Origin of the sequence: Asticcacaulis solisilvae (assembly GCF_017875235.1) — a bacterium.
Lineage (GTDB): Bacteria > Pseudomonadota > Alphaproteobacteria > Caulobacterales > Caulobacteraceae > Asticcacaulis > Asticcacaulis solisilvae_A.
Genome location: NZ_JAGGMI010000003.1, coordinates 1 through 57,671 on the forward strand (window position 1 = coordinate 1; position 57,671 = coordinate 57,671).

Consider the following 57,671-nt stretch of genomic DNA (forward strand, 5'->3'; position numbering starts at 1 on the left):
GGCGTGCCGCCGATGTCCGGGAAGGCTGCATACCTTCCCGGACACCATCGCTTCAGTACAACTCAGCGACCTTGTCCAGATACAAGGGGGACCGCCAGCGCCGCGAAGCGACGGCGCAGCGGTGGAGGGGTCCGTCTCCAGCGGCGTTACCGCCTACTTCCGTATCCCCGTAATCACCGGCTTGTTGTCGGTTACGGTCACGTCGAACGTCACCGTCTGCCCGGCCACGACGCCGTCAAGCAAGGACGGCGGCGTCACCGGAAAGTTCATGGTCATCGCGCCCCAGCCGACCGCCGCGATCGGCTCATGGTCGATGGTCACCGTCCCCGCCTTCGCATCGATAGCCTTCACGACGCCCGTACCAGTGCCGGTCTTGACCACCGCGGCCTGGGAAACGGTGGACATCTCCATTCCCCCATGCGCGCCCTCCTGCGACGGCGCGGGATTGCAGCCGCTCAAAACCACGGCCGCGACCGCCAGACATATATACCGCATCCAATCCTCCCTTGGTTTTGATTTATCGCGATGTTCAAGCGGAAAACCGCTTACACTTTTCCGCTTGAACATCGCTCTAGTGATCGCGCGGCTTTTCCAGATCGCGCAAGTCCAGCCCGCGTGTCTCCTTGCCGTAGCGCATGATCAGTCCCAGAGCGAGCGCGATCGGCGCCATGATCATCAGCGCCGCCATGCCCAGGGCGGGCACCAGCGCGGTGATGCTCAAGGATTGCGCCAGCACGCCGCCGGCCTTGGTGCAGGCCGCCACCCAGCCCGTCGCCCGCCCGCGCACCTTGAGCGGATAGCATTCGGACGTGTAGGGCAAAAGGATTGCCAGCAACCCGTTCGAGCCCACGATCAGCAGCGCCACCGGAAAGACCGGGCTGCCGCCGAACATCTCAAGGCCCAGCACCCAGGCCAGGCCCGCGAACGTCACGGCGATCGCGGCGGTCAGCGCCCATTTCGTGCTCCAGCGGCTGTACAGGAACGCGCAGAGAAACACGGTCGGAAAGGCGATCAGCGCCGATGAGGCCAGCAGTTTCGACGACGTGCCCATGTCATAGCCGCGTTCGACCAGGTCGGCCGGCAGCCACAGCAGAAGCCCGAAATTGATCAGTCCCCAGGCGATGGCCGCGATCGAGAGCGCCGCCGTCTCGCCGATCAGGCCGGGCGTCCACAGCTTGGGCTGCGGGCCGTCGTGATGACCGTGGGCAAAGGTGTCGGCCTCGTCCTCCTCGCCTTCGGACAGGGTATGGCTCTTGGTGCCAAAGCGCGCCATCACCTTATAAGCCTCATCCCGCCGGCCGCGCGACAGCAGGAACTTGGCCGATTCTGGGATCAGTCCGCCCATAAGCACCAGGACCAGACCGGTCGGCAGGTTCAGAAGCCACAGGATGCGCCAGCTCCAGTCGGGCACCAACAGGGCCGAAAAGCCCGACGCCGCGAAATAGCCGCCGACGCCGCCAAGCCCGCCGACCAGGACCAGCGCCCACCCACGGTGCTTCGACGGCATGGTCTCGGCCAGCAGCGCATAGGTGACGGGCAGCATGCCGCCGGCGCCCGCCCCCATCAGGAAGCACATGCCGATGTTCCAGCCGAGCGACGGCATGGCGCCGCAGATCGAAGTGCCGACAAAGACCACCGCCGACAAGAGGATCGACGCCTTGCGGCCATAGATGTCGGCGATGATCCCCCACAGGATCGAGCCGGTGACCGTACCGACGAGCGCGAAGAACGGCACCAGAGCGGCCTGCGACTTCGGCACGCCGTATTCGTGCGTCATGCCCGGCATGACGAAGCCCAGACTGGCCGGCTTCATGACGTCGATGACCAGGGCGACCGTCAGCACCACCATCAGGCCCCAGTGGGCCGGGCTCAAAGGCGCGTCTTCCGGGGCATGGACCGAAATGCGTGACGCGGCCTCCATCTGGTCTCCGACGGCTTTCGGCAGCAGGCCGTAGGCAGCGACGCCGATACCCGCGACGATCAGGAACATGCCCAGGATCATATCCCAGCCCATGGCCATGCCGGCCAGGTGGAAGCCCATGTCCTTACCCATCCAGAACATGGGGATGTGCATCAGCACACCGACGGTGACGAATACGCACCCCAGCGCAAAGGCCCATACGCCCCTGCGGTCCATAAAAACTTTTGCGTCCATAAGCTCCCAGCCTTTTTTGTTTTGAGGAGGCTAGCGGTTTATGCGCAAAAATAAAGCTTAATTATCATGAGCTTAGCAGCATAAAGCTGAGGGCAGCCAGTTGCTACGTAGCAACATAGTACGATTTCAAGGTCTTGAGACGCGAAACCGGCAGAGTGCTACCGCCCCTTCGTTGGCGGCGGCCGGCCGATCCGGCGGGCGCTGACAGGGTCCGCTTCCACCGCGCGGACGGATATCGACGCCTGATGGCCGCCGCCGCGTAAGCGACCGGAATCGGGCCGTACGACTGTTTCGCCAAGATCATAGATTTGATGTGTATTTGTCAGCTCGCATAAGACCAGTCCGCCTCTCCCTAGGGGTGGAGTTAGCCAACAAACAGTCATGGCCCCAAGCCTTCAGGTCAGGGACCTGAAGGCTTTTTTTGCACCGCGGTTACGACGGCAGGCTTGGAACCGACGGTTTCGCCGGCAGCCCCCTCAGGACTGTCAGAGTGTCTCCGAAAGGCAGATAGCCGGTAATGGCGTCGATAGGTGTTATGATGGTGTGCCGTTCGACGCCCCAGGTTTCGCCGGGGTCCGTCACGGCCACCACCATGCCAACCGCCTGTCCCTGCCCATTCAGGGCGATCGCACCACTGTCGCCGCTGGCGCTAAACTGTTCGCGGCAAATGATCTGTTTACGGTAAAGCGTGTCGCGCACCCATCCGCCCGCGCCGGTTACGTGGACGGTGACGTCGGCGCGCGCTTCGATAGTCGAGACGCGGGGATTGCCGATGGTGAAGATCGACAACTCCGTACCGATCCCGCTCCGGGTCGCGGCCCCGGCCGGTACCCCCAACCCCATGATGTCGATGCCGATCCGCGCCGGATCGATCCACACCAGGGCGGCGTCGATATCTATCTGGTCGGTGAAGGCGGCCCAGGTTTCCAGCCGCCCCAGCGCCTTGCCGGTCGCGTCGTCGAAGATGAGATCGCCCTGCGTGGCCGAGCTGCTGACCAGCCCGTGGCAGACACTCAACAGCAGAACCTTGTCCGGTTGATGGGAATAGGTGACCAGACACCCCGCCGTACAGACATCGGTGGAATCCCCACGGCGGATACGCGTACCGCAGCTAGGCTTCAGCATCCTTGCCTCCCTTGCGGCTCGCGGCCGGCTTATCGCTACCGGTCTTCGGTGCGACGTTCGCGGGTGCGGCCGGCGGAGGCGACGCGGGTGCGCCGGCCGCCTGCACGCCCTGCCCCGGGCCGGCATAGGCCACCAGTCCTTCGCGCGCCTGCTCTCCAGGCTTCGGCGCCGCCTTGTAGGCCAGGTAGCCGGCATGGCTGATGCCCAGGAGGGTCAGCATGCCGGCGGAGACGCCGGGCATGGCCGCCACCGCGCCGAAGGCGGCGGAATCGCGGAACAGGTCGAACAGCATCACCAGGTAATAGCCCACAAGGATGACGGTCAGCATCAGGTTCTGGACCTTGCTGAGGTCGATGGCGCCGGCCGATCCGGTGTCGTCGCCCTTGATCAGGTCCTCGAAGCGCGCTTCCCGCGACGTCGCCCGGTAGACGACCCGGCCGCGCACGAAGGCCATGCCGCGCAGACGGGAGCGGAAGGTCGCCACCGGCGGATAGCCGGTATCGTCCCGGGTCTGCAGGGTCAGGATGGCGGGCGTCACCGCCGCCGAGCCGAAGGCTATGCCCATGACCGCAAGCAGGTTGCCGTCCAGGTCGATCGACAGGGCATTGCCGGGACCGGCGTCAGTGACGCCCGGAAACATCCCCCAGGCGCGCACGGTGGCCAGCGCCATCAGGGCGCTCAGGATCAGCCAGGTCCACAGCACCATCTGCAGGCGCGACAGGCTGAAGGTGTTGCGCCCGCCCAGCATGATGCCGCGCCGAAGACCGGTGATGCTGATGCCCGCGCCGATCATGAACAGAGCGCTGCCGGTCAGCGTACCCAGCAGGACGGCGGGCGCGAGGGTAAGCAACTTCCCATCGACCAGCAAGGTGGGCGTGAGCCAAGGGATCACAACCAGGGCCACCAGCCAGCAGATGGCGCCCAAGATGTACCAGGCGCCGCCGGACATGGGATAATCGGGAAACAGCGGCCGGCGTGGCGACCCGGCGGCGCGGGCCGGGACTCCGGGTGGTGGCGGGGGAACGGACGCGGATGTCTGCATCGCCGCCTCCTTTATTGGCTGGCCGGTTGTGCGCCACCCGTCGTAGGCGGCGGAGGTGGCGGCGGGCCTGGGTTGCCACTATCCGCAGGTGCGGGAGCCGGAGCCGGCGCAGGGGCCGGAGCCGGAGGCGGAGGCGGAGGCGGCGCTGCCTGTGCTTCCTTCACCGTCAGGGCAATTTCCCCGGACTTCGAACCCGCGACATTGAACAGCCGGAAGCGTTTGGTCCCGGCCTTGGCGCTGTCCCCGGCCTTCAGTTCAAGCGCATCCCCGGCGGCATTGAAGGCGGTCGTCACGCCGTCGGGCTGTCCGTCCAGCCATTGCACGCCATAGGGCGCGTCGCCGTCCAGCTTGACGGACGCCCCCTCCCCCTTGGCAGTGATCTCGACCACCTTGGGATCAACGCCGATGGGCGCCGCGTCGTCAGCCGAGAACACGCAGCGGTCAAGCGGCGTATAGTCCTGATCGGCGGTCACCACCGGCAGTTCGGCAAGGTCGCCGCGCAGGGTCTTCAGACTGACGTTCAACATGACCAGATGGGTACGGGCGTTGTCCCGGGCGATCTTCAGCCTGCGCAGCGCGTCCGCCTGGCCGGCGGTAAGCCTCACCCCCTCGCCGCCGGCGGGCGCCGAGCCACGCGACGCGGTCGACGCCGCGGTCATCCCCTTGCGGGCCTCGGTCTCGGCCTTGACGATGTCGGTTCCGAACGCATAGTAACTCGCGAATACTTTTGCCGAGGCCTTGATGTCCTGGATGTCGGGAGAGCGCCGGATGGCCTCCTTTGACACGGCGGATACGGTCCGCTGGACGCTGCCGCTCAATCGCCGTCCCATGTCGTCCCGCGTTAACGCCGTCCGGATGTTGGTGAGCGCCGCAGCGGCGCTTTGCGAAGCCGACTGGCCGGCATTGAGCGCCGTCGTCAGGTCGTTGTCCACCGGATCGGATGGCGCGGTTATCCCCAGCTCGGCGACCTTCGCCTTCGCGTCCATGATCCTGCGGACATCGTCCCTGACGACGGCCAGGCCGTTTTCCACCGCGACGATACTGTTGTTGGTTTTAGCCGCTCCGGCTTCGAACTGCCGGTTGAATGTCGCTGGATCATTTTGCGGATGCGCGGTGATGCCAAAATACTTCCTGGCGTGAATGATGCCCGACTGGATGTGCAGGGCGGTATCGTGGATGCAATCAAGCGTGTCGACACCGGCGCGGTAGGCCAGCGCGACGCGGATCGGCTTGACGTCCTGATTGAGTTTGTCGCTCGCCGCCGCCAGGGTCAAAAAGTTGAGCACCGGATCGTTGGAATTCTTGGTCGGCGCCTTCAGGACCGCGCCGAAAAGACCGATGTCGACGCCGACCTTGGTCACGGTATCGAAGGTTTCGCGATGCGCCGCCTTCTTGATCATCGTCAGTCGCGCCGCCAGCAAGTAACTCATGGCCTCATTGAAACCCACCGCCTCGCCCTTGGCCGCCGGATTGAGCAGCTTGCCGGGCGCCTTCTCATAGGTCACGGCGCGATAGAGCTTGTCGGACGTGTCGACCGGAGAAACGCGCTGAGGCGAAGCATGGGTCTCGTTATATTCGGCCCTCGCCCTCTCCGGGTCGTCGGTATAGCCTTCGACATTGACGCCGGCGCACCCCGTCAAAAGAGCCACGGAAGACACGGCCGCAGCCACGATAATGGCGCGCGCGCAATGGCGCACCGCAAGAAATGATATCACGTCTTCGCCCCCGAAGCTGAAACGCAGTTATTGAAAAGATTGAAAAATGCACTCAAAAGTTGATGTTATGAGCAAATAAACCCTGAGTCAATCCATCATTAACCATTAAGGCGAAAAAGTGTCACGCGCTGCTGTTCACATGGCCGCAAGGATGCCGGCGCAGGCCAGCGCCGCATAGGTCGCCTTTTCCAGCCCGCCCCGCACAACCGGCTAGGCCAGGTTATACACGAACAGCCTGCCCCACGGCGTCCGGCGCGATCCACCATCGCGTCCGGTATTAGGCTTGTCGCAACCGTTTTACGGTAAGGCGTGGCGTGAGGGGATTTTGCATGAGCTTTGGCCGCCGACAGGACCGTTCCAATCCGCCCGCGACCGCGCGCGGCCCGGTCTACACCACCGTCGTCGTGGTCCTGCTGGGCCTCGCCGCCTGGCGGATCGTCGCCATGCTGGGCGCCAACGCGCCCGATGCCGCCCTGAAGCCACCCGAAACGTCGCCGGAAACTGCGGCTGACGCGACGTCCGAACCGGACCTGTCGCGGCTCAAACGCTTTCCCAATGTCACCATCACCTGGTACGACGTCCCCGGCACTGACGGGAAGGCCATATTCGACTACATGGCGGCCCACGGCCCGGTCGACAAGCGCGATGGCTTCCGCGCCCACGGCACCACCACCTGGCGGATGAACTGGGAATATGCCGGCCGCGCCGATGGCTCAGGCTGCGACACGGCGCGGGTGAAGATGCGGTTTGGCGGCACCGTCCTTTTGCCGCGCCTGACCCAGTACGATGAGTTGTCGCCGCGTGACCGCGTCGCCTGGAACAGGACCCAGGCAGGCCTGATCGCCCACGAGGAAGGCCACCTGCACATCGCCTACAGCCAGATGGAGACGGTCGCCCAGGCCATCCGCCACAGCGACTGCGCCGGTGCGCGCGCGGCCGCCGACGCGGTCTTCGCGCGCATCGACGCCCGCAATGCTGAATATGACCGGGAAACGCAGCACGGCCTGGTCGAAAGCGACAAGTTTCCGACATTATAGGGGGCCCGGCAGCACCACGTATCAGTACAATAATACCAAAGCCAAAGCGGTAAGCATATGGAAACATTGCCATGTTACCCTATACGGCCAAAGTAACAATTTTCCAGAGTTCGTCGCGTCATGGATCACGTATCGTCATTGGCCCTGCTGCCGCGTTACCGCAAGCTCGAAGCCGGTGACCCCGCGCCGTGGTTCCGCCAGGCGGCGACCTGCCACCCGCAGTTCGATTTTTCGTCGCTGGGCGGCCGCTATATCCTGCTGGGCTTCTTCGGCAGCGCCGGCGATGACACCGCCCAGGCGCAACTGAAGCTGATCGAAGCGCGCGCTTCACTTTTCGATGACGCCAATGTCTGCTTCTTCGGCGTCTCGGCCGATCCCACCGACCAGAGCGAGGGCCGGCTGAAGGAGGTCCTGCCAGGGCAAAGGCATTTCTGGGACTTCGACCGGACGATTTCCAAACTCTACGGCACCGCCGCCATCGGCGGCCAGGAGAACGCCTATCGCCGTTACTGGGTGCTGGTCGATCCGACCTTGCGCGTCATGAAGACCTGGCCGATGGAGCCCGACGCCGGCAATCTTGGCGCCATACTCGACATGATCGCCGCCCTGCCCCCGCCCGGCCGCTTCGCCGGTCCGGAGATCATGGCGCCCGTCCTCTACCTGCCGAACGTCGTCCCGCCGGAGCTGTGCCAGCAACTGATCGGCGCTTATGAGGCCGGCGCCCCCCAGGACAGCGGCTTCATGCGCGAGGAAGACGGCCTGACCAAGGTCGTCCACGACCATGGCTTCAAACGCCGGCGCGACTTCCTCATCGAGGACGAAGCCACCATGCACGCCTTGCGGACGTGCGTGCACAAACGGATAAGGCCTGAAATCCTCAAGGCATTTCACTTCGACGTCACGCGCATGGAGCGCTACATCGTCGCCTGCTACACCGCCGAGGATGGCGGCCACTTCCGGCCGCACCGCGACAACACTACCAAGGGCACGGCCCACCGCAAGTTCGCCGTGTCGATCAACCTCAACGCCGATTTCGACGGCGGCGACCTGACCTTCCCGGAATATGGCACGCGCAGCTTCCGGCCGCCGGTCGGCGGCGCGGTCGTGTTTTCCTGCTCACTGCTGCACACGGTGTCGAAGGTGACGCGGGGACAGCGCTACGCCTTTCTGCCCTTCCTGTACGACGACGCGGCGGCCAAGCTGCGCGAAGCCAACAACGCCTTCCTCGACGGCTCTGTCACACCGTACGTTGAGGGTGAATAGGTTCGGTTTCCGAAATCTTCACCGTTTTGCTGCTTTTCTGTCACAAACGACAAGAGAGTTAATGCGTACGCTTACAGGCTTTGGAAAAGACAGGACGGGCAATGTCGCCACGGTGATGGCGCTGTGTGCCGTGCCGGTCCTGTTTGCGGCCTTCGGTGCGCTTGAGATGGTCAACACGCACGCGGAACGCGCCCGGCTTCAGGACGCGGTCGATGCCGGGGCTCTGGCTGGGGCCGGACGATTGTCGGTAGCGTCCACCACCGACCAGGGACCTGTCGGCACGGCGATTGCCACCGCGCAACGCGCCATCACGGACGCCGGCATAAAATCCGATGTCCACTTCGTCGCCACGGTCGCCACCGACCGTCAGTCGATCACGGTCGACGCGACGGCCGACCATAAGGCCATTGCCGGCTTCATGGGCTTCGGCGACGCACAAATCAAGGTCACCGCCACCGCCGAAAACCTGGGCTCGGTCCCCTTGTGCGTGCTTCAGACCGCCAGCAAGGGCAAGGGCGGGATCGACATCAACGATCAGGCGCGCGTCCGCGCCACGGGCTGCGCCATCCACGCCAATACGAACGTGACCGTCAAGTCGGGCGCCATGATCCAGGCCACCAAGACCCAGGCGGTGGGCACGGTCACCGGCCCTGTGTCACCTCAGGGCAATGCCGGCGCCATGGCCATCCCCGACCCCTTCGCTGCGATGAACCTGAACCCCTCGACGGAATGCGAAGGCAAGCCTAAAAAGATCAAGGAAGAAAAGGGCACGACCATCTTCCTCCCGGCGGGCGTCCACTGCGAACACTACATCGTCGACCAGGACGCCACCCTGGTCCTGCAACCGGGCGAACACTGGTTCATGGACGACCTGGAAGCGAAGAAAAACGCCACTCTTCGCGGCGACGACGTGACTCTGATCTTCGGCTCGACCAAGAAAATCACCTTCGCCGACCGTGCGGTCGTGCAATTGGGCGCGCGCAGGTCAGGCCCATTCGCCGGCTTCCTGCTGGTGACGACGCGCGATAATACCCAATCGTTCAGCATCGCTTCGGACCACGTCTCGAAGCTTCTCGGCACCATCTACATTCCGGGCGCCGAGCTGAAGGTCTCGACTGCCGGCAATGTCGCGCAGGACTCGGCGTGGAGCATCATCGTCGCCGACACGATTACGGTCGAGAAGAACCCGGTGCTGGTGATCAACAGCGGCTATGGCGGTTCGGGCGTGCCGGTACCCGACGGCGTCGGCCCGAGACGCAACAACGCGACCCTGTCGAAATAGCAGTCTACGACAACCGTGGACCGCGCCAGCCCGTCAGGACGTGGCCAGCCGCGCGTGCATGGTGGTGAACAGGGCCATCAGGTTGCGGAAATCGACGCCCTTGACGAAGAAGGCGTGGCAGCCGGCCGCTTTCGCCTTCTGGCGCAGGGCGGTGTCGGAAAAGGCGGTGTGGGCGACGACGGTCGCCTGGGCTGTTTCCGCATCGGCGCGTACTGTCCGGCAGACTTCGGTGCCGTCCATGTCAGGCAGTTCCATGTCCACGACCACGAGATCGGGCTGGATGGCGCGCGCCGTGGCAATGGCGTCGCGGCCATTGTGACAGACGCGGGCTTCGTCGCCCTGCTCTTCGGCGACCCACATCAGGGTCTGGGCCAGCATCTGGTCATCTTCGACAATCAGCACGCGCATAAGCAAAAGTCCCCTTGTGGCGATTCGCTTTCAAGGTAGCCATATGCCCGTAAGTTTGCAGCGCCGCGCGTCCGCCACTTTATAGCGAAGCCCTAAGCGCCGAATATTCGGATATTTTATGAAATATACCGGCGGTCTTATTTCCGGATAACGGGAATATTTTTAGCTTGTCCTGACAACGGTTTGCAAGGCGCGAGCAAATGCTTATGGCCGCGCCACCATCACCACATCGCGTCTTTACGGCGGACCGTCCGATGATGGCGATGCGTCCCGACTCTGGTGACGCTTCCTCACTGGCGGCCCGGGTCTTTAGCCCCCCTCAGCATCCGGGCCGCCAGCTGAGACGCTCAAGTTAATCGAGGAACCGACGTGGCCGACGCCCTGACACCCGACCTGACCGCATGGCTCGATTGTGCCTGGCTGGTCGGCGCCGCCATGCTGGCCACGGCCAGCCGCTTCATCGAACCGAGAGAGTAACGCGTGCGCGCCGGAGCCGGGACCGCCTACGGACTTATGGACCCGCCTGAGGCGGCGATCGCCGCGCCTCAGGACGATTTCGCCGACAGCCCCGAAGCCATCGCGCGCGGCCAGCGTTACCTGGCGTGGTCTGCGGGCGCGGCCTTGAGCTTCGTCCTGGCCGCGACGGTGAGCGTGCACGTCGCCCGTGAGAAACACGAACGCGCGGTTTATGCATCGAACCAGAACGCGGTCATGCTGGCGATCGGCAGCGGCATGGCGCAGCCGTTTCCGATGCCCTGAGGGGATTGCAGAAGTACCCCTCCCCCTTCGGCGTCCCTCTCCCCAGTGCGTGGGGAGGAGGGAGTGTGCGGCCCCGCTTCAGGCGAAACGCTTCCCTGAATACAGAAGGTGGCTCCCCACCTCCCCATGCCAATGGGGAGGTGGCGCGGCGCGTCTGAAGGACGAACGTCCTGAGGACATAGCCGTGACGGAGGGGTAAATCCGCTCTATCCGCGAACCTTGGAACGGGCCATAGGGCACCACCAAAAAAAAATTGATGGCCTTGTCGATCCGGCGTATCGCCGTTCGTTGTCCTGATATCAGCCACTCAGAAACAGGACCATCGCCATGCTGAAATCCATCCTCCCCTTCGGCTTCGCCGCGCTCTTCATGGCCGCGGCGGTCACCACCCCCGCCATCGCCGCCCCCGCCGAGGCCACGCAGGCCGCCGTCAAGGCCGGCTACAAGCAGATCAACGGCATCAACTACTACTATGAGATCCACGGCCAGGGCGAGCCGCTCCTGCTGCTGCATGGCGGCCTCGGCTCGATCGACATGTTCGATCCCATCCTGCCGCTTCTGACCCAAAGCCGCCAGGTCATCGCCGTCGACCTGCAGGGCCACGGCCGCACCGCCCTCGGTGACCGGGCCATCAATCCTGCGGACATCGGCAGGGACATGGCCGAGCTGACCAAGGCGCTCGGCTACAAGCAGGTCGACGTGCTGGGCTATTCCTTCGGCGGCATGACGGCGGTCAACATGGCCGCCCATGCGCCGCAAAGCGTCCGCCGGCTGGTGGTCGTGTCAGCCCCGTTCAGCCGCGAAGGCTTCTTCGCCGAGATGCTGCCGCAACAGGCGCAGGTCTCGGCGGCCATGGCGCCCTTTATGAAGGACACGCCGATGTACACGACCTACGCCGCCGTCGCCCCCAGGCCCGAGGACTTCCCGAAGCTGCTCGACGCCATGGGCGCGATGATGCGCGAACCCTATGACTATACTCCCGCCGTCCGGGCGCTCAACATGCCTGTCATGCTGATCTACGGCGACAGCGACATGGTCCGCCCGGAGCACGTCGTCGACTTCTACAAGATGCTGGGCGGCGGCCTTATGGACGCTGGCTGGCAGCGCGAACACATGGCGAAGAACCGCCTGGCCATCGTGCCCGACCTGACGCACTACGAGATGTTCCTGGCGCCGCAGGTTTTCACGACCGCCATGCCGTTTCTCAACGGCGAAAGCGGTGCGAAAAGCTGGGCGGGGGCGGTGACAAAGTAGAAACCAACTGGTTAGAGCGATATGGCGAAAAGTGCCAAGAAGCGTCTTTGGGGTTTTCGCCTTAATATCGCGACAAAACAAAAACTTAGATCGGTATGATGTTTCCACTTAAAATCATACCGATCTAGAACTGGCCCCCGGACGCCGGCTTGAACACCGGCCGGCGATCCCAGCGGCCCGAGGCGTCGTGTCCAGAACTGAGCGTCCTAGATCGCCCCGGTCGAAAAGGTCTTGCGCATCGCCGGCCTAAGGGACGGATCGAAATATCCTTCCATCCGATTGAAACAGGTGCCGCCACGCACCGGAGATTCGGCAACAAGGTTCACGCTGTAATGTTTCTCCACACCCGCCGCCTGGACGAGTGTGTCGAAGCGCAGGATGGCGGCCATCAGGTGCGGATTGCGGAAATCACTGTCCGCCATGTCGAAGGGCGATAGCGTGGTCCCGTCGCGGAAGGTCAGCCTGTAGGACGGCACGGCCCAGCCCGGCCGCCGCTTTGCCAGACGCATGCGCTCATGGCAGCCGACCTCGACGCTGACGACGTCCGAGGCGCGATACTCCCGGATGTCGAGGCCGCTTAAAGGCGAACGCAGCGCGATGCGGTCGTCGTAAATGGCATAGCCGGTATAGAGGTCGCGTCCGACCAGGAGCAGCAGATAGACGGCCGGCAGGATCAGCGGCACCCACGGATATTTGCGGACGAATTTGTAGATGCCGTCATAGGTCTGGGAGACGATGTACCAGACGATATAGATCACAAAGCCGATGACGAAGGTCTCCCAGGCGCTGAGGTGCACCCAGCGGTGCCAGTAGCCATAGCCCTTGTCGCGCAAAGCCTTTTCGAACAGCGATGGCAGCCACCAGAAGGCTTCCTCGTGGGCGAAAACGTAGAAGACGGCGATGATCAGCAGCACGCCAACGACGGCCGATGCGATGGGCGTGGGTGACAATCTGTTGACGCGGCTCATCTTCACCCCTCCCCTCGTTTCCGGGAGGGTATGCCCGATCCGCCCTGCGCGCAAGCGATGGTTAACGCGGCTTTTCCGCCCCGTGCAGCGAGATGAAGGCCGCCGTCAGCATGACCGCCATGCCGATCCAGCTCAGCCATTCAATGCGCTCGCCCAGGACCACCGCGCCGGCGATGACGGCGATGGCCGGCGAGACAAAGGCGAAATTGCCGGACTTGGAGGCGCCCAGGTCGCGCAGCAGCTGCATATAGAGCGCGAAGGCGATCAGCGAACCGAACAGCATCAGGTACAGCCAGCCCATCCACGCCCGGAAGCCCCAAGTGAGGTCGAGCGCCGCCACCGCGCCAGGCTCGAACCCCAGCGACACGCCAAGCAGGATCGCGCCGCCGATCAGCGTCGTCAGTCCGGAAAGAAGCGTGGTCGAATAGATTTTCAGCAACGGCTTGGCGATGACCGAGCCGAAGGCATAGGTAAAGGCCGCCGAAGCGGTCACAAGCCCGCCGATGATCCGCATGCCGCCGCTACCCGCCGCCGTCAGGCGGCTAAGGTCGGGCAGGAACATGATGACAACGCCCGCTACGCCCAGGATCAGGGCGAAGATCTTGCGCGGCGTCGCCTCTTCCTGGCGCATGGCAACGGCGCAGACCAGCAGCGCCACCGGCGTCAGCGACATGTCGATCACCGCCGCCAGGCCGGATTCGATGAACTGCATGGCCCAGAACAACGGCCCGTAGCACAGGACGATCATGAACAGGGTCGCAACCAGCAGCCGGCCGGCGTCGGCGCGGCGAAACGGAAGGTCCCCGTTGCGCGGCCAGCTTACGGCGGTCATGATCAGCCCCGCCACGACAAAGCGCGTCCCGGCCATGAACAGCGGCGGCATGGTCTCAAGCGCGACCTTGGTCGCCAGCCACGTCGTTCCCCAGATGAAGCACAGGATCGCGAAGGCCGTCAGCGGGCGGTTGTCGAAGAGTTTCATGGCGAAGCCATGCCGGATTATCGGCACCAAGAAAAGCCGCCCGCCGTCGCCAATGCAAGAATGGCAGGATTTGTACGCTCGCTGACAGCTTTAGCCCTGAAGTCCCAGCGTTTCAGCGGCTTGCAAAATAGTCTGACAAATGCGACGGTCGCGGCAAAACGCGTGGCGCCGCCATATCGAACATCGGGAAGAAACGGGTGAAAAAGCTCCTCATCATCGCCGGCATGCTGCTGGCCGCCGCCCCTGCCCTGGCCCAGTCGCAGGCGAAAACGCCCGACACGATCCTCTACGGCGTCGCCTATTACGACGAATACATGCCCGTCGACCGGCTGGAGACCGACGTGGCCATGATGAAGGCCGCCAACATCACCGTCGTGCGCGTAGCCGAATCGACCTGGGGCACGCTGGAAACCGCGCCGGGCGTCTTTGATTTCAAGCACGTCGACCGCGTGCTCAACGCCATGGACAAGGCCGGCATCAAGGTCATCGTCGGCACGCCGACCTACGCCGTCCCGACCTGGCTGGTGCGCGAACATCCGGACGTGCTGGCGCAAACCCCGCGCGGCCCGAACCAGTATGGCCCGCGCCAGAACATGGACATCACCAATCCCGAATACCGCAAGGCGTCGGAGCGCGTGATCGTCGCACTGGTCCGCCACGTCAAGGACCACCCGGCGGTCATCGGCTATCAGGTCGACAACGAGACCAAGCCCTACGACACCAGCGGCCCCAATGTGCAGGCCGCCTTCCAGGTGTGGATCAGGAAGCGCTTTCCCGACCTCGATACGCTGAACCACGCCTACGGCCTGAACTACTGGAGCAACCGCATCAACCGCTGGGAGGATTTTCCGTCGGTCAACGCCTCTATCAATGCGTCCTTAAGCGGCGCCTTCGCCGAATTCCAGCGTGAGCTGGTGACCGACTTCCTCGGCTGGCAGGCCGGGCTCGTCCGCGCCAATGCCCGCCCGGGCCAGTTCATCACGCACAATTTCGACCTGGACTGGCGCGGCGCCTCCTACGGCGTCCAGTCCGTCGTCAACCATTTCGACGCGGCGAAAGCGCTCGATATCGCCGGAGTCGACATCTACCATCCCGGCCAGGCCCAGCTCACCGGCACGGAGATCGCCTTCGGCGGCGACCTGACGCGGTCGCTGAAGCACGGCAAGAACTATCTGGTGCTGGAAACCCAGGCCATGGGCTTTCCCAACTGGACGCCCTATCCCGGACAGTTGCGCCTGCAGGCCTTCAGCCACGTCGCTTCGGGCGCCAACATGGTCGAATACTGGCACTGGGGCACCACCGCCAACGCCATCGAAACCTACTGGCGCGGGCTGCTGGCGCAGGACTACCAGCCCAACCCGACCTATGACGAAGCGAAAGTGATCGGCGCCGAGTTCAAACGCCTTGGGCCGAAACTGGTCGACATGACAAAGGCGAACAAGGTCGCCATCTATGTCAGCAATCGCGCGCTGACCGGCGTCAATGCCTTCCGGTTCGGCCCGAACGGCCAGACCGGCTATAACGATGTGGTGCGCGGGCTTTACGATCCGCTTTACCGCATGAATGTCGAGGTCGACTTTCTCGATCCGTCGACGACCGATTTTTCAGGCTACAAACTGATCATCGTGCCGGCGCTCTATGTCGCCTCCGACGCGGAGATCAAGCGGCTGAACGACTTCGCCAAGGCGGGCGGGCACGTCCTCTATACCTTCAAGAGCGGCTTCTCGGACGAGAACGTCAAGGTGCGCTATGACCGGCAACCCGGCGCCATCGCCGAAGCCGCCGGCGTCACCTACAGCCAGTTCACTACGCCCGAGCGCATGACGCTTGAGGGCGATCCGTACAAGGTTGGCGCAGAGGCCAATGCCGTGCGGTGGTGGGCCGAACTGCTGACGCCGACCACGGCCGAGGTTGTGGCGCGCTACGACCATCCGGCATGGAAGAATTACGCGGCGATCACGCGCAACCGTCATGGCAAGGGCGAGGTCACCTATATGGGCTTCATGCCGTCCGAGGCGCTGGCTGAAAAAATCCTGGCGGAAACAGTGAAGCGCGCCGGCCTGTGGAGCGAGGTCAACGAGACGGGCTATCCGCTGGTGATCCGCAGCGGCGTGTTGAAAAGCGGCAAGCCCGTGCGCTATTTCCTGAATTATTCCGACCAGGCGCGCGAGGTCCGCTATGGCTTCGCGCCGGGCCGCGAACTGATCGGCGGCACAGGCGTCAAGTCCGGCGACACGCTCAGGCTCGATCCGTGGGGCGTGGCCATCGTCGAACAGGGGAAGTGAGACCGGCGTCGCTTCCCCGCCTTGACTCCCGCTCATCTTCCCGGTTAAAGGCCCGTCCATGACCTTCGTCACGCGCACAACAACAACGATGAAAACCAAGGCCCAGGGGCCGGGGATAATCGCGCGCGCGTAAACGACATCACGCTCACAGCTCAATCTCCGAAGTCGCCCCGTCCGTCCGGCCGGGGCTTTTTTATTGCCTGAAAGGACCCCCAACATGCACAACAAGACCGTCGCCATTGTCGGCGCCACCGGAGCCGTCGGTCGTGAATTCATCGGCTGTATCGAGCGCCGCGGCATTCCGCTGAAAGGCCTGAAGCTGCTCGCCTCGGCGCGCTCGGCTGGGCAGACCGCCACGTTTCGCGGCGAGGCACTGACGGTCGAGGAAACGACCGACGCGGCGTTCGACGGCGTCGATATCGCGCTCTTTTCCGCCGGCAGTGGCATCTCGAAGCAGTTTGCGTCCATCGCCATCAAGGCCGGAGCGGTCGTGGTCGATAACTCCTCGGCCTTCCGCGCCGATCCGGAAATCCCGCTGGTCATTCCGGAAATCAACGCTCAGGAGATCAGGAACCACAGGGGCATTATCGCCAATCCGAACTGCGCGGCGATCACGACCCTGGTGCCGCTGTGGCCGATCCATTCCGTCAATCCGGTGAAGCGCCTGATCGTCTCGACCTACCAGGCGGCGTCGGGCGGCGGCGCGGCCCTGATGGAGGAACTCGAGGAATCGACCCGCGCCTATCTCGATGGCCGCGAATACGCCCCCAACGTCGTCAAATACCCCTATGCCTTCAACCTCTTCAGCCACAATACGGCGATCGATCCGGAAACCGGCTACAACGACGAAGAAACCAAGGTGATCAAGGAGACCAGGAAGATCCTGAACGATGCGGCCATCAACGTTTCCGCCACCTGCGTGCGCGTGCCGGTCCTGCGGGCGCACTCGGTATCGATGACGTTTGAATGCGAACGGCCCATCTCGCCCGAAGAGGTCCGCGAGCTTCTGGGCCGCGCGCCTGGCGTGCGGCTGATCGACGACTGGGAAAACAACTATTTCCCCATGCCCAAGGACGCTTCGGGCCAGGACGACGTGCTGGCCGGCCGCATCCGCCGCGACCTGTCGGACCCGTCGGGCCGCTCGATCTCGATGTTCGTCGCCGCCGACCAACTTCTTAAGGGCGCCGCGTTGAACGCGGTGCAGATCGCGGAGCTGCTGTAGGCCCCTTGCCTCCCTGTGCGCGGTGCAGGGAGGCGTCGCTCGCGGTCGCGGGCCAAGACCATGGGCGGTGCTCCTACGATTGGGATCGCGGCGCGGATCAGCTACGATATAGAGACGTTCCCAAGGGATTCGGCCATGCACGCCATTTTCGCCGGCGCACCCAGGCAAGAAGGCAGAATGATTTCCTGCCTTGGCTGCCCGCTTAGAGCAATATGCCAAAAAGTGTGCAGCGGCTTTTGGCTAAATATCGCGACAAAACAAAAACTTAGATCGGTATGATGTTTCCACTTAAAATCATACCGATCTAAAGCATGATAGCGATTCGATTTAAACGCATCACAATCTAGATGAAGAACAGGTCTTCCTTCGTCACCGCCGTGCCGCCCGAGACCAGGGCCAGTTCATAGGCTGCGCCCGCGCCATCACCGTCGGCATCCCACCACAGTCTTTGCGCCGCACCGTCCCAGACGAACTGCGCGGCGGAGCCGACCGCTACAGTGCCGGCGGTAAACTCCGCCGCCGTAAGGGTATGACCGGCTGCAAAGCCATAGTCAGCGCCATTGAAGACCAGGCGATCGACGCCGTGCTCGAAATCGACCACATGATCGTGCCCGTTGTCGGCAGCCGACCGGAAGACGAAGTCATCCGAACCCGTGCCACCGCCCACGACGTCGTTGCCCATGCCGCCGACCAGGGTGTCGTTGCCGTTGCCGCCGGACAGGCGGTCATGATCGGCATCGCCTTTCAGGTTGTCATTGCCGTCCCAGCCGTAGAGGCTGTCATTGCCAAGGCCGCCCGACAGGAAATTGTTGCCGCTGGTGCCGTTCATGCTGTTGCCGAGGCCGTTGCCGAGGCCCGAGACCGCCGTGCCGGTCAGGTACAGGATTTCGACATTGGCCGCCATCATATAGTCGATCGATGCCTTGACTGTGTCGGTCGTGTACAGCGGGCTGGACCAGGCGTCCTCGTCTTCGTAGACGCGGTCGCCGATATGGTCGACGACGTAGGTGTCGCTGCCGTGGCCGCCATACATGGCGTCGTTCTCGGTCCCGCCGTCCAGCGTGTCGTTGCCATAGCCTCCGACCAGGGTGTCCCAGCGCGCGCCGCCCGACAGTTGGTCGTCGCCGAAGCCGCCGTCAAGCGAATCCGAGCCCGCCTGGCCCGACAGGGTGTCGTTGCCGAAATCGCCGACCAAGGTATCGTGGCCGTCGGCGCCGCTGATCAGGTCGTCGCCGAAGTCGCCGAACACCGAGTCGTCGCCCTTGCCGGCATAGATGGCCTCGTCGCTGATCGTGCCGGTGATGCTGTCCGCGCCGCCCGTGCCGTACTGTTCGGCGGTCTTTGCCGGAAGGGCATAGCCGCTGAAATTGTCGGCGGTCAGCTGAGCGGCGTTGACGTCCTTGAGAATGGCGATGGTATGGAAGCGCGTGCCGCTTTCATTCAGTTGCAGCAGCACGTCGCCGCCGGTCTGGAGCAGGCGCACCGTGCCGTTGTCGAACGGATTGCCGCTTTCCGGCAGGCCGGCGTGCAGTCGCAGATAGGCAATGTCAATATTGTCACCGCCGTTGCCCGCAGCAAAGTCGGTGACGGTGATGACGGTCTCGAAGCCCCGGATTTGATATGTGTCGCGGCCGGTGCCGCCGGTAATCACCATGCCCTTGTTGTAGGAACCGTAAGTCTCGATCGTGTCATCGCCGGCGCCGGCATTGATGATGCCGTAGCCGGTGGTGTAGGCAGCGGCCCACATCAGGTCATCGCCGTCGCCACCGCTGATCGTGAAGCTCTCGCCGACGCCCGCGTCGCTCGACACCACGTCGTTGCCGGCACCGCCCGACAAGACGTTCGAGCCTTCCTGGTCGTAGAGGGCGTCGTCACCATCGTCGCCGTTCACGGTATCGTTGCCATAGCCGCCAAAGATGGTATCGCCGCCGGTCCCGCCGCTCACCTTGTCGCGGCCGTCGCCGGCCTGCATATAGTCGTTGCCGTCATTGCCGCTCAGCGTATCGCTGCCGATCCCGCCGCTGATGTAGTCATTGTACGCCGTGCCGGTATCGACGATGCCTGCGGGCGCCGCACCATTGAGCGCATATCCGCCGAAATTGGCCGCCGACAGGTCCGTCAGGGTGACGCCTTGCAGCACGGCCAGGGTGGTGTAGGCAAAACCGTTGGCTGCGCCGTCGACATCGAGATCGATCAGCGTATCGGCGCCGGACTGCACCAGGCGCAGATGGCCGGTGCCGAACGGATTGGTGTCGTTGTAATTGCTAAGCTTGGACAGCAAGACGCCCTGATGCGGATCGGTTGGATCGTAGAACAGGTAATCGCCGCCGTCCCCGGCTTCGAAATCGGTAATGGTCACGCTGCCCCAGACAGCGGCAAAATTATCGGCCTGGGGGTTTATTTTAAAGATGTCCCGCCCGGCGCCGCCGGTCGCGGTGACGCTGCCGCTCCATCGCGCTTCGATGAACAATGCGTCGTCGCCATCGCCGCCGTTGACGGAGATCATGCCGCCATTGTTCGCGCTGACCTGGACGAAGTCGTTGCCGGCGCCGGCATCAACCGTGGTCTGGCCTGCTGCCGTAATGAACGCAATGATGAAGTCATTGCCAGCGCCGCCGCTCAACGCGCCGCCGCCTATCTGATCGTAAATGCTATCGTTGCCTTCGCCGCCTTCGATCGTGTCGTTGCCGTCACCGCCATCCAGGAAATCGTCGCCGTCGCCGCCGTCCAGCAGGTCGTCTCCGCCGCCGCCTCTCAGCGTGTCACGGCCTTCGAAGCCGAGCGCGGTATCGGCCTCGTCCAGGCCGGTAAAGGTATTGTCGTTCGTGTCACCGGTATATGTGGCCATGGTCGTCCCCCCAAAAAGCAGTGTCGTAAAGGCGCGGCGACCATAGCCATATTTGCCACTACAGTAATACCACCTGCGCGCGATACGCGAAATTAACCGAGAACCTGGACGGCGTGTTTCAAGATAGGGCTTCGCAGATCGCCGAATGACTATAAGGCCCTCCGCCTCCATGCGCGCGGCGCAGGGAAGTATCATGGCTGATGCCCGTTAACCGCGTCTCTCAGCACACCCTTAAGCATTTGGCAGGATTATCCACAGGCCGGAACCCGAACCGGCTTGTAAAAGGTGCGTACCATGAATGCTTTAAATGCCGCCGCCGCAGGTGTCACAAACGCCATGCAGATGTTCGACCGTTCCGCCGTCAAGATCGCCCAAAGCTCCGCGACCGACATTGGCAGTGTCGCCGAGGCCGTGGTCGCACAAAAGCAGGCCGAGGTCGCTGTGGCCGCCAATGTCGCCGTCATGAAAAGCGCCAAGGAAGCGACCGGACAACTGCTCGACCTCTTCGTTTGAGGTTGCCTGTCCGCTTAGGGGGCGTCATTTTGAAACCGCAGCGGAGGTTTTGCTGAGGCCGCTAGACCATGATGCGTTTAGGTCGAACCACCATCATGCTCTAGGTTTTTGTTTTATCGCGATATTTAGCCAAAACCGCTGCACACTTTTTGGCATATCGCTCTAACGGCGCCGTACGGAGTGCTGCACTTTTCGGCAAGGTTATCCCGGTGCAAATTCGGCGCTTTCGACGCGACCATCTTCATTTAGGCGGATGAATATTCGCAAAGGGTTCTGGACGAATTCACCGCGATATTCGTCGCGGCCATTGGCATCGACCTGCACGAACTTTAGACTTTTCAGTTCACCTAGCCACTTCAACCATTGCTGCAAGCCGGGCAACTGCTGGCTAATAGAGTCTGCCAATGCCGGTCTCATGTTGCGGTAGTCCGGCTTGCCCGCGGTGATGCCGGCAAGAAGTGCGCGGACCGCCGCCTCGGACTCAGGCGAGGCGGCCTGCGCTTGAAACCGACGCTCGGTGGAATCGAGCCATGCAAAGACCTTTTGCGATCGCGCCTCCGTAAGTCGCATTCCGCGCCGTTCGGTCTCCCCCACACCGAGTTGCATTTCCGTCACCTTGTCGTCGATGCCCTTAAAGTCGACGACGAGGTCGACGTCCCGTGCGAACACCTCATGGTCGGACGACGGGAACAGGTTCACGGGTGCCTGGCCAAGTTCGTGCCCCACCAAACGCTCCGCGTAACGACGCACGACGTAGACCGAGCCGTCGTCAAACTGGTAGACGCCAACCAATCGCTCCAGTCTCTCGGGCTTTACATCCACGAGCGTGCGGAGGGAGGGGGCGAAATCCGGCCACCCATAAGCAGATGCGACGCTGCGCATGACTTCCTGCGCCAGCACGCCGCCATTGTCGCTGTTGGTCATGACCACGGCGCCTTCGCCATCCTCGTATACCACCATCAGGCAACGGTAGCCGTCGTTACCGCCATCATGCGCGAAGTAGATTCTAGGCATTCTTCCACCAACTCGCGGCCCGAGACCGTGATGATTCAGCACCGGAGTCAGCATGATGCGCGCCATGGGAGCTGAAAGGATCGCGCCGTCTTCACCCTTAAGTGCCGCGATGACGCCAAGTGCATAGCGCGAAAGATCCGTGGGCGTGGTCCAAAGACCGGCGGCAGCCTGCTCAGGATAGACCCGCGCCCCCCCTTCAACTTGCGAGCCGTCAGCCCGGTAAGCCATGGCGATTTCCGCAGCGCGCGAGGCGGGCAAAGGTTGCTCGAACGTGCTGTCCTTCATACCTAAGGGTTGTAGCAAAACTTTTTGCAGGTACTGAGCGGCCGGCTCTCCCGTCAGGTCCTGAAGCGCCGCCTGTGCAACGACATATCCGCCGCCGGAATAGCGGTATCGATTTCCCGGCATGGTATCGACGCGAACCGGGCTGTTGTTCGCTGGCGACTGGCCATCGAGAATCTGAGTGAGGGTTGGTAATGTTAATGCCGGCTCGTAGCCCCGGAAGCCATGCACAGTGGTTCCGGCTGTATGCGACAACAATGCGCGCAACGTCACTGGCGTCTGGCTTGTGAAAGCGCTGTCGGGCACCTTCCAGCTTGTCAGGTAGTCGTTGACATTGGCTTGCAAGTCCAACTGTCCCGTGTCGGCCAGACGTAAAACCGCAAGTGCAAACACTGGCTTGCTGATGGACGCAGCCTGAAACAACGTATGCTGAGTGACGGACGGTCCGTTCCACCGCGTCACCCCAAATCCATGCGCCCACTCGATGCGCCCCTTGTGAATCACAGCGATGCTCACCGCCGGGACGCGGAGCTCCGCCATACGTATGTCCAGGGAGGTCACTTTGGGCTTCTCGCCACGCACCAAAACCGGCGGAGGCATTTGCTGTGTAACCTGTTGAATATGGGTATCGACCAATACATCGGCGGCAGACGGATTTGCGGGCGAAACCGCGAGCATCACAGCGGAGAGCGCGGCGGCGGGACAAAGTCGGTTCAAGAAGGTCTCCTCGAAAAAAGGGCTGAGGCGCGTGAGGGCGCAAGCAGGCGAGACCTGCTGTCTCATTGCTGAGAAGCCAGATACTCGGAGACAGATGTCCCTTGGCCGATGATCGCGGCTATCTCGCGATATAGCCGTCCCCCCTCCGCGCCGCTTGTCAGAACGACAACACCGTCCTGGCGCCTGGGGTCGAAGTAAGCCAGGGTGCGCTCGCCGCCGGGGCGATCGTTGGAGCCCGTGTGCATGAAAACAGGACCGTCGGCGAATTCCAGACGTCTCCAGCCGAGCGCCACCTTCAATGTTCGCGGGCACACAGTCACCGGCGCGGCGTCACACGTCCACTCAGGTTGCGGGCCACGCATCGGACGCAGGCGCTCGAACGCTAATTCTGGCGTCAACCCTTCGCCCTTCATCACACTGGCAAGGAACCGCGCATAGTCCCCGGCAGTTGTGATCAAATTGTTGGCCGCGTTCCACTGCCCCGCCCTCTCTACCTGCGGTCCGCCCCAGCGGCCGTCGATGTCGAGAGGCACGGCAAGCCGCCCCTCCATCCATTCTCGCGATGAAAACGACGTACTGGACATGCGAAGAGGATCGAAGACCTGTTCTTGCGCCAGATCTTCGAAACCGCGCCCGAGCTTACGTTCTGCGTAGCGTGCGGCATAGTTATAGCCTTCGCCAGAATATCCGTATGCGCTACCGGGAGAGAAGGCGAAGGCAAGCTTTCCATCCGGGTTGTGGCCGCGCCAGTTTGGGAGCCCTGTTTGGTGGCTCAACGCCATGCGAAGCGTCAGCTGCTGGTGACGCGGGTCCGATGCGATGTCGGGATCGACCCAGTACTGTGACATCGGCTCATCGAGTGAAAGCCGGTCTGCGGCGACAAGGCGCAACAATACCTCTGCGGTGACAGGTTTGGTAACGGACGCGAGGTTGTAGAGTGTGGCGGGCGTGGCGCGGACCCCATCTGACTGTTCCCCGTAGCTCCGTTCGAGGACCATGCGTGCGTCAGCAACAAGGGCGATGCTGACTGAGGCAACACCATGCTCCCTGAGAAGCGCGGGAACCTGGGTCTCCAGCGCAGCCTGAACAGATGATATCTTTCCACGGCCTGAAGATGCCGTCGCAAGGCTCGGCAGTGGTTCATCGAAATCCCGACCGTAAGTCCATGTGGGAAGCGTCGCTAAGATCGCGGTCCCGCCCGCCACGCGAAGGATGTGGCGTCTGGTTTGGGGCTTCTCGTCGCCTTCAGTGTGCATTTGGCCGCCCTAAGATGACGATTAAGGGTACGTGTTTATCGCCCGCTGACAATTGTTCAAATCTAATGCTGTCATTAGAATATCTTTGGGCTGAAGCTTCGGTGCCGGCGTCTCGCTGTATCTTGCAAGGACCACGGCCTACCTCGCGCGAGTGTCTTGGAACGGTACGTATCCATCGCGTTCCAGGGACCTGAGTGTTCATGTACCGCCTTCGCTTAAACATGGGAGTTTTGAGAATGGCCGGTAAAATGGGTGAAGAGGATGTCCAGGGCTATCGGGTCGATGCACAGCTGTTGTCCGATTTATGGATTTTCCGCATGGCCGCGCGCGTTGGGTCAATAACAGGTGCGGCCAGTCGGCTGGGTGTAACCCAGGGCGCCGTCAGCCAGCGCGTCATCCGCCTCGAAGGCCGACTTGGCACGACCCTGTTTTCCCGAAAGAAGGGCCGCCTGGTCCTGACGTCCGCAGGCGAAAACCTTCTCGGTACGATGAATGAAGTGGCGACGAAACTGAACGGCGCGCTGAGCCGGTTCGACCGTGTGCGACGCTCCTCTCTCGTGGTCAGCTGCCTGCCTTCATTGGCCATGGAGTGGCTGGTCCCACGTTTACAAGGCTTCTACCAGGAAAACCCGGATATTGAGCTGTTCATTCGCGGCGAGTTCAACCAGGCGACGGCAGAGCGCATGGAAGACAAGGGCATCGACGTGCTCATTTGCTACCAGAATGCGCCAACTGAAGACGTATATGAACTCGGATCATTCCAGGAGATGATCGTTCCAGTCTGCTCCAGGTCCTATAAGAACGCTATGAACGCAGAAACCGAGGATACACAATTCATCCGCCTTCATGACGACGCGCCGTGGGACGATGTACCGTGGCAAGGCCGCCCGACGGAAGTGGAATGGGAATCGTGGCAATCAGCCCGCCCGCAATGGCGCGGCCAGATTGTCGGCGACCGCCATTTCAACCTGTCGCATCTCGCTTATCACGCGGCACTAAGCGATCAAGGCGTGGCCATCGGACGCACTGTCCTCGTCAACCGTCTTATCAACCGTGGCGAACTGATCGCGGCGACTTCGCTGAAGCCCGCTCCCGGGGGAAAATACCGGATTGTCGCAAACCGCCCAGGCGATGCACGGTCCGCCGTGCGAAAGTTCGCCAATTGGGTCGTTCAGGCCATGAAAGATACGCAGAAAGAAACCTTGTCCAAGATGGCCTCCGCCGCCGAATAGCTCAAACGGCAATAGCTGCGGCGAATGTCCGCTTAGGGAAGATTCACTTGCTGGAGCACAATGTCCGCTACTGGCGCCATCTCCCCGTCCCCTCACCGCGCCTCGAACACCAGCACCTCACCCGTTGCGGTGACGGCGATCAGCCGGCCATCGACAAGGATCGGTGACGCCACGAACGCCCCCAGCGCCTTGACCTCTTCGACCCCGGCCTGGAGCTGGCGGCCAGGGCCGAACAGGCGGGCATCGCGCAACTTGCCCGCATCATCAAGGATATCATCCACGTCAAGTCGGCTTTCCGGCGTCCGCCAGGTCCATGTCGTTTCCCCCGTTTCCGTATCGAATGTATAAAGCGCACCCGTCATCGTCCCGGTGATGACCGAACGCCCCGCCACCACCGGCGAGGCGTAGGTCCACACGCCCGTCCGGCTGCGAAAACGCTCATGGCCCGTGTGTTTGTCGAGCGCCACGAGCAGCCCCGTATCCGACGTGCCGAAGTAGATGTTGCGGTCGTCAATGGCGGCGGTCGCCAGCACCCAGCTTCCCGATGCGTCATACTTCCACTTCACCGCGCCGGTTCCGGCATTGAGCGCATAGACGAAGCCGTCGCGCGCCCCGGCATAGACGGTGTCTCCATCGACCGACGGCGCGGCGGTGATCCCCAGCATGACGCTCATCTTGTGGTCGGCGCCGCCCTGGAAGGCCCAGGCCTCAACGCCGGTCTTCGCATCCAGCGCCAGCAGCCGCGTTCCCCACGTGCCGACCACGATCTTTCCGTCGGCCCAGGCCGGGGAGGAATGGATCGGATCAACAGCGTCATGCGCCCACAACAGCTTGCCTGTCGCGGCGTCGAGCGCGCGGACGTGTCCGTCGCTGCTGCCGAAATAGACGACGCCGTCGCGCACCAGGGGCGACGACTGATAGAGGTCCCACGGATCGGGCACCGGCCCGAGGCTGGCGTCCAGGCCGTAGCCGCCGACCGCGGCGAAACGGTGCTCCCCTCCCGTCCGGAACCGCCACAACAACTGCCCGTCCAGCGACAGGGCGTAGAAGACGCCGTCGCGGCTGAGGAAATGAACGCGGCCATCGGCCACCGCCGGGGTCGAGGCGATGGCGCCTTCGCTATGGAAGAGCCACGCGACCTTAAGCGTCGTCATGTCGAGCGCGTAGAGGTTGCCGTTTTCCGCCGCCACGAACAGCCGCCCATTCGCTACCACCGGCGATGCGCTGACCGGGGCATGGAGGGCGCGCGTCCGTGACAGTTTCAAGTCGCGGATCCGCGCTGCCTCTACCCGTCCGCTCCGCGCCGCGTCGTGCATGAAGGTCGGCCAATCTTCGGCGCGCGCTCCGAAGGCGACGCAGGACAGGACAAGGGCAGTGATCAGGGGTTTCATCGGCTTCCACCTGGGTTGAACGTGGCGGCACGATGGCTGGGGCTCAAGGCAGTCGCCAAGTAAAGGAAGCTGAAGAAAGTCTAATCGACAGGTGTCTTCATGTTCGCCGCCCACGCCTGGAAGCGCGGATCGTCGCGCACACCGGCATAGGCTGGATCGACATTGGCCCAAAGCAACGGTATCTGGTTCTGCGCAAAGGCCTGTTCCAGGTGGATCATGGCCTCGTCGGTCCGCCCGGCCTCCAGCGCATAGCGCGCCCACGACAGCGGGGGCGTGTAATGGCCGAGGTCTTTCGTCTCTTTCCGCGCCAGCAGCCAGCCAAAGACCGCCTTCATCCCGCCGGCGGTCAGCGCCGCCCGTGCCGACGCGACGTCCGCGTCGCCATAGCCTTGGGCGCGCATCAGCCATTCCAGGTGCGCAAACGCCTCGGCATCGCGTCCGGCCCTGGTGTAGAGGCGCAACGCCGAAACATGGAAGGCCTTGTCGCCCGCCCCGCCACTTTCGATGCGCCGCAACTCATGCAAGGCCAGATCGTCGCGGCCGTGCATCTGATAGAGCCAGACCGCCATGGTGCCCGAATAGTGGAGCGGATTGAGACGCCGCGCGTCCTTTATCTGTGCCAGCGACTCGTCGAAGCGCCCCTGCGCCAGCAGAAAGCCGGAATAGCCCAGCGCCGTGTAGTCATGACGCGGACTGACGCGCCGCGCCGTGCGGTAATCCGCTTCGGCGCCCGCCATGTCATGGCGACAGAGGAAGCGTCCGTCAGCGCGCCGCTTGTAGGCCCAATTATGCCGCGGCTCCATACTTATCGCCTTGTCAAGCAGGCCAATGACCTCCCGGCAGTTGTCGGGCTCGACCAAGGCGTCGCCCAGAAGCCGTATCTTGGCGTCGGCCAACCTGGCAAAGGCCTCGGCCGAGGGCTCCCGCGCAGCCAGTGCATGCAGGTCGCGCACGACCTCCCTCTGCCGGGCGGGGTCGCCGGTGTCCAGTCTTGCCTCGATATCGGCGTAGAAAGCGATCTTGGACTTCGGCTGCGTACTCTGGACAGCGAAGCCCACGCCCACCAGGGCCAACGCCGCTATGGGCAGGACGATCCCCCAGCGGACCGGCCAACGGGCCCACGGTTCCTGGCTACGCAGGGCAGGCGCTTCGATACGCCCGGCCTCGGCCACCAGTTGATAACCCTTGCCGGGCACGGTCTTGATGTAGGATGGCGCGCGCGGATCATCGCCCAACGCCTTGCGCACCTGGCTGATGGCGACCGTCAGGCTCTCGTCGGTCACGGTCCGGCCGGCCCACACGGTTTTCAGCAGCCAGTCCTTGGGCAGGACCTCGCCGCGATGGTCGGCAAAGGCGATAAGCAGGTAGACCAGGCGGCTTTCCAGCTCGACCTGGACGTCGGCTTGCACCAGCCGGTTGGTGCGCGTGCACAGTGTCCAGGCGCCGATGCGATACGACGCGCCGGACGCTTCGGGACTGTAGGAAGGCTCCACCATAGGCCGTGAATATGGCGGGATATCGTTGGCGTCAATGGGGAGTGATGGAGCTTCGGGGCGGTACGTTGTCACGCCGCCGAACGTTATGGCCTTCCCTCCTGCCTACGACGTGGGGGAGGTGGCGTCGAGCGTAAATGAAGCTGACGGAGGCACGCTACGGACCGGGAATACCCCTCCACCGCCTTCGGCGGTCCCCCTCCCCACCTTCGGTAGGGAGGAGAGAGCAACCTGAATCGCCTTAACTAAGCAGGCGAGGGATTGCTTGAGACCTGTCAACGTCTACCCTCCTCCCTAGCGCGAAGCGATGGGGAGGTGGCGTCAAGCGTAAGCGAAGACGACGGAGGGGTATTACGGTCGGTGATTACCTATCCGTCGTCTTCGGTAGGGATGAAGTTTTTTGGCGCAATCCTTACCGATGCAGGTCGTAGCGATCGAGTTCCATCACCTTGACCCACGCAGCCACGAAGTCACGCACGAACTTCTCGCCGGCGTCGGCCTGGGCATAGACCTCGGCAATGGCGCGCAACTGGGCGTGCGACCCGAAGATCAGGTCGACGCGCGTCGCCGTCCATTTCGGCGCCTTCGTCCGGCGGTCGACGCCAACGTAACTGTTGTCGCCGGTCGCCGTCCACTGCGTGTCCATGGTCAGCAGGTTGACGAAGAAGTCATTGCTGAACACGCCCAAACGGTCGGTGAACACGCCGTGTCTGCTGTCATCATGGTTCGCGCCCAGCACGCGCAGGCCGCCCACCAGCACCGTCAGCTCCGGCGCCGTCAGCCGCAGAAGCTGCGCCTTGTCGACCAATGCCTCTTCCGGTTTCATGAAGGCGCGGCGGCTGTGATAGTTGCGGAAGGCGTCGGCGCGCGGCTCAAGCGGCGCGAACGAGGCGACATCGGTCTGCTCCTGCGACGCGTCCATACGGCCCGGCGTGAATGGCACGGTGACATTGAGCCCCGCATCCTTCGCCGCCTTTTCGACCGCCGCGCCGCCGGCCAGCACGATCAGGTCGGCCAGCGACACCGGCTTGCCGAAGCCTGTGCGTATCTCGTCGAGCTTCGCCAAAACCGTCTGGAGCTGGGCCGGCTGGTTGACCTCCCAGTCCTTCTGCGGCGAAAGGCGGATGCGCGCGCCGTTGGCCCCGCCGCGCTTGTCGGAGCCACGGAAGGTCGAAGCCGACGCCCAGGCCGTCGAGACCAGTTGCGCCACCGTCAACCCCGAAGCCAGCACCTTGTCCTTCAAGGCCGCGATGTCGGCATCACCGATCAGCGGGTGATCGACCGCCGGGATCGGGTCCTGCCAGATCAGCGTTTCCTTCGGCACCAGCGGCCCGAGATAGCGTTCTTTCGGCCCCATGTCGCGGTGGGTAAGCTTGAACCAGGCGCGCGCGAAGGCATCGGCGAACTGGTCGGGGTTCTGATGGAAGCGGCGCGAAATCTTTTCGTATTCCGGATCGAAGCGCAGCGCCAGGTCCGAGGTCAGCATGGTCGGCAGGTGCTTCTTCTCCGGGTTGTGGGCGTCGGGGATGGTGGCCTCGGCGTTTTTCGCCTGCCACTGGTGAACGCCCGCCGGACTCTTGGTCAGCTCCCACTCGAAGCCGAACAGGTTGTTGAAGAAGTGGTTGCTCCACTTGGTCGGCGTCTGGCTCCATGTCACTTCCGGGCCGCCGGTGATGGCGTCGGCGCCGAAGCCGGTGCCGAATTTGCTCCTCCAGCCCAGGCCCTGGTCCTCGATGGCCGCGCCTTCCGGATCAAGGCCGACAAAGGACGGATCGCCCGCGCCGTGGGTCTTGCCGAAGGTGTGGCCGCCGGCGATCAGCGCCACGGTTTCCTCATCATTCATCGCCATGCGGCCAAAGGTGTCGCGGATATCGCGGGCCGAAGCGACAGGATCGGGGTTGCCGTTCGGGCCTTCCGGATTGACGTAGATCAGGCCCATCTGCACGGCGCCCAGCGTTTCGTCCAGTTGGCGTTCACCACTGTAGCGCTCGTCGCCCAGCCAGGTGCCTTCGGGCCCCCAGTACAACTCCTCCGGCTCCCAGGTGTCGGCGCGTCCGCCCGCGAAGCCAAAGGTCCTGAAGCCCATCGATTCGAGCGCGACATTGCCGACCAGGACGTAGAGGTCGGCCCAGGACAGCGCATTGCCGTACTTCTGCTTGATCGGCCAAAGCAGGCGGCGCGCCTTGTCGAGATTGGCGTTGTCGGGCCATGAATTGAGCGGGGCGAAGCGCTGCTGGCCGCCCCCTGCCCCGCCGCGCCCGTCGGAGGTGCGGTAGGTGCCGGCGCTGTGCCAGGCCAGGCGGATGAACAGGCCGCCATAGTGGCCGAAATCCGCCGGCCACCAATCCTGGCTGTCGGTCATCAGGGCGTTGAGATCGGCAATTACGGCATCGAGGTCGAGCCCCTGGAAAGCCTTGGCGTAGTCAAAGTCCGCGCCCAGCGGATCGGACAGTTTTGAATTGGCGTGCAGGACGGAAATATCGAGCTGTTCGGGCCACCAGTCACGGTTTCTATGGCCGCGCGTGCCCTTGCTCTGCGCACCCTGGCCGTGGGCTACCGGGCACTTGCCGGCCGATGCATTGTCACTTTGGGTATCCATGGTGTCGCTCCTGTGGCTGTCCCCTAGATCTACGCCCGCAGCGATTATAAATGAAATTGATTTTCTTTGGAATTTTCTCAAGAAAAATTGATACTACGGAACACCTTTTACGTCATCAGGGTAGACCAGACAGGTGTCACCAGGGCATGGCCATGGGCGATTTCGGCGAGGACGTCGAACACAGTGGCCTGGATCGGCGCGATACAGGTGGCGTCGGAGGTGTCGATGCGGATGGTGATGCCCTCCGCGGCCGTCCTGAGCGTGATGATGGTCACCTCGGACAAGGTAATGATCGTGCCATTGGCGGTGACGCGGACCTCGAACCTGTGCGCCCAGTGTTCAGCCAGTTGAAGCACGTACACCGCCCCCTGTGTCGTGTGGATCAGCGCTTCGCTGGTAATCACGGTATTGGGCACGAATCTACTCCAGGGCATATGCAATCGTTTTCGCCCTGCGTACACGTGTGCACTCAGATAACAAGCGTTTCCTGAAAATATCAAAATTTTTGCGCGCGAAAGGACCTGATGTAATTTTCTGCAAATGTTTGCAAAGTTGTGCTTGGCACGAAAAACGCCATACCCGAAGGACATGGCGTTGAACAACCAGCAGCATCCCTAAAAGCCCATCAAGGGAAATTTCGGGTGGATCCGCATTTGCATCGGCAAATTGTATGACATATGCTGGCCATAAAACATCACAAAACACATTTGGGGAGGTAGCATGCGCCTGTCGCATCTTATTGCCGTATCGTGCGCGGCCTTGCTTTTTTCCGGCGTCTGCCACGCCCAGTCCACGGATCCGCTGAAACCCACGGGCCAGTGGAGCGCGCCGCGCATCGGCGCCGCCGCGACGCCTCCCATGGGCTGGAATTCGTGGAACGCCTTCCACACCGAGGTTGATGAGACCAAGGTGATGGGCGCGGCTCAGGCCCTGGTCGATACCGGCCTCTCGAAGCTCGGCTACCGCTATGTCAATATAGACGACGGCTGGTGGCTGAAGCGCCGCCAATCGGATCAGCGCGTCGAAATCCGCACCTCCATCTTCCCCAGTGCCAAGACCAGCGACGGCAAAACCAGCTTCAAGCCCTATGTCGACCGGCTGCACGCCATGGGCCTCAAGGCCGGCATCTATACCGATGTCGGCCGCAACGCGTGCTCGCAGGCCTATGACCTGCATTCCCCGAACCTGCCCGAAGGCACGACGGCCGAACGCGAGGTGGGGCTCTATGGCCACGTCGACGGCGATATCCGCACCTATTTCAAGGACTGGGGCTTCGACTATATCAAGGTCGACGCCTGCGGCATCGCCGACTATGCCGCCGACCGCACGCACGTGAAGGACAAGGCTTATCAGCCGTTCGCACCGATCATGGTCCGCGCTCAACCGGCCCTGACCGACGTTGCCGCCGTGCGCAATCTCTACGAAGAGGTCGGCGCGGCGCTCAAGACATACAATCCCGACGGCGACTACGTCTATTCGATCTGCAACTGGGGCCAGGCCGATGTCCGCCAGTGGGGCCAGCGCGTCGGCAACAGCTGGCGGACCAGCGACGACATCTATGCGCGCTGGTCGCGCATGCTGCACAGCTTCGACAGCGCCGCTACCCGCAGCCTCTACAGCCATCCCGGCGCGTGGAACGACCCGGACATGCTGTTCATCGGCACGGGGGATTTCGACGCCAACCACCTGATCGAGGCGCGCTCGCACTTTACCCTGTGGGCGATGATCAATGCGCCGCTCCTGATCGGCTACGATCTGCGTGGCGCCCCGAAGTCTCTGATCGATATCCTCGGCAATGCCGACCTCATCGCCGCCAACCAGGACCCGGCGGGCAATCAGGCGGTTCTGGCGCACCGGTCCGACGACGTCGACATCCTGGTCAAGACGCTGTCGAACGGGCGCAAGGCCGTAGTGCTGTTCAACCGCGGGCTGGAACCCTACGACATCACGCTTACAGCGGCGCAGCTCAAGTACGACGCCGCGGCGCCCATCACCCTGACCGACATGTGGACCAAGACCAAAGAGGCGCCGTTCACGCGCGAGAAGACGTTCAAGCTGGCGCCGCGCGAAAGCCGCGCCTTCTACGCCGACGGCACGCGCGCCTTGGCCGAAGGCCTCTACCTGTCGGAAATGACCGGCAGCATCCACGTCGCCGCCGATGGCGTCCCCTTCCCCGAGCCCGATCCGGAAATCCACCGCCCCAGCGGCTGGGGCAGCACGCGCAGCAGCGGCGAATGGCCAGGCTACCCCGGCTGGGGCGGCGCCCAGGCCGACGCCAGCCCATACAGCACGGGCCTTGCCATCGGCCGTGAGCGCTTCGACACCGGCATTGGCATCCTGTCCAATTCGCGCCTCGAAGTCCGCGCCGGCCGCAAGGCCACGCGCTTCGCAGCCACGGCCGGCGTCGACAACGCCACGCGCAACCGCACAAGCAAGGTCCGCTTCGAGGTCTATGGCGACGGCAGGCTTTTGAGCCAATCCGAATGGCTTGGCTTTGGCATGGCGCCGCAAGCGCTGTCCGCCGACGTCACTGGCATCGATATCGTCGAACTGGTCGTCCGCCAGCAGGACGCGTCCGGCCCCGTCGCCACGACCTGGGGCAAGGCAGCGCTGCTGAAAGGCCAGTAACGGCGTGCCCTATACCACCCGAACCCTGGCGACAGGCGGAGACGCCTTCGACATCGACGTCTACGAAGTGCGCGCCCCCGCCCGCACGATCATGTTCGCGGCCGGGCGCGGCGGCAGCCCCGCCCGCCACCGCGGACTGCTGGACCGGCTGGCCGGGGCGGGCCTTTTCGTTGTCGCCCCGCACTTCGACATGATCACCTCGCCCATGGCCGGCGCGGACGACCTGCGCCAACGCCTGAAGCGGCTCGAAAAGGCGATCGCGGCCTTCGCACCGGACGGCGTTCCGATCGTCGGCGCCGGACATTCGATTGGCGGAAGTCTCCTGCTGGTGATGGCCGGCGCCACCGCCTGGACCTTTTCCCGCGAGTCCGTATCGGCCACGACAAGGACGGATTTCCGCCGGCTCATCCTGTTCGCGCCGCCCACCCAGTTCTTCCGGGGTCCCGGCGCGCTGGACGGCGTGAACGTGCCCGTCACCGTCTGGTCGGGCGGGCGCGACGACATCACCCCGCCCGAACAGGCGACGTTCCTGAAAGACGCCATCGGCGCCGAGGTCCGCCTGGCTGAGGACGCGGGCCACTTCACCTTCATGGACGATCTGCCACCGCAGGTCAGCGATCCACACCCCGACCGGCCAGCCTTCCTGGCGGCTCTGGTGGACGAGGTTCGCCGGCTGGCCACGGAGGTGTGACAGCGCGTCCCTCTGACGAATCCCATAAAATGATATAGTCAGACAATTGCGGGGACGCAGCAATGATGTTACCGGTACCTTCCGCGCCGGGACATGGGCGCAATCAATGGGCGCAGCGATAAGACGCCCGGCCTGTCGCGCAGGCGGCATGATGCGGAGGAAATATATGAGAGTGTCCGTCGGTATATCGACCCTGGCCCTTCTGGCCGCCCTGGCCGGGAACGTCGAGGCCAAAACCCCGAGCGGCCTGGATGCCCGCGGTCATCTGGCCGCCGTCGTTTCCCCCTCGCCGTCAAGCTTCGCGTTTTCCAGGGTCGAAGGCGGCGTCCAGGTCCGCGTCGGCGCGGTCACCAAGAACATCCTCTTCTACGGCCCGAAGACCGTGCGGGTGAACACGACGCTCGGTGAAAACTACTGGAAGCACCCCAGCCTCGCCGTCATCGACACACCCGACGCCATCGCCTTCAAGACGCGCGAGACGCCGGCCACCCTGACGCTGGAAAGCGCGGCACTGCACGTTGTCATCGACAAAACCTCAGGCGCCGTCACCTTCAAGGACCCTAAGGGCAAGGTCTTCAGCCAGGAAAAGCAGGCCGCGCCGCAGGTCCTGACCAGGACGGAGATTTCCGGCGCGCCGACCTACGAAGCCAGCAACACCTTTACGCTGAAGCCCGACGAAGCCATCTACGGCTTCGGTTTCGTCGGCCAGGGCGAGATCAACCGCCGCAACAAGGAACTGCTGCTGGTCCAGACCAATATCGGCATCGTCATCCCGGTCATGGTGTCGTCGGAACGTTACGGCATCCTGTGGGACACCTATTCCAAGATGCGTTTCAAGGACTCGGCGGACGGCGCCAATCTGTGGGCCGAAAGCGCGCCGGGCGGAGTCGACTACTACTTCATGGCCGGCGACACGGTGGACGAGGTCATCCACGGCTATCGCGACCTGACCGGCGACGCGCCCATGGTTCCGAAACAAGCGTTCGGCCTGTTCATGAGCAAGGAGCGCTACCAGACGCAACAGCGGCTGCTTGAGGTGGCCGAGACCTTCCGCAAGGAACGGTTCCCGCTCGATTACATCGTCCAGGACTGGCAGTACTGGGGCGGCGACAAGGACGGCACCTGGAGCGGCATGATCTGGAATCCCGAACGGTTCCCCGACCCCAAGGGCACGATCGACAGGCTGCACGACATGCACCTCAAGCTGATGATTTCGATCTGGCCATCGATCGGCAACGATACCGCATTGGCCCACGAACTGGACCAGCACAAGCTGCGCTTCGAGCCCCTGCACTGGATCTCGAAAAAGGCGCGCATCTATGACGCCTTCAGCCCCCTCGGCCGGCAGATCTATTTCAAGCACGTCAAGAAAGGCCTGCTCGATGTCGGGGTCGACGCCCTGTGGATGGACGGAACCGAGGTCGAGGTCGGCACCGCCGTCCACGACGCGGGCGAAACCGAACGCGACATTAAGCTGCTGGGCGATAACGCCATGGGCGACTTCACGCGCTATCTCAATCCCTATTCGCTGATGACGACGTTGGGGACCTATGAAGGCCAGCGCGCGACCAGCAACAAACGCGCGCTAACCCTGACACGGTCGGCCTGGGCCGGGGCGCAGAGGACGGCGGCGGCTTCATGGTCGGGCGACACGACGGCCAGCTGGAAAACCTTCGCCGAACAGATCAACGGCGGCGTCAACGTCACCATCGCCGGCACGCCCTACTGGACGCAGGACACCGGCGGCTTCTTCGTCGCCGGTCAATACGCCGGCGGCGAAAAGAACCCGGCTTACCGCGAGCTCTTCGCGCGCTGGACGCAGTACGCGGCCTTCAACCCCCTGATGCGCATCCACGGCACCGACATCGAGCGCGAGCCCTACATCTTCAAGACGCTGGACCCTGAGGTCTACACGTCGCTGCGCACCTCGGTCGACCTGCGCTACCGCCTGATGCCCTATATCTACAGCCAGAGCTGGCAGGTCACGCACAACGACTACACGATGATGCGCGCCCTCCCGATGGACTTCCCGGACGATCAGGGCGTTCACAATATCAATGACGCCTTCATGTTCGGGCCGTCCTTCCTGGTCCATCCGGTGACGCGTCCGATGTTCCGCTTCCTGCCGCCGCCGGCCGCGACGATTCCGGCTTCGGCGCTGCGCACGCCGGACGGCAAGCCGGGCCTGGCCGGGCAGTACTTCGAAGGGATGAACTTCGAAACGCCCAAGGGCAAGACCATCGACACGACCATCGACCTGCGCTGGCCCGGGCCGCCGCTAACCGACATTCCGGCGGGGCTGTCCGGCCTCAACGACTTCTCCGCGCGCTGGCAGGGTACTGTGACCGCGCCCGAAGACGGCGAATACGAACTGGGCGTCGAAGGCGACGACGGCTACCGGCTGTTCGTCGACGGCAAGCTGCTGGTCGAAGACTGGACCATGGGCGCCGCCCGTTACAAGGGCGGCAAGGTCACGCTTAAAAAGGGCCAGAGCGTCCCCGTCACCCTGGAATTCTTCCAGGCCAGCGGCGGACGCAGCCTGCGGCTGGCCTGGCGCACGCCCAGCCAGATCGCCGAACTTGCGAACACCAAGGTCGAGATCGACGCCAGCATGCGCACCTACCTGCCCAAGGGCGCGGCCTGGTACGACTTCTGGACGCACGAACGTTTCGACGGCGGCGCGACCGTGACCAAGACCGTGCCCCTGGATATCCTGCCGCTCTATGTCCGCGCCGGATCGATCGTACCAATGGGGCCGACCCTCCAGTATGCGACCGAGCATCCTGAGGCCGACTACGAAATCCGCATCTATCCCGGCGCCGATGGCACCTTCACCGTCTATGAGGACGACAACGAGACCTACGACTACGAAAAGGGCCAGTACGCGACCTATGAGCTGAACTGGAACGATGCCACCCGCACCCTGTCGGTCGGCGCGCGCAAGGGCGATTATCCGGGGCTTACGGAGACACGAAAGTTGAATTTCGTCCTGGCAACCCCAGCGAACGCCACCGCCATCGCACCGGCCGCGGCGACGAAATCGGTCATCTATACCGGCAAGCCGGTGTCCGTGAAGTTCTGACCGGCGGTAGGCGGGAGCGCCTAGAGCGATATGGCGAAAAGTGCCAAGATGCGTTTTTTGGGGTTTTCGCCTTAAATATCGCGACAAAACAAAAACTTAGATCGGTATGATGTTTCCACTTAAATCATACCGATCTAATGAAAAGCGCTCCCGCCACGTGTCAGGCACGAACCTCGGCCGCCAGGCCCGCTCATGATGCCTCGCCAATCCGCGTCATCCGGCTGGCCGGCGCGCCACGATAAACGGCCGGGTGTCCTTCCCCTTGGTGCCGTGGCGGGCGATCTCGACGATCTCGAACCCTGCCGCCACAATCGTCGCCTCGAGCTGCCGCGCCGTAAAGGTCGACACCTTGGGCGCCTTGCCGAACAGCTGCATGACCGGGATCGCGGCGCGGATGAACGGGCTCATGTCGCCCAGGCACGGCGTCTTGGAGATGAACAGCCCGCCGGGCTTCACCAGGCGCCGGACGCGCCACAGACAGTCGTTCACATCATGCATCAGGTGCACGGCGTTGAACCCCAGCACCACGTCGAAGGCCCCTTCGGGATAGTCGAGCTGCTCCAGGGTGGCGCGGACGAATGCGAGCCGGCCGGCCAGGGCCGATTCCGCCGAGCGCTTTTCATTGGCAATGGCGATCATTTCACTCGAAATATCGCTGGCGACCATCGTGCCTGTGAACGGCGCCAGCCTGAGCGCCGTCGTGCCCGTCCCGCAGCCGAATTCCAGCACGGCGTCGGTGGGCTTCAGATACGTCTTCGTCCGCGCCAGGGTGCGCTCATAGCCGGCTTCGTCGGCGATCTTGTCGGCGGCGTATTTGCGCGCCAGGCGGTCCCAGAAGCGGGCGTCTTGCTGGATGCTCATCAATATCCCCCTTTGTCCCGCCGGACATAGCATATGCACAGAATGAGGGAATTGCGAAAAATTGCACATACGTTATGCGTATATGCATGGACGATCTCGACTGGAACCAGCTGCGCGCCTTCTACACCACCGCTGTCGCGGGCTCGCTATCGGCGGCGGCGCGCGAAATTGGCCTGACCCAACCCACCCTGTCGCGCCAGATCGCGGCGCTGGAAGACAGTCTGAAGGTGACGCTGTTCGAACGCATCGGCAAGCGGCTGGTGCTGACGGAAACCGGCCAGCAACTGCTGGAGCACGTGCGGGTCATGGGCGACGCGGCCGTGACGACGCGGCTGTCGGCGTCAGCGTCCGCCGCCGCGGTCGAAGGGCCGGTGAGCATTTCAGCCACCGACGGCTACGCCGCCTACATCCTGCCGGACATCATCGCGCGCATCCGCGAGGCGGCGCCGCAGATCACCGTGACGATCATCGCCTCCAACAAGCTGAGCGACCTCAGGCGGCGCGAGGCGGATATCGCACTGCGTCACCTGAGGCCCGGAGACCCAGACCTGATCGGGCGGCTGGCGCGGTCGTCGGCGGCCGGCGTCTATGCCAGCCGGGGCTGGGTGGAGCGCCACGGCCTGCCGCGCGAACCGGCCGATATCGTTCCCCACCTGATCGGCTTCGACGACATCGAAGCCTTCACGGCGCATCTGCGCAGCTTGGGCATTCCCGCTGAATCCTCGGATATCCGCCTGATTTCGGGCAGTTCGGTCACGGTCTGGGAAATGGTCCGGCGCGGCATGGGCGTCTCATTCATGCTGGAGGAAATCGCCAGCCGGACGCCCGACATGGTCCGCATATTGCCGGACCTGCCCGCCTTCGAAGTACCGTTGTGGCTGGTCACCCACCGCGAACTGCGCACCAGCCGCCGCATCCGGCTGGTCTTCGACATCCTGATCGCCGAACTGGCGCGGCTGGGGTGACGTCGCGTCGATAAGCTTGCGGCATTAGCGGTTTCGCAAGGAAAACGCGCTTATAAGACAGTTTGGGGAGTGTGCGTATGCGGGCAGAGTATAGAGCCAGGCTGACCTTCATGGCTAATCCGGAGCGCAGGATCATCATCCTGCGGCCGATCGGCGACGTGTCGGCGCGCGACTTCATCGACCAGGCGTTCGAGCACTACGCCCAGATCGACGAACCGTGGACCTATAACCGCCTGACCGACGTCCGGCGCTTTACCGGCTACCTCAGCGACGCCGACGTGGCCGAAATGGCCGCGCGCTGGCGCGACCTGACCGCTGGCCACGACTATCATGCCCACGTCGCCGTCGTGTCGCTGGATGTCATCGACCGCGTGCGTATTCCGTCGGTCTCGCCGATGTTTCCCAATGAGACCATCTGCCTGTTTTCGGACTATCACGAAGCCATCGGCTGGCTGAGCGCCGTCGACCGCGCGCGTTACCTGTCCGAACTGGGCCCGCTGGTGGCCGCCCGCCATGGCGGCGGCGACGCCCTGCATATCGACTAAGGCCTGTCAGGCGTTCCGAAGCGTCGCAACGCGATATGACAAAAGGGCAGACAACGTCTTGTCCGCCCTTCTTATCGCCGCGAGAGTCGTGCGGTGGATGCCATTGTGTCCAGACGCTAGATCGGTATGATTTTAAGTGGAAACATCATACCGATCTAAGTTTTTGTTTTGTCGCGATATTTAAGGCGAAAACCGCTTACACTTTTCGCCATATCGCTCTAAAGCATGCTGCGAAAGTGGAAACCTGTTTTTCGACCGAGCATGCGACCACTCCGAAATCTAGAAGAAACTTCCGTCGTCGAAGATCAGCCTGTTTTCGTAGGCGCCGTACATCAGGTAGTGGGTCAGCGGATTGATCCCGGCCGCGGCGACATCGGCATGGGCCTTCAGGTAATCGCTGGTGTCGAAGGCGCCCGACGGATCGCGGCCTTCCCTCCAGCCGAAGCGGTTGTAATGATCCAGCGGATTGACGCCGGCGGCGGCGACATCGGTATAGGCCGCGAGATAGGCCGAGGTATCGAAGAAGGCGTTCGGATCGCGCCCCTCCTTCCAGCCGAACCGGTTGTAATGCTTCAGCGGATCGGCGCCGGCGGCAGCGACATCGGGGTTGGCCAGCAGGTAGTATTCCGCGTCAAAGCCGTTGCCCCTGATCTTTTCCCCAATTGCGGCATAGGCTTCGCGGCCCTCGAAGCGGCCGGTTTCGAGATAGTGCGCGAACGGGTTGACGCCGGAGGCGGCGACATCGGGGTTATGCTGAAGGTATAGCCGCGTATCGAATGCGATCGACGGATCGCGGCCTTCGCGCCAGCCCACGGTGTTGTAGTGCGTCAGCGGGTCGAGGCCGGTCCGGATGTCGGGATTGGCCTCCAGATAGGCCGTCGTCGAGAAGAAGGCGTTGGGATCACGGCCTTCACGCCACCCGGTTTCCGTGTAGTGGGCGTCCGCGTCGATGCCGGCCTCGAACACCTCACCGTACTGTCCGAAATAAAAGAGATCGTCGACCAGCGGATTGCTGTCCACCAGATCCACCGCGCCGTCAGAGAAGACCAGCCTTTCGATACCGGTGAGGCTGTCGACGCCATCGGGACCGCTCACTGTCAGCGAGTTCGGCGTCAGGTGCTGCAAACTGGCCTCAGCCAGTGTGTATGAGAACACGGCCGAATCGACACCGGCGCCGCCATCAAGGACATCGTCGCCTTCACCGCCGGCCAGCGTGTCGGCGCCCGCCTTGCCGTCGAGGATATTGTTTGCGCCATTGCCGGTCAGGAGGTTGTTCAGCGCGTTGCCCGTCGCCGAGGCGCCGCCTGCGACTTCGGCGACTTCCAGGTTCTCGATATTGTCGGCCAGGGTATGGCTGGACAAGGCGATGACCTTGTCCGTGCCTTCACTGGCCAGTTCGACGAAGGTCTGGATCGACTCTCCAAACGGTCCGAAATACAGATAGGTGTCGTCGTCCGCGCCGCCGGCCAGGGTGCCATAGCCGGCGAGTGTATCATTGCCCGCATCGCCGCGCAGCGTGCCGCTACCGGTCAGCTCGTCGTTGCCCGCGCCGCCGGACGCGTCGATGAACAGGATATCGAAATAGTTCTGCGGGGCGATATGGTCGTCGCCGTCGCCCCCCAGAACGGTCGTGACGGAATGGTCGAGATTGCTGTGGAGCGCCAGCGTATCGTCACCCAGGCCGCCATCGATCGTCTTGCCGCCGGCAAATATCCAATCATTGCCGTCGCCGCCCAGGACATGCGCGCCATCGCCGTAGGAGATCACGAAGTCGTCGCCGGTCCCGCCGCTCAGGGTATCGTCGTCGGCGTTCAATCCCCAGCCGCCGACGTCATCACCGGACAGGGTGTCGTTGCCCGCGCCGCCGTCGATACTGTCATTACCATCGCTGCCGATCAGGTCATCGTCGCCGTCGCCGCCGGACACGGTGTCGTTGCCGGCTTCACCGTCGATCCAGTCGTCGCCCGCACCGCCGGACAGTCCATCCGCGCCATCGCCGCCCGCCACGACATCGACGCCGGCGCCGGCATCGACGCTGTCATCATCCGCGCCACCCGACAGGGTGTCATCGCCGTCATTGCCGGAAACCGTATCATTGCCACCGTGGCCGTCGATCAGGTCGCCGCCGGCCTCGCCATGCAGCACGTCAGCGCCGCTGCCGCCCTTGATCGTGTCGGCGCCGGCATCGCCATGAACCGTGTCATCGCCGCCATTGCCATTGATCGAGTCCGGTTCGATTGTGCCGGTCAGGCTGTCATTGCCCGGCCCGCCAACCAGCGCATATTTGACGGCCAGATCCGACACCGCGATCGTCTGGTCGTTGAAGCGGATATATTCGATGCCGCTGATGGCCACTTCGTAAGCGCCGTTGGCGACCTTGGTCTCGCCACCACCGACGATGGCGATAAAGCCGTCGCGATTGGCCGACACGACCAGCGTGTCACTGCCGGCGCCGCCGATGACCATGCCCCCCGTCGTGGTGGACAGCGTGTCGTCGCCATCACCGCCGTCGAGCGTGTCCATGCCCGCGCCGCCGCCATCCAGGGTGTCGTTGCCGAGCCAGCCCTGGATGTGGTTATCGGAGGCGTCGCCCGTAATGGCGTCGCCTAAAGACGAACCAATGATGTTCTCGATGCTGTAGCCGCCATAGCTGAAATTGGTCGAAACCGCGTATAAGGCGTCCTGCAGGTTCAGCGTGTCATTGCCGTCGCCGCCGCTGAGCGGGCTGTAATAGATGCCGGTGGCGTAGATCAGGTCGTCGCCGTCCCCGCCCCGAACGGTGTCGCTGTTCTGGCCGGCGCGAATGGTGTCATTGCCGCTGCCGCCTTCCAGCACCTCCTGGCCGATACCGCCTTCGATCAGGTCGTTACCGTCGCCGCCGCTGATCGTATTGTCGCCGTCGCCGCCATGGAGGCTGTCATTGCCCGCGCCGCCATCGATCTCATCGCCGCCCGCAGCACCAATCAGGCTGTCATCGCCGTCGCCCCCCAGCAGGATGTCGTTGCCGCTGTCGCCGGACACCGTGTCCGCGCCGTCACCGGCCACGATGGAATCGTCCCAGGCGCCGCCCGAAAGCGCTTCGCCCGCCACCGTTCCCGTAATCACGCTGCCGGTCTGTGCCAGGTCGATCAGGCCGTGGCCCTGCAGGAAGACCTGCTCGACATTCCTGATGATTTCGACGGTCTTCGCCGGTCCGCCCGAATTCGGATAGGGGCGCGTCACGAAGGCATAGCCTTCCGATCCACCCAGATTGATGATCGATGCGCTGCCACGGCTGTAAGAAGCATTCGTCGCCAGGGCGTAGTCGTTGCCGTCACCGCCATCGAGCGTATTGTTGCCGTCACCGCCATACAGGCTGTCATCGCCCGCGCCGCCCAGCAGCAGGTCGTCCGTCCGTGCATATCCGATGTTGCCGTAGAGGGAATCGTTGCCGGCCCCGCCCGCCAGCGTTCCGACACCGGTCAGCCAGTCATTGCCATTGCCGCCGTCCAGCGAAACCAGCCACTCGCCGCCCCCGCCGGTGATGGTGTCGTCACCCTCGCCACCGTTTGCCGTCCCCGTCGGGTCGAACTCGACAAAGCCGCGCTGAAGCACGATCGTGTCGTTGCCGAGGCCCCCTTGCAACGTGCCGGAAGCTTCGATGCTGTCATTGCCTTCGCCGCCATCGACGGTGTTCGCGCCATTGACGTCGCCAATGCGGTCATTGCCCAGGCCGCCATTGATAGCGTCGCTGCCGAAGCCGCCATAAACCGCGTCATTACCGTCGCCGGCATTGATCGTGTCATTGCCGTCTTCGCCAGAGATATAGTCGCTGTAGGCCGTCCCGGTCAGGCTGTCGGCCGCCGCGGTGCCCGCGAAGATTTCACCGATGCCGGCCGTGGCGACGTCGACCGTCACGTCGCTGAATTGCAGGTTTTCGATGCCGCTGATCGACGTCGCGTATTGCAGACCATAGCTGTTTCGGACGACAAGCACGTCCGCGCCGCTGCGGACGAGTGTAAATTCGCTGGCGTTGCTGCGGAAGACGGCCGTATCGTTACCCGATCCGCCAATGATTTGCGACGCGCCTTCGGAGGTAATGATATCGTCGCCGGCGCCGCCGTCCAGCGTGCCGTTGCCCATGAGGATGTCGTTGCCGTCACCGCCGTCCAGGCTCGAATTGTCATAGACATTGGACCAGCCGCTGCTCGAGGTCAGCGTATCGTTCCCCGCCCCGCCCAGCAGCGTGTCCTCGGAATTTAGTGAATCGACGTAGTCATCGCCGTCGCCGCCGATGATATAGTCCCGGCCACCGTTCGTGCCATAGATCCGGTCGTTACCGATGCCGCCGTCCAGCGTATTGGGGCCAAGTGTGGAAGGCGATATCTGTCCGCCACTCAGGGTGTCATCGCCCGCCTCGCCATACAGGGCGTCCGGCGTGGTCAACTGGTCAGGATCGTAGGTGTAGGTATTGCCGGACAGGACATCCGAACCGTCGCCACCGTAGAGCGTGCCCGAACCACCGACGGTGTCGTTTCCCGCGCCGCCGTACAGGGTATTGGTTCCCACGAAGTCCTCAATGGCGTCCGCGCCCTCACCGCCGGTCAGGCTGTCATCGCCCTTCCCGCCCCGCAGCGAGTCGTTGCCGTCGTTACCGCTGATCGTGTCATTACCGGCCTTGCCATCCAGCCAGTCGGCGTAGACGGTGCCGGTCAGGCTGTCATTGCCGGATGTGCCTTCGATCAGATCACCCAGGGCGCCATGGCTGAGGATGACATCGCCGCCGTCGAAACGCACGGCTTCGACGCCGGTAAGCGACGTGCGCTCGCTGCCCCAGCGCAGCGCCAGGTAGTCGCCGCCATTGTTGAGCAGCGTATAGCTGCTTTCCGCGCCGTTGAAGTCGACCGTGTCGCTGCCGGCTCCGCCGCTGACCGTGGCGTTGCCCCACTGCTGGCTGTTGATGAAATCGTTACCCTCACCGCCTTCGATGAAGCTGCCACCGCTGTAATAGGCGGTGATGACGTCGTCGCCATCGCCGCCGCGCAGGGTTCCCGCGTCGTTGCCGGCAATCGTGTCGTTGCCGAGATCGCCCGACACCTCCGCGGTGCCAAAGAGCGAGTCGTCGCCGTCGCCTCCGGTTACGGTATCCTTGTAGCCGTGGCTGTGGACCAGGTCATTGCCCGCCCCCCCGTCGAAAAGATTCAGCCCGCCGCTCCACGCTTCGAGGCTGTCGTTGCCATCGCCCCCCAGCAGGGTGTTGCCGCCGCCCGCGCCTATCAGCGAGTCGTTGCCGATCCCGCCGCTTAGATAGCCCTTGAGCAGGATAAAATCGTCGCCGTCCTCGCCGTAGCCGGTGTTGCTTTCGGTATAGCTGTAGACATCGCCGAAGTCGGCCAGGGTGTCGTTGCCGACGCCGCCGATCAGGGTATCACTCCCCTGGTAGGAGACCACGCTGTCGTTCCCGCCCAGCGCGCTGATGCTGTCATCGCCCGTCGTATCGGACAGGGTGTCGTTGCCGGGCGTGCCGGTGATGAGATTGGCCATGATAGTCCCCCCTTAGTCGTACGCTGTAGGCTTACAGTCGAAGTGCGGCAATGTGCACTCCTAGCCGGACAAGCGTCCAGGCGCAATCGCAAGTCCGTGCTTGCGCGCATATTTTACCGTCAGCCTTCGCGACGCAGCCCGGCATATTGTAACATCCGATCACAAATAAAGCTTCACGCGCTGTTGTGAATTGACCTGACGAAACGCTCGCCTAAGTTGCGCGCCGGTATTTCATGCTTCAACACAGCGAGGGTGAGATGGCGAGTATCACAGGAACTCCGGGCAATGACAGCCTGACCGCGCCGGCCAGCGACACGGACCTGTACGGTTTGGCCGGCAATGACAGCCTTTATGGCCTGGGTGGCGTACTGGATGGCGGCGACGGCGACGACGTCATCCAGAATGACGCCAACTCCGCCACCGTCGAGGGCGGCGCCGGCAACGACTACGTGTTCATGTACGGGGGGCAGTACGATTACCTGATCGACGGCGGCGAAGGCAACGACTCCATCCAGTCCGAAGGCGGCCGGGTCTACGGCGGCAGCGGCAACGATACCATCGAGAGCTGGGGCGGTCCGACGTCGGTCCATGGCGGCGACGGCGACGATTTCCTGCGGGTTTACGGGAATGACAGCTTTACCGTCGATGGCGGCGCCGGCAGCGACACCATCCGGGCCTTCGAGTTCGCCGATGGGACGATTACCGGCGGCACGGGCAGCGACAGGTTTGTTCTCGAAAACTGGAACGCGGTTCATATTACCGACTTTACCGCCGGCGCCGGCGGCGACATCCTGGACCTCGATTTCTACGACGGTGACTGGCATCCCGGCAATCCGTTCGGCGTCGGCTTTGCGCTTGAGCGCCAAGGCAGCGACGTACTGGTTCGCCTGGGCTATGCTCCCGAAAGCCGGATCACCCTCGCCGTTCTCGACAACGTCGACATCAATGCCCTGACAGCGGCAAACTTCGGCGGCTATGACCCGGTCGTGCGCACGACAGGCACCTCCGGGCACGACACGCTGAACGGCAGCGACTTGGGTGACGTGATCGATGGCCTGGGAGGCAATGACGTCATCAATGGCTTCGATGGCAAGGACACGCTTTCCGGCGCTGGTGGCAACAACGCCCTCGACGGCGGCGGCGGCGATGACCATCTCGATGCCCTTGGCGGCGACGACACCCTGCTGGGTGGAGACGGAAACGACATAGTTGTCGCCAGCAATGGCCAAGACCGGCTGGACGGTGGCGCCGGCCTGGACCTCGTCGCCTATGCCGGGTTGGGATACGGTTTAAATATCAACCTAACGACCGGACTTGTCGTGAAGTTACACGCATCCGGCGGCACTGATACCATCTCCGGCTTCGAAGAGGTCTATGGCGGTGAGTATAATGACGTCTTCACAGGATCGGCCGGAGCGGACAGATATGTCGGCGGCCTCGGCGGAATTGACACCGTCTCTGGCGAAGACGGTAATGACCAGTTGAGCGGCGGGGGCCTGTTCGACGGTGGCGCAGGTAACGACCATATACGACTCGGCATGGGCCAGAACACCGTTTACGGCGGAACGGGCGACGACACAGTCCTAAGTGGCTACGGCACCGACCTGATTTACGGCGAGAACGGCTCGGATTCTCTCGAGGGCGATGACTACAACGACTACCTGAACGGCGGCGCGCGCTGGGATACACTGGACGGCGGCATCGGCGACGATACGCTGGACGGCGGCGCGGACAATGACCGCATGTGGGGCGGGAACGGACAGGACCTTTACTACGTCGATCATATCGGCGACCGGGTGTACGAGAATTTCGAGGAAGGCAGCGACACCGTCAGATCTTCGATCAGCTACGCCCTAACGCCCAATGTCGAGAACCTGCAGCTGATCACCGGCGCCGGCGACATCGGCGGCACGGGCAACGGCCTGAACAACAGCATCGACGGCAACCTGCAGAACAACGCACTTGCGGGCGGGCTCGGCAATGACAGCCTCTACGGCTGGGCGGGCAATGACGCGCTTGACGGCGGCGAAGGCCATGACCGGCTGTCGGGCGGCGACGGAATGGACACGCTGACCGGCGGTGCGGGCAACGACCAGTTGGGTGGCGGCGCCGGCGCGGACGACTTTGTCTTCGGCTCGACCGCGACCAATGGCCACGACCACGTCCTCGATTTCCAGCACGGCCTCGACCGCCTGGTCTTTTCGGGCGCCGACTACGGCTTTGCGAGCGGCCATGTGCTGACGGCGGCTCAGTTCACTACCGGCACGTCGGCTGTCGGTTCGGCGGCGCAGTTCATCTGGGACAGCGCGGGCCAGCATCTCTACTTCGACGCCGATGGCTCAGGCGGCGCGGCGGCCGTCGAACTGGCGCTTATCTCGGGCGGCGCGACGATCACCAAGGATGACCTGGTGATCGTCTGACGGCAAGGCGCGGGAGGCCTGCGAGGCCGCCCCTGCCCTACGCCGTAAAGATAAGATCGTCCTTCGTGAGGTTCGTCCCCGTGACGATGGCCAGCTCGAACGCGGCGCCCGAACCCGTGCCATCGGCATCCCACCACAGCTTGTCCGCCGCGGCATCCCAGATGAACTGCGCGCCCGTACCCGCGGCCGACGCTCCCAAGGTGAACTGCGCCGCCGTCAGCACATGCCCCGCGGCGAACCCATAGTCCACACCCCTGAACACCAGCTGGTCGATGCCGTGTTCGAAGTCGAGGATGTGGTCGTGGCCATTGACCGCCGTGCCCGCGAAGACGAAGTCATCCGCGCCCGCGGCGCCCCCCAGCTGGTCGTTGCCGCCGCCGCCGATAAGCGTGTCATTGCCATTGCCGCCCGACAGCCGGTCATGGTCCGCTCCGCCATCCAGCCGGTCATTGCCATCCCAGCCATACAGGCTGTCATTGCCCACGCCGCCCAGGAGGCGGTTGTCGCTGGAATTGCCGGTCATGGTGTTGCTGAGGCTGTTGCCGGTGCTCACCGCCTTGACGGACCCGGTGAATACCACCGCCTCGACATTGGCCGTCATGTTCCAGCTGATCGAAGCATAGACCCGGTCATTGCCTTCGTTGACGGTGGTCTTTTCATAGACGCGGTCGCCGGAATTATCGACGTAATAGATGTCGTCGCCCAGGCCGCCGAACATCTGGTCGTTGTCGATGCCGCCGTCCATCGTGTCATTGCCGTCGCCGCCGTAAAGCGTATCGCCCAGCGCGCCGCCCGCAAGCCTGTCATTGCCCGCGCCGCCTTCCAGCCGGTCCGCCTCGGCGCCGCCCGTCAGCCGGTCGGCCAGCCTTGAGCCCAGCAGCGTATTGCCGGCGTCCGAGGCATAGGCGATGACGCCCTGCAGCGCGCGGAAATCGGCCACGCCGGCATCGGCCAGGCGGAACCAGCTGCCACCCGACGCGCCGCCGTATTCGCCGGTATAGGAGATGCCCGTAAAGCCCTTGAGCTGGGCGGTCGTGGCCTTCAGCTCATAGCCGCCGGCGGTGACGACCAGGTATTCGACGGCCCTGACGGCCGCCGCCGACATGTCGCCGGCGCCGATGACGGTGTCCAGGCCCGTGCCGCCGTCGATGATTTCGCTGGCCTGGAAATCGTTGAAGATGCGGTCGTTGTTCTCGCCGCCATAGATGGTGTCGCGGCCCGCCAGGCTGTAGATGACGTCATTGCCTTCGTTGCCGGTGACATAGTCCTTGCCACCCTCGGCCAGGATGGTGTCGTTGCCCGCGCCGCCCAGGATAGTGTTATCGCCGCCGCCGGCATTGGCATAATCGTCACCCAGGCCGGCGCTGATGCCGTCGCTGCCCCGGCCTGAGGAAATGGTGTCATTGCCCTCTTCGCCGAAAATGGTGTCGTTGCCGAAGTCGTCGGTGATGAAGTCGTCGCCGCCCAGGGCGTAGATACTGTCACTGCCGATACCGCCGATAAGCGTATCGTTTCCGCTGGTTCCGTTAAATCCCGCCATAACGTTCTCCAATGTGTCAGACGGAGGCGTCTTATAATGCACGCGGGCACACTTGGCATCCATTAAGGTGAATCGAACGCCGCTATCTCAACTATCTGGTTAAACGGACATTAACCTTTACTTGCTTGCGGCGTTCCAGTCTGGCGTCGCCTCCCCCTGCAAATGCCGGACGAAGAAATCGTACTGGCGGCGAAGGCCATAGGTTATATCGCCCGTGGTACGCAGCGCGCCGTGGCCGTCATTGGGCGCCACGATCAGGTCGAAGTCCTTGCGCGCCTTGATCAGCGCGTTGACGACCTGAAGCGTCGAAGCCGGATCGACATTCATGTCGAGTTCGCCAACGACCAGCAGTACGTGCCCCGTGAGCTTGTGAGCATTGTCGACGCCCGATGCGCGCGAATAGCTCTCGTCGATCGGCCAGCCCATCCAGGCTTCGTTCCAGCCGATCTTGTCCATGCGGTTGTCGAAGCAGCCGGCATAGGCGACGCCGGCCTTATAGAAGTCGGGGAATTCCTCAAGGGCGCTCAGCGTGTTCTGGCCGCCGGCCGAACCGCCATAGATGCCGACGCGGCTGATGTCGTAGGACGGATACTTCGCCGCGGCCGCCTTGTGCCAGGCGATGCGATCCGGGAAGCCGGCGTCCTGGAGGTTTTTCCACGCCACGTCATGAAAGGCCTTTGAGCGGTTGAGCGTGCCCATGCCGTCGATCTGGACGACGATGAAGCCCATATCGGCCAGGGATTGCATGCCGATGACCTTGTCGCCGCTGGAATGGGGTCCGAACGGCCAGAAGGTCTTGGGCACAAACGACGAGTGCGGCCCGGCATAGATGTTCTCGATGACCGGGTACGTCTTGTTAGGATCGAAATTCTGGGGGCGGACGATGACGCCCCAGATGTCGGTCTTGCCGTCGCGGCCTTTGGCGGTGAAGACTTCCGGCGGACGGAAGCCGGCGGCTGTCAGGCGGCTGATATCGCTGTGTTCGAGCTGGGTGACCAGCCCCAAGTCCTTCGTACGGCGCAACTCGGCGACATTGGGCATGTCGACGCGCGAATAGGTGTCGACATAGAAGCTCATGTCGCTCGAGAAGGCCACGTCATGGAAGGCTGGCGCGGTCGTGACGGGCGTCAAATTGCGGCCGTCGAAGTCAATGCGATAGACGTGCTGGAAGTACGGGTCCTCATTCCTGCGCATGCCGTTGGCGGCGAACCAGATCTGGCGGGCCTTGTCATCGACCTTGAGCACGGAGCGGACGACGAACTCTCCCCTGGTGATCTGGTTCTTCACCTTTCCGGTTGTCGCGTCATAGAGATAAAGGTGGTTCCAGCCGTCGCGCTCCGACATCCAGATGACCTCCTTGCCCTCACCGCCGACGTCGTTGGCGAAGCGGCGGCTATAGGCGTTGATGAAGGTCTTGCTGGTGTCCTCGGCGACGACGCGCGGCTTGCCCGTGGCCGCATCGACCTCGATCAGGCGATAGAGCTGGTGGCCGCGCTGATCGTACTCGAAACGTAGCGCCTTGCCGTCCTTGCGCCACTGAAGATCGGTAACGCGCATCGGATTGGGGAAGAGATCATAGGGGATATGAGTCTGCTTTTTCGTCGCGACGTCGAACAGGACCGGCCGGTCGATATCGACCGCGTCACCCGGCTTGACGTAGAGCTGGGTATCGACCTTGGGCTGGACCTGGTCGGCGGGCGACGAGATGACGCGCACGACCTGGCGCGCATAGCCCGGCTGGACGCGATAGGCGGCGATCCTGGACGAATCCGGCGACCAGACGATGGATTCGGGATCGTAGAACAGGCCTTCGGACCCGTCGGTCGACAGACGAATGGTCGCGCCGCCCGCGGCGGGCCTTACCGCGATATTGTGGTTTTCGACAAAGGCCAGCCACTTGCCGTCGGGTGAAGGATGCGGCGTATTGTCGGCCGGGCTCTTCAGGTCGCGCACCACGCCTGAGAAGCCGCGGTCCTGCTTGGGCGTACCCGCCGGCTTGGCGCAGGTGTATGCGACCAGCGAACACAGCCATTCGGTTTCATTGGCGCGGATGGTAACGGCCCGTCCGCCATCGCTGAATACAGCGGTCGTAAACGGCGCGGTAAACGGCAGGGCCAGGCCGGTTGTCTTCGCTCCAGTCGCCAGGTTGTAAGCCGCCGCCAGTTTGTCATGATCGAATGCCAGGCGTTTGGTTTGGGTATCCGCATCCAGCAGAATGAACTGGAAACCGCCCTCGACCGTCTTGCGATAGATGTACAGGTGCGTGTCCGGTACCCACTGGCCGGGCTCGGCGATGTCGCGCGTCAGGCCCGACCACGCCGCCCTGAGGCCGATGGCGCGATCGTAATCCTGAGGCGTTGGCGTCGCCCAGGCGGCATGCGCCAAAGCCATCATCCCCAGTGCAGCCGCAATCACAGTCCTTGTCATGACGGTATCCCCTGAACTCTCTGGTTGCTTTTTGAAGCATAATTGTATCAAGTATACAATATACAAACTATCATGGAGGCGATGCGATGTCGATAAGATGGATCCGGGCCGCCGGCCTGACCGCGGTAATCCTTGCCTGCTCAGGCCCTGCCCTGGCCCAAAGCCAGGCAGGTACGGCCGATGCGGCGTTCAGAACCCTCTATGAGACCGAGTGGACCTGGCGCCAGTCGCTCGACCCCGGCGGCGAGGACGACAACACCGTCCCCGACCGCCTGGCCGACGTATCGCAGGCTGCGCACGATGCACGGCTCAAACGCTGGCAAGCAGTGATGATCCAGCTCGACGCCATCGATCCCAAGACCCTGTCGCCGGCTGAGCAGATCAACTACACGGTCTACCGCAATCAAATATCAACATTGATTGCAGACGAGACCTTCCGCAGCCACGAGATGAACTGGGGCTTCTGGAACCGGCTCGGCTGGGCGTCGCAGAAGAGCCTGCGCACCGAGGAGGACTATCGCAACCGGATTGCGTGGCTTAACGACGTGCCGCGCTTCTTCGACCAGAACCTGGCCAATATGGCCGCGGGCCTGAAGCGCGGTTTCACTGCGTCGCGGGTGTCGATCGCGGGCCGCGACTCGTCGATCACCATCCCCTATGAAGGCAAGGCGACAGAGGAGACGACCTTCTACGCGCCGTTCAAGACCATGCCGGCGTCGATCCCGGCCGACAGACAGGCAGAGTTGCGACGCCTGGCAAAGGAAGCCATCGAGACGCGCGTCATCCCGGCGCACAAACGCGTCCTGGCCTTTGTCCGGACGGAATATATGCCGAAGGCGCGCGCCACCATCGCCGCCGAAAGCCTGCCCGACGGCAAGGCCTATTATCGCGCGCTGATCCGCGAATATGTAACGCTGGACCTGACGCCCGACCAGATCCACCAGATCGGCCTGGACGAAGTCGCCAAGATCGAAGCCGAGATGCACTTGGTCATGAAACAAGTCGGCTTCACCGGCACGCTTCAGCAGTTCAACGACAAGCTCCGCACCGATCCGCAATTCTACGTCGACACGCCGCAGAAGTTCCTCGATCGCGGTGCGTGGATATCGAAAGAGTTCGACGGCAAGGCTTCCGACTGGTTCGGCCGCCTGCCGCGCCAGCGCTTCGCCGTTATCCCCACGCCTGAAGCCATCGCGCCCTACAATACCGGCGGCAATGGCGGGCCGGGCGTGCTGATCCTCAACACCTATAACCTGAAGGCGCGGCCGCTCTATACCCTGCCCGCCCTGGTGCTGCACGAAGGCGCGCCGGGCCACGCCTTCCAGATGCCATTCGCGCTCGAGAACAAGGCGCTGCCTGAGTTCCGGCAATCGACCTATATCTCGGCCTATGGCGAAGGCTGGGCGCTCTATACCGAACGGCTGGGCGTCGAAATGGGCATGTACCACACGCCCTATGAGCATTTCGGCATGCTGACCTATCAGATGTGGCGCGCCTGCCGGCTGGTGGTCGATACGGGCATGCACGCGAAAGGCTGGTCGCGCGAGAAGGCCCTGGGATATCTGCGCGATCATACGGCGCTCAGCGAGCACGAGGTCACCACCGAGACCGACCGCTATATCAATTCGCCGGGCCAGGCCTTGAGCTACTATCTCGGCGAGATGGCGATCTGGAAAGCGCGCCATCGCGCCGAAGCGGCCTTGGGGGAGCGGTTCGATATCCGCAACTTCCACGACGCGGTCCTGGACCTGGGGTCGGTGCCTTTGTCGGTCGTGGAGTTGCGCACCGACCAGTTTATCGCCGATGGCGGCAGGAGTCCTTACGCAGGAGAATGAACCACCCTCCTCCCTAGCGCGCAGCGGTGGGGAGGTGGCATTTGCGACAGCAAATGACGGAGGGGTACAACTGAACCGTAATACCCCTCCGTCAGCGACGCTCCGCGCGCTGCCACCTCCCCATCTTCGATAGGGAGGAGGGAATGCAACGCCCCCTTGCGTCGGCACACATCGTCACGATATCAAGGCGCCACACCTCTCTCCGGACGCCGCCATGCACGCCGACACCTTCCGCCTCGACGCCTATCTGAAGCGCATCGGCTTCATTGGCACGCCCGCGCCAGACTTCGCCACCTTGAAACAGATGATGCAGCGCCAGCTGCGCACCGTGCCTTTCGAAAACCTCGATGTCCGTGCGGGCAAGATCGTGTCCATCGACCTCGACGACATCGTTGCCAAGATCATCCCAACACAGCGCGGCGGCTATTGCTACGAGGTCAACAGCCTGTTCGCCATGGCGCTTTCCGCCATCGGCACCCCCTACACGCTGGCGGGCGCCCGGCCGATGACCTTCCCCGAGCGGCGGGCACGCACCCACATGGTCATCATCGCCACCATCGAAGGCAAACAGTACCTGTGCGACACCGGCTACGGCCGGCTGGCCATCCGCGAGCCGATGGACCTCGACCTGATCGACACCCCTGTCCTGCAAGACCACGACACCTACCGTCTGATCCTCAAGGACGGCGAATATATCGCCCAGGCGCGGATGCCCGATGGCTGGGACAATCTCTACAGCTTCAATCTCGACCGCTTTGAGCTGGTCGACTTCGTCCCGGCCAACTGGTTCAACTCGACCTCGCCGGACGCGATCTTCACGCAGACAACGCTTCTGATGCGCCACACCGATGACGGCCGCATCCTGCTGGTCGATGATTACCTGCGCGTCTATGCCGGCGGCGAGGTGATCGAGCGCACCGTGGCGGCGGAGGACCTGCCCGTCGTGATCGAGGACCTGTTCGGCATTACACCGACCGAGGATACTTCTGCGCGTCTATGATGCCGCGTTCGCCGCGTCAAACGCCTCCGAAATCACAGGTCCCAGTTCCACCATGGCCGCGTCGACGGAAATTCCGGTCTCCCAAAAAAGGCGCTGCAGCAATTTGACGTCGGCCTCGGACAAGGCCCTGATTTGCGGATCTTCTACAAATGCTTTTCTGTAGGACGTCTTGTCGCTGTCCGAGCGCACCGCCAACGCCGTTCCAGCCTTATAGCGCTCGATAGCCGGGATCGCACAAATCCGCCTGAGCTTGGTAACCTCTTCGTCGCTGAAAGCCTTCGCGGCCCTCCCCATGACGAGGTCGATAACAGCCTCCCGCCGGCTATCAACGCCGCGGTCCAGCTCAGCCGCCAATTTTGCCTGCCATTTGGCCGGCATTTGCGAAGTTTCGGGAGTTTTCCGAACCTGCTGACTGAGGATCGCCTTGATATTGTCAATCAGATGGAGGGGCTCAGCCAGCTTGCGAAACTCGGCGTAGCTGGCGCGCGCCATCTCAGTCTGCGCAGGCTTGGCCATGACCGGCGCAGCCATGCTGCCAGCCAGCAATCCTGCGATCAGCGCGTATTTAATGAAGCCAAAGCGTCCCATGTTCCCCCACCGCAATGCGACCATATAACGTCACAAATGCTCTGGAAACAAGTCAACAGCTATCCATCGGTGCGTCGTACACGCCGCCAGAACATTAAGACACGCAGCAGTTTGCGCAGCAACGCATCCAATCCATCAGTCATAGCCTTGTGATGTTCGGCCCATTCAGCCGAGAGATAATCGTCGCGCATCTTGCACTCCCATGCGTTTGCAGCGATTATTCCCAGATACCGGCGTTCGCGTCCAATCAGGACCGTGCACCTATCCATAAGCTGGACTGATAGATCATGGCCCGTAAGCTCCCGCCCCTGATGGCCGTCCGCGCCTTCGAGGCCGCCGCGCGTCTCGGTAGCTTCACCCGCGCCGCCGAAGAGCTCAACATGACCCAGTCCGGCATCAGCTACCAGGTCCGCCAGCTCGAAGACCTGGTCCAAGGCCCGCTCTTCACCAAGCGCGGCCGGGGCGTCGAACTGACAAGCCTGGGCGAAAAGCTGGCCCCATCCCTCACCCTGGCTCTGGACGGCATCGCCAAGGCCTTTTCCGACCTTAAGGCCGACGACACCCAGGTGCTTACGGTCGCATGTTCGCAGGTCTTTGGCGCCAACTGGCTGGCGCCGCGCATCGGCCGCTTTCAGTTAAGCCACCCCGGCCTGGCCGTGCGCGTCATGGCGTCGGACGCCCTGGCCGATCTGGAACAGGGCGACGCAGATATCGCTATCCGCAGCGCAGCGCACGCCTGGCCGGGCCTCAGTTCGGCGCGGCTGACGGGCGCGTTGATCGTTCCCATGGCCACTCCCGCTTTCCTGGCGCGGCATCGTCCCGCCACGCCGGACGAAGTGCTGAAACTGCCGCGCACCTCGGCCGACGACATCTGGTGGCAGGTCTGGCACGAGCAGGTCACGGGCCTGCCCTATGACGACACCGAACGGGCGCCGCTGCGGTTCGACAGCCAGCTGCTCGACGGCAATGCCGCCATAGCCGGCCACGGTGCGGCCATGCTCAACCCGTTCATGTGGCAAGCGCAGATCGAGCAGAACCTGCTGGTTCCGGTAGCGCCGCACTGGGCGGTGGCGAAGGGCAGTGCGTGGTTCTGTTGCCTGCCGCGCCGCGGGGATGAGCGCAAGATTCGCGCCTTCCGTGCCTGGCTCGAGCGCGAGGTGGCGGAGACGCTTCAGTGGCTGCGCGGCCGCTTCGGCCACCACGCCGACGCCCTGGGCTGAACCGCTGTTTATTCCCATTTTTCAGAAATATCATTCGCGGCCAATTCGCTTTATCGGGAATAACCTTGTGCCTGACGGCGCGGCGATGATTTTCCTCATATGGACGTATTTTGCCCGGGGCGGCAACCGTGTAGACATACGACGATGAGCGTAGCCTTTACCAAAGACGAAGACCACGAATCCGCCGCGGCCAACCTGCCGGATCGCCCCATCTCGCCACACCCGAACCTGGTGACGCCGTCCGGGCTGGCCCAGTTGGAGGCCGCCTTCGCCGAGGCCAAGGCCGCGTGGACGGCCGCGCAAGCCGCCGGCACCGTCAACGAGGACCGCACCGCCATGGCGCGGGCGACACGCGACCTGCGCTATTACACGGCGCGCCTGGCCTCGGCCCAGCGCATCGATCCCGTGCCCGATCCGGACCGCGTCGTCTTCGGCTGCACGGTGACGATCGAACGCGAAGACGGCCGTGTCCAGACCTTCCGCATCGTCGGCGAGGACGAAGCCGATCCGGCCGCCGGCAGCGTGTCCTATGTCTCGCCGCTGGCCCGCGCGGTCATGGGCAAGGCGGTGGACGAAGAGGTCACGCTGGACGGCGCGGACATCGCTATCATCGCGATCAGGTAAAGTAGAGATCGTCCTTCGTGACGCTTCCGCTGATCTGCGCCAGATCGACGGCCGCGCTCGCGCCCGTGCCATCGGCGTCCCAGTAAAGGTGGCCCGTGCCAGCGTCCCAGATGAACTGGGCGCCGGATCCCACTGCAGACGCGCCCACGGTAAACTGGGCGTTGGTGAGCTTGTGCCCACTGCCGAAGCCATAGTCGCTGCCCGTGAACACCAGCCGGTCAATAGCATGGACAAAGTCGGTGAGGCTGTCCGCGCCGTTTCCGGCCGCCGCCGCGAAGACAAAATCGTCCCGGCCCGTGCCGCCGGTCAGGCTGTCGTCGCCCTGCCCGCCTGTCAGCGTATCGTTGCCGTTGCCGCCGTCCAGGGTATTGGCCACGGCATTGCCAGTGATCCGGTTGTTCAGGCCGTTGCCGGTGCCGCTGACCGCCGCTCCCGTCAGGATCAGGTCCTCGACATTGGCCCACAGGGCAAAGTCAACCGATGCATAAACCGTGTCGGCGCCTTCATTGGCGTTTTCCAGCGCGCGGTCGCCGGCGTGGTCGACGTAATAGGTGTCGTTGCCCGCCCCGCCCGACATGCGGTCGTTTTCAGTCCCGCCGTCCAGCACGTCGTCGCCCGCCCCGCCGGTCAGGGTATCCCAGCGCTGGCCGCCAAGGAGCGTGTCATTGCCCTTGCCGCCGTCCAGCACGTCCGAGTCGATGCCGCCGTCGAGATAGTCATCGCCGTCGCCGCCACTGATCGTGTCGTGGCCCGCCCCGCCGACAAGCGTCTGGCTGCCATAGGTGCTGGTCATGGTGTTGTGCAGGCTGTTGCCGACGATGGTAATGTCGTTGCCCGACACAAGGACCGCCTCGATATTGGCCGTCATGTTCCAGCTTATCTG

At 63.3% G+C, this 57,671-nt stretch carries 41 protein-coding genes (1 of these 41 running past the window's edge); 19 read left to right on the forward strand and 22 right to left on the reverse strand.

All coding sequences use genetic code 11. From position 1 onward, the window contains the following. Window positions 1-153: 153 nt before the first annotated feature. The 5 genes from J2X24_RS06345 to J2X24_RS06365 all read right to left on the reverse strand — a co-directional run bounded on the left by J2X24_RS06345 (window position 154) and on the right by J2X24_RS06365 (window position 6,037). Complete coding sequence (locus tag J2X24_RS06345) at window positions 154-405, reverse strand: copper-binding protein (RefSeq protein ID WP_245344498.1); 252 nt, start codon at window positions 403-405, stop codon at window positions 154-156. 166 nt (window positions 406-571) lie between these two features. Beyond that, window positions 572-2,155 (reverse strand): MFS transporter, encoded by a 1,584-nt coding sequence (locus tag J2X24_RS06350; RefSeq protein ID WP_209718364.1) that lies wholly within the window; start codon window positions 2,153-2,155, stop codon window positions 572-574. A gap of 432 nt (window positions 2,156-2,587) precedes the next feature. Next, on the reverse strand, window positions 2,588-3,280 hold the full coding sequence (locus J2X24_RS06355) for a hypothetical protein (protein ID WP_209718367.1): 693 nt from the start codon (window positions 3,278-3,280) through the stop codon (window positions 2,588-2,590). Then, a complete protein-coding gene (locus tag J2X24_RS06360) occupies window positions 3,267-4,322 on the reverse strand; it encodes a hypothetical protein (protein WP_209718370.1) in 1,056 nt (351 codons plus the stop codon). The genes J2X24_RS06355 and J2X24_RS06360 overlap by 14 nt, the downstream gene beginning before the upstream one ends. Window positions 4,323-4,333: 11 nt before the next feature. Next, window positions 4,334-6,037 carry a hypothetical protein gene (locus J2X24_RS06365; RefSeq protein WP_209718373.1) on the reverse strand — a complete coding sequence of 568 codons (1,704 nt, stop codon included), beginning with the start codon at window positions 6,035-6,037 and terminating at the stop codon, window positions 4,334-4,336. Window positions 6,038-6,366: 329 nt separating this feature from the next. Here J2X24_RS06365 and J2X24_RS06370 point away from each other — a divergent pair, with 329 nt between their 5' ends. From J2X24_RS06370 to J2X24_RS06380, 3 genes are all read left to right on the forward strand, one after another. Continuing rightward, window positions 6,367-7,074 (forward strand): DUF922 domain-containing protein, encoded by a 708-nt coding sequence (locus tag J2X24_RS06370; RefSeq protein WP_209718376.1) that lies wholly within the window; start codon window positions 6,367-6,369, stop codon window positions 7,072-7,074. Window positions 7,075-7,194: 120 nt separating this feature from the next. Continuing rightward, window positions 7,195-8,337 carry a 2OG-Fe(II) oxygenase gene (locus J2X24_RS06375; protein WP_209718379.1) on the forward strand — a complete coding sequence of 381 codons (1,143 nt, stop codon included), beginning with the start codon at window positions 7,195-7,197 and terminating at the stop codon, window positions 8,335-8,337. A 61-nt stretch (window positions 8,338-8,398) separates the two neighbouring features. After that, window positions 8,399-9,619, forward strand: coding sequence for a TadE/TadG family type IV pilus assembly protein (locus J2X24_RS06380; protein WP_209718382.1), 1,221 nt, complete (start codon window positions 8,399-8,401; stop codon window positions 9,617-9,619). A 33-nt stretch (window positions 9,620-9,652) separates the two neighbouring features. Here J2X24_RS06380 and J2X24_RS06385 read toward each other — a convergent pair whose 3' ends face one another. Next, complete coding sequence (locus tag J2X24_RS06385; RefSeq protein WP_209718385.1) at window positions 9,653-10,027, reverse strand: response regulator; 375 nt, start codon at window positions 10,025-10,027, stop codon at window positions 9,653-9,655. Window positions 10,028-10,507: 480 nt separating this feature from the next. On the opposite strand from J2X24_RS06385, the gene J2X24_RS06390 reads away from it, so the two are divergent. Together J2X24_RS06390 and J2X24_RS06395 are read left to right on the forward strand one after the other, a co-directional pair. Then, window positions 10,508-10,786, forward strand: a complete 279-nt coding sequence (locus J2X24_RS06390) for a hypothetical protein (RefSeq protein ID WP_209718388.1) — start codon at window positions 10,508-10,510, stop codon at window positions 10,784-10,786. A gap of 327 nt (window positions 10,787-11,113) precedes the next feature. Beyond that, window positions 11,114-12,040 carry an alpha/beta fold hydrolase gene (locus J2X24_RS06395; RefSeq protein ID WP_209718391.1) on the forward strand — a complete coding sequence of 309 codons (927 nt, stop codon included), beginning with the start codon at window positions 11,114-11,116 and terminating at the stop codon, window positions 12,038-12,040. Between the two features lie 206 nt (window positions 12,041-12,246). Here the strand turns inward: J2X24_RS06395 and J2X24_RS06400 are convergent, their stop codons facing one another. Then, window positions 12,247-13,008: a hypothetical protein gene (locus J2X24_RS06400; RefSeq protein ID WP_209718394.1), complete on the reverse strand. Its 762-nt coding sequence runs from the start codon at window positions 13,006-13,008 to the stop codon at window positions 12,247-12,249. A 61-nt stretch (window positions 13,009-13,069) separates the two neighbouring features. Then, window positions 13,070-13,987, reverse strand: coding sequence for a DMT family transporter (locus J2X24_RS06405; protein WP_209718396.1), 918 nt, complete (start codon window positions 13,985-13,987; stop codon window positions 13,070-13,072). Between the two features lie 197 nt (window positions 13,988-14,184). Here J2X24_RS06405 and J2X24_RS06410 point away from each other — a divergent pair, with 197 nt between their 5' ends. Further along, entirely contained in the window at window positions 14,185-16,272 is a 2,088-nt protein-coding gene (locus J2X24_RS06410) for a beta-galactosidase (RefSeq protein ID WP_310002609.1), read from the forward strand. Window positions 16,273-16,489: 217 nt separating this feature from the next. Continuing rightward, a complete protein-coding gene (locus J2X24_RS06415) occupies window positions 16,490-17,494 on the forward strand; it encodes an aspartate-semialdehyde dehydrogenase (protein WP_209718399.1) in 1,005 nt (334 codons plus the stop codon). Window positions 17,495-17,837: 343 nt separating this feature from the next. Here the strand turns inward: J2X24_RS06415 and J2X24_RS06420 are convergent, their stop codons facing one another. Next, on the reverse strand, window positions 17,838-20,342 hold the full coding sequence (locus tag J2X24_RS06420; RefSeq protein ID WP_209718403.1) for a calcium-binding protein: 2,505 nt from the start codon (window positions 20,340-20,342) through the stop codon (window positions 17,838-17,840). 294 nt (window positions 20,343-20,636) lie between these two features. Between J2X24_RS06420 and J2X24_RS06425 the strand changes: the two genes are divergently transcribed. Beyond that, on the forward strand, window positions 20,637-20,855 hold the full coding sequence (locus J2X24_RS06425; protein WP_209718406.1) for a flagellar hook protein FlgE: 219 nt from the start codon (window positions 20,637-20,639) through the stop codon (window positions 20,853-20,855). Between the two features lie 201 nt (window positions 20,856-21,056). On the opposite strand, the gene J2X24_RS06430 is transcribed toward J2X24_RS06425, so the two are convergent. After that, window positions 21,057-22,868, reverse strand: a complete 1,812-nt coding sequence (locus J2X24_RS06430; RefSeq protein WP_209718408.1) for a serine hydrolase — start codon at window positions 22,866-22,868, stop codon at window positions 21,057-21,059. Between the two features lie 62 nt (window positions 22,869-22,930). Further along, the gene (locus J2X24_RS06435) at window positions 22,931-24,124 is read right to left on the reverse strand and encodes a serine hydrolase domain-containing protein (RefSeq protein WP_209718411.1); all 1,194 of its coding nucleotides are present in this window, start codon (window positions 24,122-24,124) and stop codon (window positions 22,931-22,933) included. Between the two features lie 236 nt (window positions 24,125-24,360). Between J2X24_RS06435 and J2X24_RS06440 the strand changes: the two genes are divergently transcribed. Then, window positions 24,361-25,356, forward strand: a complete 996-nt coding sequence (locus J2X24_RS06440) for a LysR family transcriptional regulator (RefSeq protein WP_209718414.1) — start codon at window positions 24,361-24,363, stop codon at window positions 25,354-25,356. Between the two features lie 92 nt (window positions 25,357-25,448). On the opposite strand, the gene J2X24_RS06445 is transcribed toward J2X24_RS06440, so the two are convergent. The 4 genes from J2X24_RS06445 to J2X24_RS06460 all read right to left on the reverse strand — a co-directional run bounded on the left by J2X24_RS06445 (window position 25,449) and on the right by J2X24_RS06460 (window position 31,255). After that, a complete protein-coding gene (locus J2X24_RS06445) occupies window positions 25,449-26,747 on the reverse strand; it encodes an outer membrane protein assembly factor BamB family protein (RefSeq protein WP_209718416.1) in 1,299 nt (432 codons plus the stop codon). A gap of 80 nt (window positions 26,748-26,827) precedes the next feature. Further along, on the reverse strand, window positions 26,828-28,243 hold the full coding sequence (locus tag J2X24_RS06450) for a winged helix-turn-helix domain-containing protein (RefSeq protein ID WP_209718419.1): 1,416 nt from the start codon (window positions 28,241-28,243) through the stop codon (window positions 26,828-26,830). Window positions 28,244-28,652: 409 nt separating this feature from the next. Next, window positions 28,653-30,839: a catalase/peroxidase HPI gene (gene katG, locus J2X24_RS06455; protein WP_209718422.1), complete on the reverse strand. Its 2,187-nt coding sequence runs from the start codon at window positions 30,837-30,839 to the stop codon at window positions 28,653-28,655. Window positions 30,840-30,946: 107 nt separating this feature from the next. Further along, a complete protein-coding gene (locus J2X24_RS06460) occupies window positions 30,947-31,255 on the reverse strand; it encodes a DUF2218 domain-containing protein (RefSeq protein ID WP_209718426.1) in 309 nt (102 codons plus the stop codon). Window positions 31,256-31,559: 304 nt separating this feature from the next. On the opposite strand from J2X24_RS06460, the gene J2X24_RS06465 reads away from it, so the two are divergent. The 3 genes from J2X24_RS06465 to J2X24_RS06475 all read left to right on the forward strand — a co-directional run bounded on the left by J2X24_RS06465 (window position 31,560) and on the right by J2X24_RS06475 (window position 37,240). Then, a complete protein-coding gene (locus tag J2X24_RS06465; RefSeq protein WP_209718428.1) occupies window positions 31,560-33,467 on the forward strand; it encodes an NPCBM/NEW2 domain-containing protein in 1,908 nt (635 codons plus the stop codon). A 4-nt stretch (window positions 33,468-33,471) separates the two neighbouring features. Further along, window positions 33,472-34,158: an alpha/beta hydrolase gene (locus J2X24_RS06470; protein ID WP_209718429.1), complete on the forward strand. Its 687-nt coding sequence runs from the start codon at window positions 33,472-33,474 to the stop codon at window positions 34,156-34,158. Between the two features lie 166 nt (window positions 34,159-34,324). Next, complete coding sequence (locus J2X24_RS06475) at window positions 34,325-37,240, forward strand: TIM-barrel domain-containing protein (protein ID WP_209718431.1); 2,916 nt, start codon at window positions 34,325-34,327, stop codon at window positions 37,238-37,240. Between the two features lie 213 nt (window positions 37,241-37,453). Here the strand turns inward: J2X24_RS06475 and J2X24_RS06480 are convergent, their stop codons facing one another. Further along, a complete protein-coding gene (locus tag J2X24_RS06480; protein ID WP_245344500.1) occupies window positions 37,454-38,101 on the reverse strand; it encodes a class I SAM-dependent methyltransferase in 648 nt (215 codons plus the stop codon). 86 nt (window positions 38,102-38,187) lie between these two features. Between J2X24_RS06480 and J2X24_RS06485 the strand changes: the two genes are divergently transcribed. Both J2X24_RS06485 and J2X24_RS06490 read left to right on the forward strand, forming a co-directional pair. Continuing rightward, window positions 38,188-39,066 carry a LysR family transcriptional regulator gene (locus tag J2X24_RS06485; protein ID WP_245344501.1) on the forward strand — a complete coding sequence of 293 codons (879 nt, stop codon included), beginning with the start codon at window positions 38,188-38,190 and terminating at the stop codon, window positions 39,064-39,066. 110 nt (window positions 39,067-39,176) lie between these two features. Continuing rightward, on the forward strand, window positions 39,177-39,611 hold the full coding sequence (locus tag J2X24_RS06490) for a hypothetical protein (RefSeq protein ID WP_209718434.1): 435 nt from the start codon (window positions 39,177-39,179) through the stop codon (window positions 39,609-39,611). Window positions 39,612-39,890: 279 nt separating this feature from the next. On the opposite strand, the gene J2X24_RS06495 is transcribed toward J2X24_RS06490, so the two are convergent. Next, complete coding sequence (locus J2X24_RS06495) at window positions 39,891-45,134, reverse strand: beta strand repeat-containing protein (protein WP_209718436.1); 5,244 nt, start codon at window positions 45,132-45,134, stop codon at window positions 39,891-39,893. Window positions 45,135-45,391: 257 nt separating this feature from the next. Between J2X24_RS06495 and J2X24_RS06500 the strand changes: the two genes are divergently transcribed. Then, the gene (locus J2X24_RS06500; RefSeq protein ID WP_209718438.1) at window positions 45,392-47,554 is read left to right on the forward strand and encodes a calcium-binding protein; all 2,163 of its coding nucleotides are present in this window, start codon (window positions 45,392-45,394) and stop codon (window positions 47,552-47,554) included. 37 nt (window positions 47,555-47,591) lie between these two features. Here J2X24_RS06500 and J2X24_RS06505 read toward each other — a convergent pair whose 3' ends face one another. Continuing rightward, a complete protein-coding gene (locus tag J2X24_RS06505) occupies window positions 47,592-49,094 on the reverse strand; it encodes a calcium-binding protein (RefSeq protein WP_209718440.1) in 1,503 nt (500 codons plus the stop codon). Window positions 49,095-49,211: 117 nt separating this feature from the next. Further along, complete coding sequence (locus J2X24_RS06510; protein ID WP_209718442.1) at window positions 49,212-51,521, reverse strand: S9 family peptidase; 2,310 nt, start codon at window positions 51,519-51,521, stop codon at window positions 49,212-49,214. A gap of 86 nt (window positions 51,522-51,607) precedes the next feature. Between J2X24_RS06510 and J2X24_RS06515 the strand changes: the two genes are divergently transcribed. Both J2X24_RS06515 and J2X24_RS06520 read left to right on the forward strand, forming a co-directional pair. Continuing rightward, window positions 51,608-53,356 carry a DUF885 domain-containing protein gene (locus J2X24_RS06515; protein ID WP_209718445.1) on the forward strand — a complete coding sequence of 583 codons (1,749 nt, stop codon included), beginning with the start codon at window positions 51,608-51,610 and terminating at the stop codon, window positions 53,354-53,356. Window positions 53,357-53,570: 214 nt separating this feature from the next. Next, window positions 53,571-54,356, forward strand: coding sequence for an arylamine N-acetyltransferase family protein (locus J2X24_RS06520; protein WP_209718447.1), 786 nt, complete (start codon window positions 53,571-53,573; stop codon window positions 54,354-54,356). Here J2X24_RS06520 and J2X24_RS06525 read toward each other — a convergent pair. Together J2X24_RS06525 and J2X24_RS22705 are read right to left on the reverse strand one after the other, a co-directional pair. Continuing rightward, window positions 54,351-54,944, reverse strand: coding sequence for a hypothetical protein (locus tag J2X24_RS06525; protein ID WP_209718452.1), 594 nt, complete (start codon window positions 54,942-54,944; stop codon window positions 54,351-54,353). The genes J2X24_RS06520 and J2X24_RS06525 overlap by 6 nt on opposite strands. Before the next feature lie 59 nt (window positions 54,945-55,003). After that, window positions 55,004-55,135: a hypothetical protein gene (locus J2X24_RS22705; RefSeq protein WP_281064931.1), complete on the reverse strand. Its 132-nt coding sequence runs from the start codon at window positions 55,133-55,135 to the stop codon at window positions 55,004-55,006. Window positions 55,136-55,231: 96 nt separating this feature from the next. On the opposite strand from J2X24_RS22705, the gene J2X24_RS06530 reads away from it, so the two are divergent. Both J2X24_RS06530 and greA read left to right on the forward strand, forming a co-directional pair. Continuing rightward, the gene (locus tag J2X24_RS06530) at window positions 55,232-56,164 is read left to right on the forward strand and encodes a LysR substrate-binding domain-containing protein (protein WP_209718455.1); all 933 of its coding nucleotides are present in this window, start codon (window positions 55,232-55,234) and stop codon (window positions 56,162-56,164) included. Between the two features lie 144 nt (window positions 56,165-56,308). After that, complete coding sequence (greA, locus tag J2X24_RS06535; RefSeq protein WP_209718458.1) at window positions 56,309-56,788, forward strand: transcription elongation factor GreA; 480 nt, start codon at window positions 56,309-56,311, stop codon at window positions 56,786-56,788. Here greA and J2X24_RS22710 read toward each other — a convergent pair. Further along, window positions 56,781-57,671 carry the final stretch of a beta strand repeat-containing protein gene (locus J2X24_RS22710; RefSeq protein ID WP_209718461.1) on the reverse strand. 2,964 nt of this gene lie beyond the right edge of the window, so only the last 891 of its 3,855 coding nucleotides appear in the window; its start codon lies beyond the right edge, outside the window; its stop codon occupies window positions 56,781-56,783. The two genes, greA and J2X24_RS22710, sit on opposite strands and share 8 nt — an antisense overlap.

Bases quoted from the DNA above. Each gene is read 5' to 3' on its own strand.
- J2X24_RS06345 (WP_245344498.1), bottom strand. From the start codon at position 405: ATGTCCACCGTTTCCCAGGCCGCGGTGGTCAAGACCGGCACTGGTACG.
- J2X24_RS06350 (WP_209718364.1), bottom strand. From the start codon at position 2,155: ATGGACGCAAAAGTTTTTATGGACCGCAGGGGCGTATGGGCCTTTGCG.
- J2X24_RS06355 (WP_209718367.1), bottom strand. From the start codon at position 3,280: ATGCTGAAGCCTAGCTGCGGTACGCGTATCCGCCGTGGGGATTCCACC.
- J2X24_RS06360 (WP_209718370.1), bottom strand. From the start codon at position 4,322: ATGCAGACATCCGCGTCCGTTCCCCCGCCACCACCCGGAGTCCCGGCC.
- J2X24_RS06370 (WP_209718376.1), top strand. From the start codon at position 6,367: ATGAGCTTTGGCCGCCGACAGGACCGTTCCAATCCGCCCGCGACCGCG.
- J2X24_RS06375 (WP_209718379.1), top strand. From the start codon at position 7,195: ATGGATCACGTATCGTCATTGGCCCTGCTGCCGCGTTACCGCAAGCTC.
- J2X24_RS06380 (WP_209718382.1), top strand. From the start codon at position 8,399: ATGCGTACGCTTACAGGCTTTGGAAAAGACAGGACGGGCAATGTCGCC.
- J2X24_RS06385 (WP_209718385.1), bottom strand. From the start codon at position 10,027: ATGCGCGTGCTGATTGTCGAAGATGACCAGATGCTGGCCCAGACCCTG.
- J2X24_RS06395 (WP_209718391.1), top strand. From the start codon at position 11,114: ATGCTGAAATCCATCCTCCCCTTCGGCTTCGCCGCGCTCTTCATGGCC.
- J2X24_RS06400 (WP_209718394.1), bottom strand. From the start codon at position 13,008: ATGAGCCGCGTCAACAGATTGTCACCCACGCCCATCGCATCGGCCGTC.
- J2X24_RS06405 (WP_209718396.1), bottom strand. From the start codon at position 13,987: ATGAAACTCTTCGACAACCGCCCGCTGACGGCCTTCGCGATCCTGTGC.
- J2X24_RS06415 (WP_209718399.1), top strand. From the start codon at position 16,490: ATGCACAACAAGACCGTCGCCATTGTCGGCGCCACCGGAGCCGTCGGT.
- J2X24_RS06420 (WP_209718403.1), bottom strand. From the start codon at position 20,342: ATGGCCACATATACCGGTGACACGAACGACAATACCTTTACCGGCCTG.
- J2X24_RS06425 (WP_209718406.1), top strand. From the start codon at position 20,637: ATGAATGCTTTAAATGCCGCCGCCGCAGGTGTCACAAACGCCATGCAG.
- J2X24_RS06435 (WP_209718411.1), bottom strand. From the start codon at position 24,124: ATGCACACTGAAGGCGACGAGAAGCCCCAAACCAGACGCCACATCCTT.
- J2X24_RS06440 (WP_209718414.1), top strand. From the start codon at position 24,361: ATGGCCGGTAAAATGGGTGAAGAGGATGTCCAGGGCTATCGGGTCGAT.
- J2X24_RS06445 (WP_209718416.1), bottom strand. From the start codon at position 26,747: ATGAAACCCCTGATCACTGCCCTTGTCCTGTCCTGCGTCGCCTTCGGA.
- J2X24_RS06450 (WP_209718419.1), bottom strand. From the start codon at position 28,243: ATGGTGGAGCCTTCCTACAGTCCCGAAGCGTCCGGCGCGTCGTATCGC.
- katG (WP_209718422.1), bottom strand. From the start codon at position 30,839: ATGGATACCCAAAGTGACAATGCATCGGCCGGCAAGTGCCCGGTAGCC.
- J2X24_RS06465 (WP_209718428.1), top strand. From the start codon at position 31,560: ATGCGCCTGTCGCATCTTATTGCCGTATCGTGCGCGGCCTTGCTTTTT.
- J2X24_RS06475 (WP_209718431.1), top strand. From the start codon at position 34,325: ATGAGAGTGTCCGTCGGTATATCGACCCTGGCCCTTCTGGCCGCCCTG.
- J2X24_RS06480 (WP_245344500.1), bottom strand. From the start codon at position 38,101: ATGAGCATCCAGCAAGACGCCCGCTTCTGGGACCGCCTGGCGCGCAAA.
- J2X24_RS06485 (WP_245344501.1), top strand. From the start codon at position 38,188: ATGGACGATCTCGACTGGAACCAGCTGCGCGCCTTCTACACCACCGCT.
- J2X24_RS06490 (WP_209718434.1), top strand. From the start codon at position 39,177: ATGGCTAATCCGGAGCGCAGGATCATCATCCTGCGGCCGATCGGCGAC.
- J2X24_RS06495 (WP_209718436.1), bottom strand. From the start codon at position 45,134: ATGGCCAATCTCATCACCGGCACGCCCGGCAACGACACCCTGTCCGAT.
- J2X24_RS06500 (WP_209718438.1), top strand. From the start codon at position 45,392: ATGGCGAGTATCACAGGAACTCCGGGCAATGACAGCCTGACCGCGCCG.
- J2X24_RS06505 (WP_209718440.1), bottom strand. From the start codon at position 49,094: ATGGCGGGATTTAACGGAACCAGCGGAAACGATACGCTTATCGGCGGT.
- J2X24_RS06510 (WP_209718442.1), bottom strand. From the start codon at position 51,521: ATGACAAGGACTGTGATTGCGGCTGCACTGGGGATGATGGCTTTGGCG.
- J2X24_RS06515 (WP_209718445.1), top strand. From the start codon at position 51,608: ATGTCGATAAGATGGATCCGGGCCGCCGGCCTGACCGCGGTAATCCTT.
- J2X24_RS06520 (WP_209718447.1), top strand. From the start codon at position 53,571: ATGCACGCCGACACCTTCCGCCTCGACGCCTATCTGAAGCGCATCGGC.
- J2X24_RS06525 (WP_209718452.1), bottom strand. From the start codon at position 54,944: ATGGGACGCTTTGGCTTCATTAAATACGCGCTGATCGCAGGATTGCTG.
- J2X24_RS22705 (WP_281064931.1), bottom strand. From the start codon at position 55,135: ATGCGCGACGATTATCTCTCGGCTGAATGGGCCGAACATCACAAGGCT.
- J2X24_RS06530 (WP_209718455.1), top strand. From the start codon at position 55,232: ATGGCCCGTAAGCTCCCGCCCCTGATGGCCGTCCGCGCCTTCGAGGCC.
- greA (WP_209718458.1), top strand. From the start codon at position 56,309: ATGAGCGTAGCCTTTACCAAAGACGAAGACCACGAATCCGCCGCGGCC.